Raw genomic sequence first — 54,597 nt, 5'->3', positions numbered from 1 at the left:
GCCGGATACAGCGCGGCCAGCCGCGCCGACGACGTGGCGTTGCAGTAGGCGACGAGGGCGGCGACGGCGAGCCCGAGGAGCAGCCCGGACCCTGCCGCACGCGCGGCGGGGCCCAGGGCGGCGAAGATCCCGGCCCCGACCATCGAGCCGAGCCCGATGACCACGGCGTCTCCCACACCGAGGGTGCGCCGCAGCTCAGCACCGGAACTGGAACGAGTCATGCGCCGCACCCTACTGACCGCTGCAACCGCCGGGTGCAGTGGTGACGTCCTCGTCATCAACAGGGAGCGAACAAGAGCACGAACACGAGCACGAGCACAGGTACGACGAAGCGCGAGACGAGCGCACGGCGCACGGCCGCAGGCACGGCCCGGCGGGACCAAGATCACAGTGCCGGGACAGTGCGGGCACAGCGTGGAAGGGCAGGTTCACGGCATGAGCATCATCAGTTGGATCATCCTCGGACTGTTGGCCGGCGCCATCGCCAAGATTTTGCTGCCGGGCCGTGACCCGGGCGGCTTCATCGGCACGACCGTCATCGGCGTGACGGGCGCGTTCATCGGCGGATGGATCTCGGCCCGCTGGCTGGATCACCCCATCAGCAAGGACTTCTACGACGGCGCCACCTGGACCGCCGCGATCGGCGGCTCCCTCGTCCTCCTGATCGCGTACCGCATCCTGTTCGGCCACTCGCGCGACTGAGCGCGACGCAGCACCCCGGACCGCGGCCAGCAGGCGAGAAGGGTGGGCACCCGGCGGTGCCCACCCTTCCTCGTGCGCGCGGCCCGTCCGGACTAGCGGTAGTTCACGAACTGGATCGCGAAGTCGAAGTCCTGGCCCTTGATGAGGGCGATCACGGCCTGCAGGTCGTCGCGGCTCTTCGAGCTGACCCGCAGCTCGTCGCCCTGCACCTGGGCCTTCACGCCCTTCGGGCCCTCGTCGCGAATGATCTTCGCCACCTTCTTTGCGTTCTCCTGGGAGATGCCCTCCTCGATCGACGCGAAGATCTTGTACTCCTTGCCCGAGAGCTGGGGCTCGCCCGCGTCCAGCGCCTTCAGCGAGATCCCGCGCTTGATCAGCTTGGACTGGAAGACGTCGAGGACAGCCTTCACCCGGTCCTCGGAGTTCGCCTCCATCAGGATCTTTTCACCGGACCACGAGATCGAGGCACCCACGCCCTTGAAGTCGTAGCGCTGCGAGATCTCCTTGGCGGCCTGGTTGAGGGCGTTGTCGACCTCCTGCCGCTCGACCTTCGAGACGATGTCGAAACTGGAGTCGGCCATGTCCTGTGGCTCCTTGTATCGGGGTGCGTGTCGGTGCGTGTCGGCGTAGTGGGGGCTGCCGCCGAACCCGGGGCAGGCCTCGGGCCGCATCCGGACAAGCCTAGCCACCCCAGGCCGCCCGGGCGGCGATCAATCGGGTGGCGAAGCACCCCTCCCCATCGGGTATTGTTTACGTCGTTGCCAGAGAGCACCGCCGAAAAGCGGTTCGAACGGCAGCAACCCCGGCGGTGTGCCCGAGCGGCCAAAGGGAGCAGACTGTAAATCTGCCGGCTCAGCCTTCCCAGGTTCGAATCCTGGCGCCGCCACGCTGAGAGAAACCCCCTCCGAACTGCGGAAACGCAGAGCGGAGGGGGTTTTCTTGTGCCAAAGAAACCGCCACGGGAGCCAACGGCCCCGTCACGGGCATCGGCATCGCTGAAGCGCACAACTCGACACGGCCCGGGGCACACTGATCCCATGTCCACTCGTCGCAGAAGCTGCCCCGAGTGCCGTCGCGAGATTGCCGTCGTCGCCGGCCGGTTCGCGCGGCATGATCCGCCCGGCGCGCGGGAGAGCGGGGAACTCGTCTCGTGCCCCGGCTCCCGGCGGCAGGTTCAGATCGGCGCCGCTCAGCCCTCGTTGGACGGGTACGCCGTCCCGGAGTTCCCCGGGCAGATGCCGCTCTTCTAGACGCCCCCAGTGGCCGGCGCCTACGTACGGGCTCTGCGCCGCCCCGCGCCCTACTGCAAGCCCGCCGACACGTCCATCCGCGCCACCAGCCCCTCCCCGTCGAACCGGTACACGTGCTCGACCGTCTCCTCCGCCCACCGGTCACCCGACGCGTCGCGCATCCCGAGCCGTACGGTCGCCACCACCGCCTCGCCGTCCCCGTCCAGCCGCAAACCCTCCAGCCGTACGAGGGGATGACCGGCCGCGAACTGCCGTGCCCAGTACGCGCGTACCGCCTCGCGGCCGTGCAGCCGGACCCCGTCCAGGACGTTCGGCCAGTCCACGTCCGGGGCCAGGCACCGCTCCAGGAAGGCATTCCTCTCGTCCGTCGAGAAGACCTCGTACATCCGCCGCAGCAGTGCTTCCCGCACGGCGGGAACCCCCGCCGCGGTCATCCTCAGTTCCCCGCCACCGACTTCACCGCGACGGACACCGGCGCCGGCCCGCTGATCAGCTCAAGGGTCAGGCCGGCCGTCGCCGGGGTGTCCACCAACTCCGCCAGTACGGCGGCCACGTCGTCGCGCGGGATCGGGCCGCGGCCGGTGTGCGCCTCAAGGCGGATCAGGCCGGTGCCGGCATCGTTCGTCAGCATGCCGGGACGCAGGATCGTCCAATCCAGGGCGTCCAGGCCGCGGACGTGGTCGTCGGCCTCGCCTTTCGCGCGCAGGTAGACGTCGAAAACCTCGCGCCCCTCGTGTTTGGAATTCGCGCCCATCGACGAAACGATCACGTACCGTCGTACGCCTGCTCGAACCGCCGCGTCCGCGAACAGGATCGCCGCGTCCCGGTCCACCGTGTCCTTGCGGGTCGCGCCGCTGCCCGGGCCCGCGCCCGCCGCGAAGACCGCCGCGTCCGCGCCCTGCAAATGTGCCGCGACCTCCTCGACCGAGGCCGACTCCAGGTCCAGCAGGACCGGTTCGGCACCGGCCTCCCGCAGATCGTTGCCCTGTTCGGACTTGCGGATGATCCCCGCGACCTCGTCCCCGCGCGCGGCGAGCAGCCGCTCCAGCCGCAGCGCGATCTGACCATGACCACCAGCGATGACAATGCGCATGTCTTCGACCGTACGCCCGGACGGCCGCATCCGCCGCACGACTTCAGCCACGCCCCAGGGGCGCACGCGCCCGAGACGCGCACCCGGCGGACGGCTCATCGCACACGCCCGGCGCGTTCGCCTTGCAAGGGCGCATACCCGCCTGCGCCGCAGTGGTGAGGCGCGCGCGGGAGCTTTCGTGCAGCGCCCGGAGATGGCGCTTGCGTTGTTGCGAGGTAAGGCGTGCGCGCCGGCACGTGCTGCGAGCTGCACGCCGTGGTGAGGGCGTTCAGGCGGGGCGTGCGCTACACCCCGCGCACCCCTCACGACAACTCCCCCCGCCCCTGCCGCGGCAGCCCCAACTCCGCTGCCACGGCCGAGTTGCAGTACTCCCGCACCGCGCTCGTCCGCGCCACCACGCGCCCCCGGTGCACCACGATCCGGCTGTACGCCAGCGACAGCGCCCCCGCCAGCCGATCCCCGCGCACCGCCAGCAACTCGGCCGGGAAACCCGCCTCCACGCGTACCTCGGGCAGCCCCAGCGCCGCCCGCGCCGACGCGCTCACGGCGTCGTAGGCGTCCTCGGGCCGCAAGCCGTAGCGCGAGGCCAGCAGATAGGCGGCCTCCAGCGGGTCTCCGCGCCCCACGGGGTTCGACACGTCCCGCAGGGTGCCGCTGCCCGCGGCGATCCGCACCCCGGCCGTGCGCAGCAGTCGTACGGGCGCTGTGCCCCGTTGTTCCACGCCCCCGCAACCGCCCTGCGGCAGGCACACCACCGTCACCCCGGCAGCGGCGAGCTGGTCCGCGGTCCGCGAGGCCACTACGGAGGGGAGGCGCCCCAGGCCGCCGCACGGGCCGAGCGTCACGCCGGGGCGCAGGCCGCCGGCCATAGCCGCGAGGCGGGACAGACGCGCCGGGTCGGTGGCGTCGGTGTGCAGGTCGACAGGGCAGCCGTGCTCGGAGGCGACCCCCAGGACCGCCTCCACGTAGCCCGTCGGATCGGGGTCCAGGTCCGGGCAGCCGCCCACGACGGAGGCGCCCATCTTCAGCGCGTCCCGCAGCATCGCAAGCCCGTCCGCCCCGGCCACTCCGGTCAGCAGCCGTGGCATCGCCACCGTCGTCAACTCCGTGAGCCCGCGCAGCGACCGTCGGGCCCGGAGTAGGGCGGCCAGGGCGCCCAGCCCCTGAACGTCGCCCACGCGCACATGTGCCCGCAACGCGGTCGCTCCGTGGCCGAGTTGCAGCAGGGCCGCTTCCGTGGCCCGGCGCTGGACGACGTGGGGGTCGTACGAGACCGGCCCGCCGGCGTCGGCCGACAGTGCCGTGTCACCGTGGGCGTGCGGCTCGGCCGGGGCCGGCAGGAGCAGATAGCCGCTGAGGTCGACGTGCGCACCGCCCGCGCGCGTGCCGCCCGCCGCCAGGCTCCCGGCCGTGCCGACCGCCTCGATGCGCCCGCTGCCCAGCCGTACGTCCACGGTCCGGCCGTCGGTGAGCCGCGCCCCGCACAGCAGGAGGGCGGTCGGATCGCTCGGTCCGGACGAGCCCGACGAGGACGACGAGTGGGGCGGCTGGGGCTGGCTGTCGGGCATCGCGCTCCAGGGGCTCGGGGCTGCGCAGGGGGGCTGAGGTGGGGAACTGCGCCGGAGACGCAAGATCACGCAGAGTGAGTCGAGCCTAGGCTGGCGACCCCGTGACGGCGGGGAGGAGCGCAATAGTCGTACCGGTGTGGTCCGCCGAACGAGCGCCCGAGGAAGAGCAGGCGAGAGCGGTGCGGGAGTGGCCTGAGAGGTGTCTGAGGGGGCCTCGGATCGGCTGTCGGCGGGGGCCGCGAAACGGATTTGGGCGAACGGCAGCCGAGCGTGTAATGTCTTCATCGCTCGCCCCAATAGCTCAGTCGGCAGAGCGTCTCCATGGTAAGGAGAAGGTCTACGGTTCGATTCCGTATTGGGGCTCTGGTGTGAGAGGTTCCCGCCGCAAGGCGGGGCCCGATCGCATCTCAGCGGTGTAGCTCAGTCGGTAGAGCAAGCGGCTCATAATCGCTGTGTCACCGGTTCAAGTCCGGTCACCGCTACTGACAGTAGCCGATTGCGGGGTCGGTCCTTCGATCGGCTACTCTTGCTTGCGTTAATCAGTCTATCCGTTCGTCAAGGAGCACTCACGTGGCTGCCACCGACGTCCGCCCGAAGATCACGCTGGCCTGCGTGGAGTGCAAGGAGCGGAACTACATCACCAAGAAGAACCGGCGTAACAACCCGGACCGAATGGAGATGAAGAAGCACTGCCCGCGTTGCAATGCGCACACCGCGCACCGCGAAACGCGATAAATCAGGCTCGTACGTGAGGCCGTCCCCAGATTCTGGGGACGGCCTCACGTCGTTTCGGCCCCGGTTACCGGCCGGTTCCGGTCGACTGCAGGTCAACCACAGAGACATCAGGAGGTGCCGAGTCATGGCGCTCGACCAGTCCTTCGTGGGGCGGAGCTACCCGCCCACCGACCCCTACGAGGTGGGCCGGGAGAAGATCCGTGAGTTCGCGGAGGCGGTGGGAGACACCAACCCGGCGTACACGGACCCGGAGGCCGCCAAGGCGCTCGGCCACTCCGATGTGATCGCCCCGCCGACCTTCGTGTTCTCGATCACCTTCAAGGCCGCGGGACAGGTCGTCCAGGACCCCCAGCTCGGCCTGGACTACAGCCGGGTGGTGCACGGCGACCAGAAGTTCGCCTACACCCGCCCGGTGCGCGCCGGCGACCGCCTGACCGTCACCTCCACCATCGAGGCGATCAAGTCCATGGCGGGCAACGACATCCTGGACATCCGCGGCGAGGTCCACGACGAGGCGGGGGAGCACGTCGTGACCGCCTGGACGAAGCTCGTCGCCCGCGCGGCCGAGGAGGGCTGACATGACGGCGAAGATCTCCTACGACGATGTCGAGGTCGGCACCGAACTGCCCGCCCAGACCTTCTCCGTGACCCGCGCCACGCTCGTGCAGTACGCGGGTGCCTCCGGGGACTTCAATCCGATCCACTGGAACGAGAAGTTCGCCAAGGAGGTCGGACTGCCGGACGTCATCGCGCACGGCATGTTCACCATGGCCGAGGCGATCCGCGTGGTCACCGACTGGACCGGCGACCCGGGCGCGGTCGTCGACTACGGCGTCCGATTCACCAAGCCCGTCGTCGTCCCGAACGACGACCAGGGCGCCAGTATCGAGGTCAGCGGCAAGGTCGCGGCCAAGCTGGACGACAACACGGTCCGCGTGGACCTCGTGGCGACCAGCGCCGGGCAGAAGGTGCTGGGGATGTCGCGGGCGGTCGTGCGGCTCGCCTGAGCACGGCGAGGTACAGCACGGGGGTAAGGGGCGCTCTCCATGGTGGGGCGCTCCTTTACTTTTGCTTCAGGCGAACCCTCGACTTAGTTAGTGATTGAGTACTAACTTACTCCCATGGTCAGGATGAGCGCAGAGGAGAGGCGCGAGAGCGTCATCCGTGCGGCGACGGCCGAGTTCGGTCGCGGTGGGTACCACGGCACGTCGACCGAGGCGATCGCCAAGCGGGTCGGGGTGTCGCAGCCGTATCTCTTCCGGCTCTTCCCGGGCAAGAAGGCGATCTTCCTGGCCGCGGCCGAGCGCTGCGTGGAGGACACCATCCGGACCTTCGCGGAGGCCTCCGCAGGGCTCGAGGGCGAGGAAGCCCTGCATGCCATGGCGGACGCGTACACCGAGGTCATCACCGAGCGGCCCGAGCAGCTGATGATGCAGATGCAGATGTACGTCGCGGTGGCGGCCGCCGAGCAGGAGGGCGACCACGAGTTCGGCGAGGCGGTGCGGGCCGGCTGGATGCGGCTGTGGGACACCGTCCATCTGCCGCTCGGCGCTGACGTCAACGAGACGACGACCTTCCTGGCGTACGGGATGCTCGTCAACTGCCTGGCGGGCATGGGGTTCCCGCCCGAGCACCGGGTGTGGGAAGGGCTCTATCCGTCAGCTCGGCTCAAGGGGCGGCTCGAACGGTAGGGGCAGGAGAGGCGTTTTCGGCGCCTTCTCATGAGCACGAAAGTTAGTCAGCAATAACTAATCTTCGGTAAGTGATCACCTTCTGGGGGAGAGATGTCACAACAGACCGCACAACCCACCCGTGCAGGGGCTGTCTGGGCCCTCGTCATCACCAGCGTCGCCGGATTCATGGCCGCCCTGGACAACCTCGTCGTCACCACCGCACTGCCCTCCATCCGCGGGGACCTGGGCGGGGCCCTGCACGACCTGGAGTGGACGGTGAGTGCGTACACACTCACCTTCGCCGTCCTGCTGATGTTCGGCGCGGCACTCGGTGACCGCTTCGGGCGTCGGCGGCTCCTCCTCGTCGGGCTGGTCATCTTCACCGGCGCGTCCGCCGGCGCGGCCCTGGCGCCCGGCATCGACTCCCTGATCGCCGCCCGCGCCGTCCAGGGCGTCGGCGCGGCGATCATGATGCCGCTGACGCTCACCCTGCTGACGGCGGCCGTGCCCGCGGCCAAACGCGGGATGGCGTACGGCATCTGGGGTGCCGTCAACGGGCTCGCCGTGGCCTCCGGGCCGCTCATCGGCGGCAGCCTCACCGAGCACATCTCCTGGCAGTGGATCTTCTGGCTGAACGTTCCGCTGGGCCTGGCCCTGCTGCCGCTCGCCCGGCTGCGCCTCGCCGAGTCGTACGGCACCGGCGCCCCGCTCGACATCACCGGCACCCTGCTGGCCAGCGGCGGCCTCTTCGGGATCGTCTACGGCCTGGTCCGCGGGCCCGCCGACGGCTGGACCGCCCCGCTCGTGCTGACCGGGCTGTTCGCCGGATCCGCGCTGCTCGTCGGCTTCGTCCAGCACGGCATCGGCAGCAAGACCCCCATGCTGCCGATGCGGCTGTTCCGCTCCCGTGCCTTCTCCGGTATCAACGCCGCCAGCATGCTGATGTTCCTCGGGATGTTCGGGTCGATCTTCCTGCTCAGCCAGTACATGCAGGGTGTGCTCGGCTACTCGCCCACCGAGGCGGGGCTGCGCATGCTGCCGTGGACCGGCATGCCCATGCTCGCCGCGCCGATCGCCGGCATCCTCTCCGACCGCATCGGCGGCCGCCCGGTCGTCGCCACCGGCCTGTTCCTCCAGGCCGTCGGCCTCGGCTACATGGCCTCCGTGATCACCGCTGACGCGTCCTACGGCGTCCAGCTGCCCGGCCTGATTATCAGCGGCATCGGCATGGGCCTCTTCTTCGCCCCCGCCTCCAACCTGGTGATGTCCAGCGTCCGCGCCTTGGAACAGGGCATCGCCTCCGGCGCCAACAACGCGCTGCGCGAGGTGGGCGGCGCGCTCGGCATCGCGATCATGGGGTCGATCTTCTCCGCCCGGGGCGGCTACGAGACCGGCCAGAGCTTCGTCGACGGCCTGCGGCCCGCGCTGGTGACGGGCTCGGCGGTGGTCGCGCTCGCCGGGATCGCGGCCCTGCTGATCCCGACGCGCCGCCGCGCCGCCCAGATCGTCAGCGCGGCCGGGCAGACGCCCGCGCCGGTCGCCGAGCCCGTCTCCCACTGACCCGCAGGACCCGGCCGAAAGGAGCCCGCCATGCCCACCCTTCCCTGGACCACGCCGAACACCCCGCCGCAGACCCACCGAGGTCCACGTCTTCGCCTCCCGCTTCGAGACCCGCACCCTGTGGGGCGCCCTGCGCTTCCTCGTCGGTACGCCGAGTGTGTGGCGGCAGGTGAGCCGGGCGCCCGACGCCTACGGGGCCACGCTGAAGGCCGAGCCCCTGAAACGGACCTTCTGGACGCTGTCCGCCTGGGAGTCGCCCCAGGCCCTCAAGGACTTCGCCCGCTCCGGCGCCCACGCGCCGACGTCCCGGGGCCTGGCCCACAGATGCGGGACGCGAAGTTCGCCACCTGGACGACGACGAGCGACGCCCTCCCCGTGAACTGGGCGGAGGCGAGGCGGCGTCTGGCATGAGCCCGCCCCCAGCGCCGCCCACGCACGCGTGGCGGCGCTGAACGGCCCGGCCGACCGCCGTGCCGCTCGCCTGGGACACGGGGCTGCCGTCTCGTAGTCTTGGGCCCGTGCAGGAACTCCACGACGCCCCCCTCGCCCCGCTGACCACCTTCCGGCTGGGCGGTCCCGCCACCCGGCTGGTCACCGCCACCACCGACGCCGAGGTGGTCGCCGCCGTCCGCGAAGCCGACGCCGACGGCACCCCGCTGCTGGTCATCGGCGGCGGTTCGAACCTGGTCATCGGCGACAAGGGCTTCGCGGGCACCGCCCTCGTCATCGCCACGAAGGGCTTCTCGCTCGGCGGCACAAGCCTGGAGCTGGCCGCCGGCGAGGTCTGGACCGACGCCGTCGCCCGCACCGTGGAGGCCGGTCTCGCCGGCGTGGAGTGCCTCGCCGGCATCCCCGGCTCGGCGGGTGCGACACCGATCCAGAACGTGGGGGCGTACGGCCAGGAGGTCTCCTCCACGATCACCGAGGTGGTCGCCTACGACCGCCGCACACGCGAGACGGTCACGCTGGCCAACGAGGAGTGCGCCTTCTCCTACCGTCACAGCCGCTTCAAGGCCGACCCCGAGCGGTACGTCGTTCTGCGCGTCCGCTTCGCACTGGAGGACGCGGCCGGGCTGTCCGGGCCCATCAAGTACGCCGAGACCGCCCGCGCCCTGGGCGTCGAACCCGGCGACCGCGTCCCGCTGGCCACCGTCCGCGAGACCGTCCTGAAGCTGCGCTCCGGCAAGGGCATGGTCCTGGACCCCGAGGATCACGACACCTGGTCGGCCGGATCCTTCTTCACCAACCCGATCCTGACCGCCGACCAGTTCGCCGCGTTCCACGCGCGTGTGCGGGAGCGCATCGGCGACGGCGTGGAACCGCCCGCGTACCCGGCGGGGGAGGGGCACACCAAGACCTCCGCGGCCTGGCTGATCGACAAGGCGGGCTTCACCAAGGGCTACGGCACCGGCCCCGCCCGCATCTCCACCAAGCACACCCTCGCACTCACCAACCGGGGCGCGGCGACCACCGAGGACCTGCTCGCACTGGCCCGCGAGGTCGTCGCCGGAGTCCACGAGACCTTCGGGATCACGCTGGTCAACGAGCCGGTGACGGTCGGTGTCAGCCTCTAGGGCACTCGAACGGGGTCGGGCTCAGTAGGCCACCCCGCCCCCCTGCTTCACCGTCCCCGGATCGCCGGTCATCGCCAGCATCGCGTGGGCGACATCGGCGCGAGTCGCCGACCTGCGCTCTACGCCAGCCAGTCGTCCACCCCCGCCAGCAGCTTCGCCTTCGTGTCCTCCGGTGCCGCCGAACCCCGTACCGACTGCCGTGCCAGTTCCGCCAGGTCCTCGTCCGTGAAGGCGTGGTGGTGGCGGGCGATCTCGTACTGGGCCGCCAGACGGGAGCCGAAGAGCAGGGGGTCGTCGGCGCCCAGGGCCATCGGGACGCCCGCCTCGAACAGGGTGCGCAGGGGGACGTCCTCGGGCTTCTCGTAGACGCCGAGGGCCACGTTCGACGCCGGGCACACCTCGCAGGTCACGCCCCGCTCCGCCAGCCGCTTCAGCAGGCGCGGGTCCTCCGCCGAGCGGACGCCGTGCCCGAGCCGGTTCGCGTGCAGGTCGTCCAGGCAGTCACGTACCGACGACGGGCCCGTCAGCTCGCCGCCGTGCGGGGCTGAGAGCAGGCCGCCGTCCCGCGCGATCGCGAACGCCCGGTCGAAGTCCCTCGCCATGCCCCGGCGTTCGTCGTTGGAGAGGCCGAAGCCCACCACGCCGCGGTCCGCGTACCGCACCGCCAGGCGGGCCAGCGTACGGGCGTCCAGCGGGTGCTTCATACGGTTCGCCGCCACCAGGACCCGCATGCCCAGGCCGGTGTCCCGGGAGGTCGTCTCCACCGCGTCCAGGATGATCTCCAGGGCCGGGATCAGACCGCCCAGGCGGGGCGCGTACGACGTCGGGTCCACCTGGATCTCCAGCCAGCCCGAGCCGTCCCTCAGATCCTCCTCCGCGGCCTCTCTGACCAGTCGCTGGATGTCCTCCGGCCGCTGCAGGCAGGACCGGGCGGCGTCGTACAGGCGCTGGAAGCGGAACCAGCCGCGCTCGTCCGTCGCCCGCAGCTTCGGCGGCTCCCCGCTGGTCAGTGCTTCCGTCAGCGCCTCGGGCAGGCGCACGCCGTACTTGTCGGCCAGTTCCAGCACGGTGGTGGGCCGCATCGACCCGGTGAAGTGCAGGTGCAGATGGGCCTTGGGCAGCACCTGGACGTTTCGAACCGTCTCCATCAACTCTCCGTATGCGCTAGGCTCCGCTCCGTGCCGAAAGGTGCCGGACAGGGCTTGTCCGCCGCTGGGCGTCAGCCGAGCGGGAAGCCCCGTGGGGGCGGAGTCACTCGAGGATCCTGCCGTAGGAATCCTGAACCAGGCAGCGAGTTCACCGAACGAGCGTGTGTCTGAACGCACAAGCGGGCCCCCGGCTCGACCGGAGGCCCGCTTGTGCGCCGTACACCTCAGTCCCGCGCCTCCGCCAGGAGCTTCTGGATGCGGCTCACGCCCTCGACGAGGTCCTCGTCACCCAGGGCGTACGACAGCCGCAGATACCCCGGCGTACCGAAGGCCTCGCCCGGGACCACCGCGACCTCGGCCTCCTCCAGGATCAGCGCGGCCAGCTCGACCGAGTTCTGCGGGCGCTTGCCGCGGATCTCCTTGCCCAGCAGGGCCTTCACCGACGGGTACGCGTAGAAGGCGCCCTCGGGCTCCGGGCAGACCACGCCGTCGATCTCGTTCAGCATCCGCACGATCGTCTTGCGGCGCCGGTCGAAGGCCTCGCGCATCGTCGCGACCGCGTCCAGATCACCGGAGACGGCGGCGAGGGCGGCCACCTGGGCGACGTTCGAGACGTTCGACGTGGCGTGCGACTGGAGGTTCGTCGCGGCCTTCACCACGTCCTTCGGGCCGATGATCCAGCCGACCCGCCAGCCCGTCATGGCGTACGTCTTGGCGACACCGTTGACCACGATGCACTTGTCGCGCAGCTCGGGCAGCAGCGCCGGCAGCGACACGGAGGCCGCGGCGCCGTAGACCAGGTGCTCGTAGATCTCGTCGGTCATCACCCACAGGCCGTGCTCGACGGCCCAGCGGCCGATCTCCTCGGTCTGGGCCTCGGTGTAGACGGCGCCGGTCGGGTTCGACGGCGACACGAACAGGACGACCTTCGTCTTCTCCGTGCGGGCGGCCTCGAGCTGCTCGACCGAGACGCGGTAACCGGTCGTCTCGTCCGCGACGACCTCGACCGGGACACCGCCGGCCAGCCGGATCGACTCCGGGTACGTCGTCCAGTACGGCGCCGGGACGATGACCTCGTCGCCCGGGTCGAGGATCGCGGCGAACGCCTCGTAGATCGCCTGCTTGCCGCCGTTGGTGACCAGGATCTGCGAGACGTCGGGCTCGTAGCCGGAATCGCGCAGCGTCTTGGCGGCGATCGCGGCCTTCAGCTCGGGCAGACCGCCGGCCGGCGTGTAGCGGTGGTACTTCGGGTTCTTGCAGGCCTCAATGGCGGCCTCGACGATGTAGTCCGGGGTCGGGAAGTCGGGCTCGCCGGCGCCGAAGCCGATCACCGGACGCCCGGCGGCCTTGAGGGCCTTGGCCTTGGCGTCCACGGCGAGGGTGGCGGACTCGGAGATCGCGCCGACTCGGGCGGAGACCCGGCGCTCGGTGGGAGGGGTTGCAGCGCTCATGAGCCCATCGTTTCAGACCGGAAACCTGCCCGGCACGCGGGTTTCACGGACTGAACAACGACTGAACAACCGTCCGGATCCGGCCGCCACGCTGGGCGATCTTCCGCATTCAAAGCCCCTACGGGCACTTTCTGTTCGACGAGGCGCCCCAGAACACGTACACTCTCACCTCGTTGGCCTTCAGCAGCCCGCACTCGCACGGTGCACACCGAGCACCCGTCCGGATGCGGTACGTTGGGGAACACACAAAGGGTCGTAGCTCAATTGGTAGAGCACTGGTCTCCAAAACCAGCGGTTGGGGGTTCAAGTCCCTCCGGCCCTGCTACACACTCCTTACGCCAGGATGTGTGCGCATGTACGTACAGAAATGCACCGCCGTGCGGCTCAGACCGGGCGCGGCACGGCCATGACCCGGAATCAGGTGAGGACGAGTGACGGACGCCGTGGGCTCCATCGACATGCCTGATGCCCAGGACGAGGCGCCGGAGTCCAACAAGAAGACCCGCAAGGGCGGCAAGCGTGCCAAGAAGGGCCCGTTGAAGCGGCTTGCGCTCTTCTACCGCCAGATCGTCGCGGAACTCCGCAAAGTCGTCTGGCCCACACGCAACCAGCTGACGACGTACACGACCGTGGTGATCATCTTCGTCGTCATCATGATCGGCCTGGTGACCGTGATTGACTATGGGCTCGACCACGCCGCGAAGTACGTCTTCGGCTGAGCAAAGAGCGAAGGGCGCCGTGGTTACCGGCGCCCCTTTCGCATGTTCCACCCCCATGTATCCAGGAAGAAGCAGCCACCGTGTCTGACCAGAACCTGAACGACGCCGTCGAGCCACACGGGCAGGACGTCGAGTCCGTGGAAGACGAGCTCGACATCGTCGAGGGCGCGGACGAGGACCTGGACGAGGTCGAGGCTGCCGACGCCGAAGCGGGCGAGCCCGCCGAGGAAGCCGCCGTGCACGTCGAGGACGAGGACGTCGAGACCGACGCCGAGGTCGAAGAAGAGGCCGAGGAAGAGCCCGCCGAGCCGGTCGACCCTGTCGCCGCCCTGCGCGAGGAACTGCGGACCCTGCCCGGCGAGTGGTACGTCATCCACACCTACGCCGGTTACGAGAACCGCGTGAAGACCAACCTCGAGCAGCGCGCCGTCTCGCTGAACGTCGAGGACTACATCTTCCAGGCCGAGGTGCCGCAGGAAGAGGTCGTCCAGATCAAGAACGGCGACCGCAAGACCATCCGTCAGAACAAGCTCCCCGGCTATGTCCTCGTGCGCATGGACCTGACGAACGAGTCCTGGGGTGTCGTCCGCAACACCCCCGGCGTCACCGGCTTCGTGGGCAACGCCTACGACCCCTACCCGCTGACTCTGGACGAGATCGTCAAGATGCTCGCCCCGGAGGCCGAGGAGAAGGCCGCCCGCGAGGCCGCCGAAGCCGAGGGCAAGCCCGCTCCGCAGCGCAAGGTCGAGGTCCAGGTACTGGACTTCGAGGTCGGCGACTCGGTCACCGTCACCGACGGCCCGTTCGCCACGCTGCAGGCGACCATCAACGAGATCAACGCCGACTCGAAGAAGGTCAAGGGCCTCGTCGAGATCTTCGGCCGCGAGACCCCGGTCGAGCTGAGCTTCGACCAGATCCAGAAGAACTAGTTCCTTCTGGACGTACCGCTTCCGCGCAGGTCAGGCGGGCTCTCGTAGCCGGTCTGACCTGCGCGGTTTTTGGCCGCACAGTCATACCCGTTATCGTTGTGCGGTATGCCTGCGTCCGGGTGGCTTCCCGAGCGCGGGCAGGACCCGAATCGAAAGGACCCGGAGAGCAATGCCTCCCAAGAAGAAGAAGGTCACGGGGCTCATCAAGCTCCAGATCCAGGCCGGTGCCGCCAACCCGGCTCCGCCGGTCGGCCCCGCGCTGGGTCAGCACGGCGTCAACATCATGGAGTTCTGCAAGGCCTACAACGCCGCGACCGAGTCGCAGCGTGGCTGGGTCATCCCGGTGGAGATCACGGTCTACGAGGACCGCTCCTTCACCTTCGTCACCAAGACGCCGCCGGCCGCGAAGATGATCCTCAAGGCCGCGGGCATCGAGAAGGGCTCCGGCGAGCCGCACAAGACCAAGGTCGCCAAGATCACCGAGGCGCAGGTCCGCGAGATCGCCACCACGAAGATGCCCGACCTCAACGCCAACGACCTGGACGCCGCCGCGAAGATCATCGCGGGTACCGCCCGGTCCATGGGCGTCACGGTCGAGGGCTGACCTCCACCTCGTAGAACCACCGTGGAAGGGCCTGCTCGGCCCGCACCACGACTCCTTCAGAACACACAGGAGCAGTAGTGAGCAAGCGCAGCAAGACTCTCCGCGCTGCGGACGCCAAGATCGACCGGGACAAGCTCTACGCCCCGCTCGAGGCCGTCCGTCTCGCCAAGGAGACCTCCGTGACCAAGTTCGACGGCACCGTCGAGGTCGCCTTCCGTCTGGGTGTCGACCCGCGTAAGGCCGACCAGATGGTCCGTGGCACCGTGAACCTCCCGCACGGCACCGGTAAGACCGCCCGGGTCCTGGTCTTCGCGACCGGTGACCGTGCCGAGGCCGCGCTCGCCGCGGGCGCCGACATCGTCGGCTCCGACGAGCTCATCGACGAGGTGTCGAAGGGCCGTCTGGACTTCGACGCCGTCGTCGCCACCCCGGACCTCATGGGCAAGGTCGGCCGCCTCGGCCGTGTCCTCGGCCCCCGTGGTCTGATGCCGAACCCGAAGACCGGCACCGTGACCCCGGACGTGGTCAAGGCCGTGACCGAGATCAAGGGCGGCAAGATCGAGTTCCGCGTCGACAAGCACTCGAACCTGCACTTCATCATCGGCAAGGCGTCCTTCGACGACACCAAGCTGGTGGAGAACTACGGCGCCGCGCTGGAGGAGATCCTCCGTCTGAAGCCGTCCGCCGCCAAGGGCCGCTACATCAAGAAGGCCGCCATCACCACCACGATGGGCCCCGGCATCCCGCTCGACCCGAACCGCACCCGCAACCTCCTCGTCGAGGAGGACCCGGCCGCGGTCTGAGCCTGAGGCTCACCCAACCGGTCACGGGCCCCGCACCTTCCGAGGTGCGGGGCCCGTTCCCTTGCTAGCGTGCAGACACGGGGATGCATCGGGGGGCAACACGTGGGACGACTGAAGAGCGCGAGCGTGCGCAGTACGGCCCTGGCGACCGCGCTGGCGACCGTCCTGACCGGAGCAGCAGCCTGTACCTCGTCCGGCTCCCCGGAGAGCCCCGGCAGGAGCGCCACGCATCTGCGGGCCCTGGCGGCCCTGCGCACGGCCGAGCGGTCCACGGACCGGGCCGACTCCGCCCGCGTCGAGTCCACCACCGCCATGGGTTCGCTGATGTCCATGACCGCCGACGGCACCCTCTCCTGGGCGGACGGCATCGCCGGCACTCTCACCATCACCTACACCGGCGGCACCATGGCCGACACCATGCGTCGGCTCGGCACCACATCGATGGAGGCCCGCTATCTGCCCGACGCGTACTACGCCAGGATGGGCGACGCCTTCGCCGAGAAGACGGACGGCAAGCACTGGATCCGGTACGCGTACGACGACCTCGAGGACCTCGGCGGCGGCTCCGGCGCCTACCTCAAGGACCAGATGCGCAACACCACCCCGAACCAGTCGGTGAACCTCCTGCTCGCCTCCGGGGACGTACGGAGGATCGGCGAGGAGCGGGTGCGCGGCGAGCGCACCACGCACTACTCCGGCACCGTGGACGTGGCCGATCTCACCGCCGAGAACTCCGACCTCGACCAGAACCGCCTCGCCGACCTGCGGGAACAGCTCACCCAGGCCGGCGTCACCACCCAGACGGTCGACATCTGGGTCAACGACCGGGACCTGCTGGTCAAGAAGGTCGAGAAGGGCGAGATGGCGACGGGCGAGCTCACCCAGACCGCGTACTACAGCGACTACGGCGTGCGGGCCTCCGCCCGGAAACCCCCGGCCGGCGACACCGAGGACTTCAGGAACCTGCTGAAGCGGGACGGCGGCCTTGGCGGCACCTCCTGAGCCACCGGAAGCCGATTTGCCTGTCGGCGATCCGGTCCCGTAGTCTCCTACAGAAGCCAAAGACCGCTGGTCGTTGCCGTGCGCTCGCAAGAGGGTTCGGTGGCCGAAGGATCCGCTGAATGGCGGACGACCCGCGCAGGTGACTGTGGATGTGCTCCCGGAGTTCACTGCTCTAGCTGTGAAAGCCCGGTCGAGCTACGCCCCGTGCGCCTGCGCCGGGGCGTTTCGTTTTCCCCAGCCCCTTCCGAGCGGTCCTCATCACCCGGAAGGAGGCCGACGCTCTATGGCAAGGCCCGACAAGGCTGCCGCGGTGGCCGAGCTCGCGGAGCAGTTCCGCAGCTCGAACGCCGCCGTGCTGACCGAGTACCGGGGTCTCACCGTGGCGCAGCTCAAGACGCTGCGTCGTTCGCTCGGTGAGAACGCCCAGTACGCCGTGGTGAAGAACACGCTGACCAAGATTGCGGCCAACGAGGCCGGGATCTCTACGCTCGACGACCTGTTCAACGGTCCGACGGCAGTTGCCTTCGTCACCGGTGACCCGGTGGAGTCGGCGAAGGGTCTTCGTGACTTCGCCAAGGACAACCCGAACCTCGTCATCAAGGGCGGTGTCCTTGACGGCAAGGCGCTGTCCGCCGACGACATCAAGAAGCTTGCGGACCTCGAGTCCCGCGAGGTTCTGCTCTCCAAGCTGGCCGGTGCCATGAAGGGCAAGCAGTCCCAGGCTGCCTCTGTCTTCCAGGCGCTGCCGTCGAAGCTCGTCCGCACCGTGGACGCTCTTCGCGCCAAGCAGGACGAGCAGGGCGGTGCCGAGTAATTCGGCTCGCGAAATGACCGCCGCCGCCTGAGGCGGAGGTCGTAGCGGGCCAACGTACGCCCGCCAGACATGTACATCCCGGCACCTGCCGAATAAGTGGAAGGATCGCCCATCATGGCGAAGCTCAGCCAGGAAGACCTGCTCGCGCAGTTCGAGGAGATGACCCTCATCGAGCTCTCCGAGTTCGTGAAGGCGTTCGAGGAGAAGTTCGACGTCACCGCCGCCGCTGCCGCGCCGGTCGTCGTCGCCGGTGGTGCCGCTGGTGGCGCCGCCGAGGCCGAGGAGGAGAAGGACGAGTTCGACGTCATCCTCACCGGTGCGGGCGACAAGAAGATCCAGGTCATCAAGGTCGTGCGTGAGCTGACCTCCCTGGGTCTGAAGGAGGCCAAGGACCTCGTGGACGGCGCCCCGAAGCCCGTCCTCGAGAAGGTCGCCAAGGACGCCGCCGAGAAGGCCGCCGAGTCCCTCAAGGGCGCCGGCGCCTCCGTCGAGGTCAAGTAACACCTCGCGGGTCCGCACGGACTCGCATGTGGCGCAGCCCTTGTAGAGGGGCTGTAACGCGAACGCACCGAAGAGCGATCATCCATCCGGGTGGTCGCTCTTCGGCGTTCCGGGGCGCCCGGCGGCGGCTGCCTTGCACCGAGGGACGCGCGGAGTATGGTGATCTTCGTCGTGTCTCCGAGGCGCCCCTGGCATACGCCGAAAGTGACGATGGCGGCAGCCGGTTTGGGTATGGGGGGCCTTGACGAACTGCACGCAGCGCGCAATTCTCAGGACGCGTCGCCACAAGGATCCGAATCCGAGGCATGGATCGGCGACGAAGAGGGCAGTATCAACGTGCATTGAGGGCGTGGGCTTGCGCAGGTGTCGAGAACAACGAGGGTCTCAAAGAACCCGCACTGGACATCAGTGTGCCGAGTGGCTACACTGACCCTTTGCGCTGCCTGTTAGCTGTCCCCTGCCCGTCACCAGGGGCATGCCCTCGCTTGAGCACCGATGACTGGACCGTCCCTGACCTGGCCATTCTCTGGCTGGAGAAGGAACCCCCTGTCTCGGTGTCCCGGTGAGGGGCCGGTACGCGCGTAGTGAGTCCGAGCCCTCGGAAGGACCCCCTCTTGGCCGCCTCGCGCACTGCCTCGACCGCGAATACGAACAACGGCGCCAGCACCGCCCCGCTGCGCATCTCCTTTGCAAAGATCAAGGAGCCCCTCGAGGTTCCCAACCTGCTCGCGCTGCAGACCGAGAGCTTTGACTGGCTGCTCGGCAACACCGCCTGGCAGAGTCGGGTCGAGGCGGCTCTGGAGTCCGGTCAGGACGTCCCCACCAAGTCCGGTCTGGAGGAGATCTTCGAGGAGATCTCTCCGATCGAGGACTTCTCCGGGTCGATGTCGCTGACGTTCCGCGACCACCGTTTCGAGCCCCCGAAGAACAGCATCGACGAGTGCAAGGAGCGCGACTTCACGTACGCGGCTCCGCTCTTCGTGACGGCCGAGTTCACGAACAACGAGACCGGCGAGATCAAGTCCCAGACGGTCTTCATGGGTGACTTCCCGCTCATGACCAACAAGGGCACCTTCGTCATCAACGGCACCGAGCGTGTCGTGGTGTCGCAGCTGGTCCGTTCGCCGGGTGTCTACTTCGACTCCTCCATCGACAAGACGTCTGACAAGGACATCTTCTCCGCCAAGATCATCCCGTCCCGGGGTGCCTGGCTGGAGATGGAGATCGACAAGCGCGACATGGTCGGTGTGCGCATCGACCGCAAGCGCAAGCAGTCCGTCACCGTCCTGCTCAAGGCTCTCGGCTGGACCACCGAGCAGATCCTCGAGGAGTTCGGCGAGTACGAGTCCATGCGCGCCACCCTGGAGAAGGACCACACCCAGGGCCAGGACGACGCGCTGCTCGACATCTACCGCAAGCTGCGTCCGGGCGAGCCGCCGACGCGCGAGGCGGCGCAGACGCTGCTCGAGAACCTCTACTTCAACCCGAAGCGCTACGACCTCGCGAAGGTCGGCCGCTACAAGGTGAACAAGAAGCTCGGCGCGGACGAGCCGCTGGACGCCGGTGTGCTCACCACCGACGACATCATCGCCACCATCAAGTACCTGGTGAAGCTGCACGCCGGTGAGGCCGAGACGGTCGGTGAGTCCGGTCGCTCGATCATGGTCGAGACCGACGACATCGACCACTTCGGCAACCGTCGTATCCGCAGCGTCGGCGAGCTGATCCAGAACCAGGTCCGTACGGGTCTCGCCCGTATGGAGCGCGTCGTGCGTGAGCGCATGACCACCCAGGACGTCGAGGCGATCACGCCGCAGACCCTGATCAACATCCGGCCGGTCGTCGCCTCCATCAAGGAGTTCTTCGGCACCAGCCAGCTGTCCCAGTTCATGGACCAGAACAACCCGCTGTCGGGTCTGACGCACAAGCGTCGTCTCAACGCGCTCGGCCCGGGTGGTCTGTCCCGTGAGCGGGCCGGCTTCGAGGTCCGTGACGTGCACCCCTCGCACTACGGCCGGATGTGCCCGATCGAGACGCCGGAAGGCCCGAACATCGGTCTGATCGGCTCGCTGGCCTCCTACGGCCGGGTCAACGCGTTCGGCTTCATCGAGACGCCGTACCGCAAGGTCGTCGACGGTGTCGTCACCGACGACGTCGACTACCTGACCGCCGACGAGGAGGACCGCTTCGTCATCGCGCAGGCCAACGCGCCGCTGACGGACGAGTTCCAGTTCGCCGAGTCCCGCGTGCTGGTCCGCCGCCGTGGCGGCGAGGTCGACTACGTGCCCGGCACGGACGTCGACTACATGGACGTCTCGCCGCGCCAGATGGTGTCGGTCGCGACCGCCATGATCCCGTTCCTTGAGCACGACGACGCCAACCGTGCCCTCATGGGCGCGAACATGATGCGTCAGGCCGTGCCGCTGATCAAGTCCGAGGCCCCGCTCGTCGGCACCGGCATGGAGTACCGCTCCGCCGCCGACGCCGGTGACGTGGTCAAGGCCGAGAAGGCGGGTGTGGTCCAGGAGGTCTCCGCGGACTACATCACCACCGCCAACGACGACGGCACGTACATCACGTACCGCCTGGCCAAGTTCGCCCGCTCCAACCAGGGCACCTCGGTCAACCAGAAGGTCATCGTCAACGAGGGCGACCGGATCATCGAGGGCCAGGTCCTCGCCGACGGTCCGGCCACCGAGAACGGCGAGATGGCGCTGGGCAAGAACCTGCTCGTGGCGTTCATGCCGTGGGAGGGTCACAACTACGAGGACGCGATCATCCTGTCGCAGCGCCTCGTGCAGGACGACGTCCTCTCCTCGATCCACATCGAGGAGCACGAGGTCGACGCCCGTGACACCAAGCTCGGCCCCGAGGAGATCACCCGGGACATCCCGAACGTCTCCGAGGAGGTCCTCGCCGACCTCGACGAGCGCGGCATCATCCGCATCGGTGCCGAGGTCATCGCCGGCGACATCCTGGTCGGCAAGGTCACGCCGAAGGGTGAGACCGAGCTGACGCCCGAGGAGCGCCTGCTGCGCGCGATCTTCGGTGAGAAGGCCCGTGAGGTCCGTGACACCTCGCTGAAGGTGCCGCACGGCGAGACCGGCAAGGTCATCGGCGTCCGCGTCTTCGACCGCGAGGAGGGCGACGAGCTCCCCCCCGGTGTGAACCAGCTGGTGCGCGTGTACGTGGCGCAGAAGCGCAAGATCACCGACGGTGACAAGCTCGCCGGTCGGCACGGCAACAAGGGCGTCATCTCGAAGATCCTGCCCATCGAGGACATGCCGTTCCTCGAGGACGGAACTCCGGTCGACATCATCCTGAACCCGCTGGGTGTGCCGTCCCGAATGAACCCGGGACAGGTTCTGGAGATCCACCTCGGCTGGCTCGCCAGCCGCGGCTGGGACGTCTCCGGCCTCGCGGACGACTGGGCGCAGCGCCTGCAGGCCATCGACGCCGACCGGGTCGACGCGGGCACCAACGTCGCGACCCCCGTCTTCGACGGTGCGCGCGAGGACGAGCTCGCGGGTCTGCTGCAGCACACCATCCCGAACCGCGACGGCGAGCGCATGGTGCTCCCCACCGGTAAGGCGCCTCTGTTCGACGGCCGCTCCGGCGAGCCGTTCCCGGAGCCGATCTCGGTCGGCTACATGTACATCCTGAAGCTGCACCACCTGGTCGACGACAAGCTGCACGCCCGCTCGACCGGCCCGTACTCGATGATCACCCAGCAGCCGCTGGGTGGTAAGGCCCAGTTCGGTGGCCAGCGCTTCGGTGAGATGGAGGTGTGGGCGCTGGAGGCATACGGCGCCGCGTACGCCCTCCAGGAGCTGCTGACCATCAAGTCCGACGACGTCACCGGCCGCGTGAAGGTCTACGAGGCCATCGTCAAGGGCGAGAACATCCCCGAGCCCGGCATCCCCGAGTCCTTCAAGGTGCTCATCAAGGAGATGCAGTCTCTCTGCCTGAACGTGGAGGTGCTGTCCAGCGACGGTATGTCCATCGAGATGCGTGACACCGACGAGGATGTCTTCCGCGCTGCGGAGGAGCTTGGCATCGACCTGTCCCGGCGCGAGCCGAGCAGCGTCGAAGAGGTCTGACGGGAGTTCGGAGGCCTTCGTCATGAAGGCCTCCGGCCCCAGGACCCCCGTATCAGACCCCATGACTTACAACCCTGAGAGGGATTGACGCATAGTGCTCGACGTCAACTTCTTCGACGAGCTCCGGATCGGTCTGGCTACCGCTGACGACATCCGTCAGTGGAGCCACGGCGAGGTCAAGAAGCCCGAGACGATCAACTACCGCACGCTCAAGCCCGAGAAGGACGGACTCTTCTGCGAGAAGATCTTCGGTCCGACCCGGGACTGGGAGTGCTACTGCGGCAAGTACAAGCGCGTCCGCTTCAAGGGCATCATCTGTGAGCGCTGTGGCGTCGAGGTCACGCGTGCCAAGGTGCGCCGTGAGCGGATGGGCCACATCGAGCTCGCCGCGCCCGTCACGCACATCTGGTACTTCAAGGGCGTTCCGTCGCGGCTGGGTTACCTGCTCGACCTCGCCCCGAAGGACCTGGAGAAGGTCATCTACTTCGCGGCGTACATGATCACGTACGTCGACGAGGAGCGCCGCACCCGCGACCTGCCCTCCCTGGAGGCGCACGTCTCCGTCGAGCGGCAGCAGATCGAGAACCGCCGGGACGCCGACCTGGAGGCCCGCGCCAAGAAGCTCGAGACCGACCTGGCCGAGCTCGAGGCCGAGGGCGCCAAGGCCGACGTACGCCGGAAGGTCCGTGAGGGCGCCGAGCGTGAGATGAAGCAGCTGCGTGACCGTGCGCAGCGCGAGATCGACCGTCTCGACGAGGTGTGGACCCGGTTCAAGAACCTCAAGGTCCAGGACCTCGAGGGCGACGAGCTGCTCTACCGCGAGCTGCGTGACCGCTTCGGCACGTACTTCGACGGTTCGATGGGTGCCGCGGCGCTGCAGAAGCGCCTGGAGTCCTTCGACCTCGACGAGGAGGCCGAGCGCCTCCGCGAGATCATCCGTACCGGCAAGGGCCAGAAGAAGACCCGCGCGCTGAAGCGGCTGAAGGTCGTGTCTGCCTTCCTGCAGACCTCCAACAGCCCCAAGGGCATGGTCCTCGACTGCGTCCCGGTCATCCCGCCGGACCTTCGCCCGATGGTGCAGCTGGACGGTGGCCGCTTCGCGACCTCCGACCTGAACGACCTGTACCGCCGTGTGATCAACCGGAACAACCGACTGAAGCGGCTTCTCGACCTCGGCGCGCCCGAGATCATCGTGAACAACGAGAAGCGCATGCTCCAGGAGGCCGTCGACGCGCTGTTCGACAACGGCCGTCGTGGCCGTCCGGTCACCGGTCCCGGTAACCGCCCGCTGAAGTCCCTCAGCGACATGCTGAAGGGTAAGCAGGGCCGCTTCCGCCAGAACCTGCTCGGTAAGCGTGTGGACTACTCCGCGCGTTCCGTGATCGTCGTCGGTCCGCAGCTGAAGCTGCACCAGTGCGGTCTGCCGAAGGCGATGGCGCTGGAACTCTTCAAGCCGTTCGTGATGAAGCGGCTCGTGGACCTCAACCACGCGCAGAACATCAAGAGCGCCAAGCGCATGGTGGAGCGCGGCCGCACCGTCGTGTACGACGTCCTCGAAGAGGTCATCGCCGAGCACCCGGTGCTGCTGAACCGTGCGCCCACCCTGCACCGCCTCGGCATCCAGGCCTTCGAGCCGCAGCTGGTCGAGGGCAAGGCCATCCAGATCCACCCGCTCGTCTGCACCGCGTTCAACGCGGACTTCGACGGTGACCAGATGGCCGTGCACCTGCCGCTGTCCGCGGAGGCGCAGGCCGAGGCCCGCATCCTGATGCTGTCCTCGAACAACATCCTCAAGCCCGCCGACGGCCGTCCGGTGACGATGCCGACCCAGGACATGGTCCTCGGTCTGTTCTTCCTCACCACCGACGGCGAGATGCGGAACGTCAAGGGCGAGGAGCGCTCCTTCTCCTCCGTCGCCGAGGCGATCATGGCGTTCGACGCCGGTGAGCTCTCGCTGCAGTCGAGCGTGGACATCCGCTTCCCGGTGGGCACCATCCCGCCGCGCGGCTGGACTCCGCCGGCGCAGGAGGAGGGCGAGCCGGAGTGGCAGAACGGTGACTCGTTCCGTCTGCGGACGACCCTGGGCCGCGCGCTCTTCAACGAGCTGCTGCCCGAGGACTACCCGTTCGTCGACTACGAGGTCGGCAAGAAGCAGCTCTCCGAGATCGTCAACGACCTCGCCGAGCGGTACCCGAAGGTCATCGTGGCGGCGACGCTCGACAACCTGAAGGCGTCCGGCTTCTACTGGGCCACCCGTTCCGGCGTCACCGTCGCCATCTCCGACGTCGTCGTTCCCGAGGCGAAGAAGGAGATCGTCCGCGGCTACGAGGCGCAGGACGAGAAGGTCCAGAAGCAGTACGAGCGCGGTCTGATCACCAAGGACGAGCGCACGCAGGAACTCATCGCGATCTGGACCAAGGCGACCAACGAGGTCGCCGAGGCCATGAACGAGAACTTCCCGAAGACCAACCCGATCTTCATGATGGTGAACTCGGGTGCACGAGGCAACATGATGCAGATGCGTCAGATCGCCGGTATGCGTGGTCTGGTGTCGAACGCGAAGAACGAGACGATCCCGCGTCCGATCAAGGCGTCGTTCCGTGAGGGCCTGTCCGTGCTGGAGTACTTCATCTCCACGCACGGTGCCCGTAAGGGTCTGGCGGACACCGCCCTGCGTACCGCCGACTCGGGTTACCTGACCCGTCGTCTGGTGGACGTCTCGCAGGACGTCATCATCCGCGAGGAGGACTGCGGCACCGAGCGCGGTCTGAAGCTGCGGATCGCCTCGCGCGGCGCCGACGGTGTCCTGCGCAAGGCGGAGGACGTCGAGACCAGCGTCTACGCCCGCATGCTCGCCGAGGACGTCGTCATCGACGGCAAGGTGATCGCGCCGGCCAACGTGGACCTGGGCGACGTGCTCATCGACCAGCTCGTGCACCACGGGGTCGAGGAGGTCAAGACGCGTTCGATCCTGACCTGCGAGTCCCACGTCGGCACCTGCGCGATGTGCTACGGCCGTTCGCTGGCCACCGGCAAGCTGGTCGACATCGGTGAGGCGGTCGGCATCATCGCCGCCCAGTCCATCGGTGAGCCCGGTACCCAGCTGACGATGCGTACCTTCCACACCGGTGGTGTGGCCGGTGACGACATCACCCAGGGTCTGCCCCGTGTCGTCGAGCTCTTCGAGGCTCGTACGCCGAAGGGTGTCGCCCCGATCTCCGAGGCCCAGGGCCGCGTCCGGATCGAGGAGACCGAGAAGACCAAGAAGATCGTCGTCACCCCGGACGACGGCAGCGACGAGACGGCGTTCCCGATCTCGAAGCGTGCCCGGCTCCTGGTCAGCGAGGGCGATCACGTCGAGGTGGGCCAGAAGCTCACCGTGGGTGCCACCAACCCGCACGACGTGCTGCGCATCCTGGGTCAGCGTGCCGTCCAGGTCCACCTGGTCGGCGAGGTCCAGAAGGTCTACAACTCGCAGGGTGTGTCGATCCACGACAAGCACATCGAGATCATCATCCGGCAGATGCTGCGCCGCGTGACGATCATCGAGTCCGGCGACGCCGAGTTGCTGCCCGGTGAGCTGGTCGAGCGCTCGAAGTTCGAGCAGGAGAACCGTCGTGTGGTCCAGGAGGGCGGTCACCCGGCCTCCGGTCGTCCGCAGCTCATGGGTATCACCAAGGCCTCGCTGGCCACGGAGTCCTGGCTGTCGGCGGCGTCCTTCCAGGAGACGACCAGGGTTCTGACGGACGCGGCGATCAACGCCAAGTCCGACTCCCTGATCGGCCTCAAGGAGAACGTCATCATCGGTAAGCTCATCCCGGCCGGTACGGGTCTGTCCCGCTACCGCAACATCCGGGTCGAGCCGACCGAGGAGGCCAAGGCCGCGATGTACTCGGCCGTCGGCTACGACGACATCGACTACTCGCCGTTCGGCACGGGCTCCGGCCAGGCCGTTCCGCTGGAGGACTACGACTACGGTCCGTACAACCAGTAAGGCGTGCGTCTGTAGCACGAAGCACTGAAGGGCGGTCACCCCGTGGGGTGGCCGCCCTTCGGCGTACCCGAAGACTTCAGCAGACCTCAGTGGGACTTCAGTGACGCTGCGACTGGAGGTACGGCTGGAGGTGGTGCAGCCGGGTGTAGTAGTCCGGGTGCGAGGACAGCAGCTTGCTGAGCGGGCTCTCCTCGACCGGGACGCCGCCGTTGAGGGCGGCGAGCGCCGCCTTGCCCTGTTGTTCCTGCTGATGCAGCTTGCCCAGGACGGCGGCGAGCATCGGCGCGAAGCCCAGCGCGGCCGCGTGCTGGTCGGCGCGCAGCTCGGCGCGGCGGCCGACGGCGGCGAGCGCGTACGGCATGCCCAGGACCAGCAGTGGCAGGCCGTACAGCGAGCTGACCGTCGCCAGGGCGATGCCGCCGACGAACAGGGCGAAGAACACCACGCCGAAGCAGGAGAAGGCGCGCGAGACCTTGTACATCACGCCGGTCACGCCGCGTAGCACCCGCCAGGCGAGCCGGCCGGGCTGGGCGTACCAGTGGCCGAGCAGCGAGGACCAGGCGTGACCGCCGACGTGGTGGCCCAGCTCGTGCGCCATGACGGCGGCCAGTTCGCCGTTGGGCAGCTCGTTCATGGCGAAACGGGTGACGCCGACGATGTGGCCGGCCGCGGCGACCGCGTTCAGGCCGTCGCTGTCCTCCACCCACAGCTCGTAATTGCGGCCCTCGACGCCGGCCCGGGCCGTGACCTCACGCCAGACCGGTTCAAGTTTGGCTCGTTCTGGCGGCGTGGGGTAGCGCAAACGGAGCAGATGGCGCGCGAGGGCGCTTTCGGCGGGGCGGTGGAACACGAATGCGCCGCTGGCGAGCCAGGCCAGGATCACCAGGAAGGCGAAGTCGCCGAAGAAGAGGGAGACCAGGCCGACGACGAACAGGCTGCACAGGAAGTTCGGCAGGTAGAGCAGGAGATTGCCGACGGCGGTGGCGTCGGTGTGGCGCTGCTGGCTGGAGATGTGTACGCGGCCGCGGTCGGTGTTGATGTGGTGCGGGTGGTTTGGGTCGGTGGAGTCGTTCGTCGGGGCGGGTGGTGTCTGTGGTGTCTGTGGTTGCGGGGGTGACTGGGGGTACTGCGGCGGGATGGTGGGCGGTGTGGCGGCGGTCTGGGCGTACGGGTAGGTCGGGGGTGCGGTCGGGGGAATGGCTGTGGGGTACTCCGGGGGCTGTGCGGTGGTGGGGTACTGCGGGGGCTGGGGATATGCGGGGGCTGGGTGTACGTCGGCTGTGGCGGGGTCTGCTGGGGGTACTGCGGGGGGACCGAGGGCTGCGGCTGTGCAGGGGGCTCGGGCTCGGGGTGCTCCTGTGGGGCGGGTGGTGGCTGGGTCACGGTGGTTCCTTCGGTTGGCGGGGACGGCGGTCAGCCGGTCAGCAGGGAAGCGGGCAGGAGGAGCGTGCCGGTGCAGAAGGCGATCAGACCGGTACGGATCCACTGGTGTTTGCGCGCGGCTATCCGGCTGGTCTCGGTGAGCGCCGTGGTCAGACCGGCCGTGGGGTCGCGCTCGGTGTCGGCGAGTGCGGTGTCCAGCCGACCCATGCGGACGGCCTTCTGGATGTCGCCGAAGTAGGACAGGGGCTGCCCCGGCGCCCACCTCCCGGAGCGGTAGCGGGGCAGGACGGCCAGGAGCAGCGCGAACAGGGACAGGGCGAGGGAGGAGATCCCGGCCCACCACAGGGCGGTGCCCGGCGCGGAGAGTTCGGCCGGGGTCCAGTTCCGCCCGGCGAGCAGCCCGCTGAACACGCCGGCGGTCATTCCGAGCGCGGCGACGAGTACGGCCGCCTTGCTGTCGGCACGGGCGATCTCGCTCCGCAGGTCGGTGAGGAGGCGCTCGCACAGCTTTGCGCGGGCTGTGCCGACGGTGCCTGGGCCGGTGCCTGGCGTGCGGGCGCTTCCGGGCGTCGGGGTGGGCGTCGGGTCGAGCGTCGTCATCGGCCGTCGGCCTCCGGGGGTTTGGGGGTGCCGGACGTGGCGGGTGCGTCGGCGGAGGCGGTCGGGCCGGTTGGGGTGTCGCGCGAGGTGTGCGGTGCGGCTGGGGTGTCGCGCGAGGCGGTCGGGCCGACTGGAGCGTCGTCCGAGGTGTGCGGTGCGGCTGGGGTGTCGTTCGGGGCGGGGTACTCCGCGGTCTGCTGGCCCGGGATGGCCGGGGCCGGCGTTTCGGCGGCGTGCTGTGTCGGCGGCGCGGTCGGGGTGCTGCCGTAACCGGGCGGGGGCTGCCAGGCCTGGGACGTGCTGGGCGGCATTGATGGTGAGGGCGGGGGAGTGAGGGCGCCGGGGTGGGGCGAGTAGGGAGCGCCCGCCGCGGTTGCTGTGCCGGGAGCAGCGCCGGTCGGGGGCGGCGGGGTGAAAGTGCCGGGGTAGGGCGAGTAAGGGGCGCCCGGTGCGGATGCTGTGCCGGGATTGCCGGGCGCAGAGGGCGGAGCGTACGGAGTCGGTGATGGCGTGTACGGCGGTGTGCCCGCGCCGGGAGGGGCGGGGTGCGGCGTACCTGTGGGGCCTGCGTACGGCACGGTCGGCGTGGGTGTCACGGGGGGATACGGGGTGCCCGGGGCGGAAGGATACGGCCCGCCGGGGTAGGGGCCGCCGATGAACGTGCCCGGCGGGGGCTGGGGCGCGGGGTACGAGCCGTTGCCGTCCGGTGCGAGGCCGGTTGCCGTTGCGTTCGGCCCGGTGGTCGGAGAGGTGGGGCCCGCGGATGGCCCGGGGGCGCCAGGAGAACCGTTGGTGGCGCTTTGTTGGTGTGGGGCGTACGAGCCGTTGCCGTCCGGTGCGAGGCCGGTTGCCGTTGCGTTCGGCCCCGTCGTCGGAGGTGCGCGGTGCGCGGATGGCCCAGGGGCGCCGGGAACACCGTCGGTGGGTGTTTGCTGGTCCGGTGGGAAGGAGTCGTGGACGCCCGGGCTCTGCCCGACCGCCGTCGTCGTGCCGTCCGGGGCCTGGCCAGGGGCGACGGGCATGGCAGCCCCAGCGGTCTGGTGCTCGCCCGCCCCCGGATGCCCGTACCCCGGCTCGCTGCCGGTCGCCTGTGGGAGCAGAGGCGGGTTGTGCTGTACCCCCGGCAGGCGTTGGTTGAGGACGTCGCTGACCGTGCGTAGGGCCAGCTGCTTGGGACCCTCCAGTTCGAACTTCTCGGCGTTCTCGCCGTTCAGCAGCTCCTTCACCAGGTCCATCTGGGCCTGCACCATGCGGAGTTGGTCCTCGCGCATGGTGTGCATGACGAGACCGGTGTCCTCGGGGTGCTGGGCCAGGTGCAGGGCCCAGGCCTGGACGCCGCCCTGCTGGAGATGCCACTGGTAGTAGGCGATCTTCTGGGCCTCCAGCTGCTGCATCTCCAGCAGTTGCTGCCCCCGCTGGATGGCGAGCTGGTGCTCCCATGCCTGCTGCTGGAGGGCGAGTTCCTGGTGCTGTCTGCCGTAGGCCATGGCGCGGTCGAGCTGGAGCTGGTCCTGGTGCCGGTAGCGGCGGTCGGCCTCGGTGTCGACCTCGGTGCCACGCTGGGCCACGCGGATCTGCTCGGTGGCCGAGTGGTCGATCGACTGGAGCCGCTGCTGGTGCTCGATGTTGGCCTGGTCGCGCTTGACCCGCAGGGTCCAGGTGACTTGGAGTCCCGCGGTCGCGCCGAGCGGGTCCAGCGGGAGCAGGGTCCGCAGCAGTTCCTCCTCGGCCGCCGCGCTGTCGGCGATCGCGAAGCGGCGGGTGACCGGGCGGGCCACCTGCTGGAGCGTGCCGAGCAGCAGCTTGGGTACGTCCCGGTGGCCGCTCGCCACGAATCTCGCCGGGTCGAGCACCTGCCAGGAGAGGTCCACGTCGGCCGTGAACTCGAACGCGTCGTTGTCGCTGGGGAAGGTGAGCGTGCCGGTGAAGGGGTGAACGCCCATGTCCACCTCGTACACGGCCGTGTACCGATGGGACGCGATCTCGCCGCGCGTCGGGCGCCGGGGCGGCAGATAGGCCTCGTAGCCGCCCTTGGGGGTGGCGAAGACCAGGGCGTGGTCGATGCGGACGACGTGCTTGAGCGAGAGCTCGAAGCGCGACAGCTGCCGCACGGTGAGCACCGGGTCGACCAGCTGGGTGTGCCGGTCGGCCGGCTGCTGCCACTCGGGCTGGCGGTTGAAGGTGGGCATGGGGTCTGACTCCTCTGGGACGTACCGTCAGCGGGGTGGGAGCGTGGTCAGCAGGCGGTCGGCCACGCGCGGCCGGGGCGCGCCGTCCGCACCGGGCATGGTCCGCAGCAGATGGCTCAGCCGCTGGTACTCGGTCGGCGTGGTGACGAGCTGCGGCAGCAGCGCGGCCAGTGCCCACTCGGTGGCCTCGGACCGGTCGGCGATCAGCACCCAGTCGGCCAGTACATCGAGCGCGGACCCGGTGGTGTCGCGGTCGCCGAGCACCGCACGCCACAGGAAGGGGATGCCGTGCGCCGCCTCCTGGCCCCCGGTGGCCGCGTCGGCGTACCAGGTGAGGACCAGGGGCCGGCTGGCGCGGTCGTTCTCCTCCTCCTGGCGGCGGCAGGCGCTGATGAAGCCGCCCAGCGTCAGGGAGTGCACCGCGAGGTCGTCGTCGAGGTGCCGGCGCAGCTCGGCGAGGACCTGGTCGTGCGCGGGGGAGAGCAGCAGCAGCGCCACGGCGGCGGAGAGCTCCCGCACCATCTCCAGGTCGAAGTCGTCCGGGTCGTCGAGATCGTCGTAGAGGCGGCGGGCGGCGTCGCGCAGTGCGGCGAGCGCCTGCTCGGGCAGCTCCGGGCCGATCAGCGCGTACGCCCGGGCCGCCACCCAGCGCAGCCGCCGGTCCTCGCTCTGCGACCAGCCGTCGAGGATGCGCGGGACGTTGGGGGTGCCGATGACGTGGGCGAGCGTGAGGGAGTTGACCGCGACGAGCCGGTGCCGGAAGAGGTTGGACGTCGCCCACGGCTCGATGACCAGGGCCATCGCGGAGGGCAGGTCGGTGCGGGCGAGGACGGCGACGGTGGACGCGGCGCGGGTACGGACCAGGGGGCGCCCGTCGTCGGCGAGCCGGCGCAGCCACTCGACGAGCGCGGGCCGGGCGGACGGATGGCCGGTCCACACCTCGCGCAGCAGGACCAGGGGGGCCCGCTCGTCGACGAACCTCGCCTTCTGCTGGGTGACCGGGCCCCACTCGGTGTGCTCCTCGTCCTCGTACTTCTCGGCGCGGGCCAGTTGCAGCCGCTTGCCGATGTGCGTGCCGAAGACGGGGACCTCGGGGACCCGGGCGGAGTTCTCGGTCTTGAGCAGGAAGCGGAACAGCAGGTCGCTGAGCTCGGCGGTGAGGGCGTACGGGCCGCCGTCGAAGGCGGCCAGCGCGACGAGGAACGCCTTGTCGCGCAGGTGGATGGAGGCTTCGTCCTCCTCGAACCACTCCTGGACCTGGTTCTCCAGCGACTCCCGCGAGAAGCCGGTGACGTCGTCCTCGGTCGCCTCCCCGGCGGCGTACTTGCCGAGCCGGTCGGCGAAGGAGGCGATCTCGCGCAGCTGGTGGCTGCGACCGAGGAACTCGGCGACCGCCGGGAGTTCCAGCAGCTCGGCCGCGGTCTCCTCGCCGGTGTGGGTGCGCAGATGCGCGGCGAGCACCTCGGCGGCGGCCGGCGGCTGCCACACCACGCACGGCACGTCCTCCAGTACGGCGGTGAGGCCGACCGTGACCACCAGGTACGCGTCCTGCTCGGCGAGCCGGCTCCGGGCGGCGAGCAGGTGCGGTTCGCGCAGCGGGCTGCCGCGCCGGGTGGCCAGGTCGCACAGGACGTAGCCGCGGACCTGCGACTCGCTGTTCTGTGAGTCGGCCGGTGCGGTGATGCCGTCGGCGAGGGCGCTCGGTGTCGCGCTGTCGCGGTCCAGGATGTGTACGGGTGTGGCGCCGAGCCGGCGCAGCAGCATCAGGGCCGCCGTGTGCCGGCCGGTGAAACGGGCGCCGGACAGGACGAGGACGCGGTCGCGGCGCAGCCGGACCAGCAGGTTCTCGACGGTCTCCTCGTCGGCGACGAAGGAGTCCGCCAGCCGGTCCAGGTGGCGCTGCGGGACCTCGCCGGAGGTGGCGGCGGACAGGGAGTGGCCCGCGAGGGACCACTGGTGGATCTCCGTCTTGCCGCCCATGAACACGTCGCCGGTGACGTTGTGCTGGTCGCCGCCGATGTTCTGGTCGCCACCGAAGTAGCTGCCGCCGAACCGGGCCCGGGACCCGATCCGCATGGTTCTGGGGCTGTGGTCGATCAGGTCGCGCTGCGCCGCCCAGGCGTTCTGGGGCTGGTCGCGTTCCTCCGACTCCTCGCCCGCCGCCCCCGCCGCGGTCCGGTCGGCGGCCGCCGCCTCGCCGGACTGCTGGTCGCCGCCGCCCCCGGACGCGGGGCCGGAGTGTTCCGCTTCCTGTGTCATCCGCGGTCACCGCGCTTCGGACGCGGGCCGCCGGTGTAGTTGTGCTGGTCGCCACTGATGTTCTGGTCGCCGCCGAAGTAGCCGCCGCCGAACGAGACGGTCCCGTTGAAGACGGGGCCCGGCGCCGGTGCTCCCCCTGATCCGGCCGGCGCCGGGCGGTCCTGCGCGGGGGCCGCCTGCGGAGGAACCCGCGGCGCCGGGCGGTCCCCCGATCCGCCCGGCGCCTCCCCCGCCCCCGTGTCACCGTGGTCTTCGCCGGCCGCCCCGGAGGGCACCGGTCCGTACAGCCAGGCCCGCAGCGGGCCGTTCTTGCTCGACACCTCCACCGGGTGGAAGCCGTCGGCCGGGATGCCCGGGTGGTCGTGCCGTACGACTCCCGTGTACAGCGCGTCCGAGACGCACAGCGCGAAGTCGTCCGACCGCTCGCGCAGGGCGTCCCGCAGTACGTCGGCGTCCAGCAGCCGGCAGGCGTGGTTCAGGTCGGAGCCGACCCAGCCGTCGTGCTGGTCGACGGCGACGTAGCCGGTGGCGACGACCCCGCGCAGCCGGATCTGCGCCGACCGGGACGCCATGCGGTTGACCGCCCGCAGCTGCGCCGGGACCTCCGTGAGCAGCGCCCGCAGCAGTGCCGTGACCGGGGCGTTGGCGTCGATGAGCTCCATCACGGAGTCCCCGCGGTCGGCACGCATCCGCCGCGTCTCGTCGATGCCCGCGGTCTGCAGCGCGCGGTCGGTGATGTCGTAGAGCATGCGCCGCAGATAGGCCTGCTCCACGTCGTCCCGGTGGCTGAACCTCTCGATGTCCAGCAGCAGGATCGTGCGGCTCACGGGGTCGGTCATGGTCGCCTCTCGAAGGGGGGTGGCGTGCAGACCAGAAGCGTGGTGCGGGACGGCCTGCGGTGGTGAGGGCGGATGACCCATTCGGAGTGTGACCGTGTGCACAGAACGGCGGTTGAGACCGCTGTGTCAGTCCTCGCGCGGTGCGGGCGGCGAGGGGATCCCCGGCGCGGGGGCCGTCGCCGCGATACGGCGCAGGATGTCGGGCCGCCGGATCAGCATCGTGCGGCGTCCGGTGACGACGGCCTCCTTGTCCCGGAGCTCCCTGAGCAGGCGCTGGACCATCTCGCGGGAGGCGCCCACCGAGCCCGCGAGCTCCTGTTTGCTGAGCGGTACGGCCAGCTCCACGCCCTCGGGGGTGCGGCGGCCGTGGGTGCGGGCGAGGTCCAGGAGCAGGACGGCGAACCGTTCCCGCACGCTCATCGACGCGAACTCCAGCCGGCGCCGGTCGGCCGCCCGGGTGCGGTCGGCGGTGAGCCCGAGGAGGGCGAAGGAGACGGCGGGGGAGCGGTTCAGGAAGTCCTTGAAGCGCTCGTGCTCGACCACCACCGCCTGGACCGGTTCCAGCGCGGTCACCGTCGCCGACCGCGGCCGTCCGGTCAGCACCGCCGACTCGCCGACGATGTCGCCGGGGCCGCGCAGGGCCAGCAGCGCCTCGTAGCCGTTGGCCGCGGACGCGGTGACCTTGGTCCAGCCGCCCACCAGGAACAGCACGTGCGAGGAGGGCTCGTGCTGGTGCAGCAGCACCATGCGGGGCGTGAAGTCCAGGGTGCGGCCGAGCGCCAGCATCGCCGAGCGGTCCTCGCTCTCCAGCCGGGCCAGGAACGGCACCCGGTCGTCCAGGCCACCGTCGTCCGGCGAGTACGCCGGCGTCCACGTCGTCATGCACTTCCCCCGAACCTTGGCACCGGACGGATCAACGTACTGAACGCGCGCGAGTGCGCGTCCCGAAAGAGCGCGATCCGGCCAATGCGGGCGCCGGTCTTTGCGCCAGGCCACACCAAATGCGGGCGTAGGCGCATCATGGAGACATCTCGCCGTCCGGGAGGTGCTCCCCGTGTCGTATCCGTCGTGGCAGCCGTGGCAGGGCGGAGGCGTCCCGCAGCCCTGGCAGGGCCACAGCGTCCCGTCCCTGCTCGCCTCGCACGCCGACCGGGAGCGGGCCGTGGACGTGCTCAGAGCCGGGTTCGGGGAGGGGCGGCTGGAGAAGGGCGAGTTCGACCGGCGGGTGGAGCGGGCCTACGCGGCCCGTACGGTGGGGGAGCTGGCGCTGCTCGTCGCCGATCTGCCCGCGGGGCCGGTGGCGCAGCCGGCGGTCGTGCCGCGGACGTTTCTGCCCGCCCCACGGCCGCGGACCAACGGCAAGGCGGTCGGGGCGGCCGTCTGCGGGCTGTTCTGTCTGGCCACGTTCGGGCTCACCGGGATCCCGGCCGTGGTCCTGGGGCATGCCGCGCGTTCCGAGATCCGGCGGACCGGGGAGGGCGGTGACGGCCTCGCGCTGACGGGGCTCATCCTCGGCTGGCTGGCGACCGGCGGATGGGCGCTCGTGCTGACGCTGATGGTCATGGCGGGGCTCGCGGCGGGATGACCGTCGTACCGTGCCGGTGACGTGATCGGATCGCGGATTCGAAGATCACGGACGGTGGATGGCCTTGACATGTTCCGCGTGGTGATGCGGGCGAGGTCCATTTGTTTTGACCGCAGCGAATGCGGTAGGTACGCTCAGACCTTGTGCCTGGGGTGTGCCCTGGCTCTCGTGCGTGCCATCACACCGCATTGGGGGCCGAGAACGGCCACCGTAATCTGCGCCTCTTTCTGCCTCGCGGCGGAAGTCCGCGGGATTCGACACACCCGACCGCGTGGGTCGGCGATGTTCCAGGTTAGCTTCACCATTCGGCACACAGAAACCGGAGAAGTAGTGCCTACGATCCAGCAGCTGGTCCGCAAGGGCCGGCAGGACAAGGTCGAGAAGAACAAGACGCCCGCACTCGAGGGTTCTCCTCAGCGTCGTGGCGTCTGCACGCGTGTGTTCACGACCACCCCGAAGAAGCCGAACTCGGCCCTGCGTAAGGTCGCGCGTGTGCGTCTGACCAGCGGGATCGAGGTCACCGCTTACATTCCGGGTGAGGGACACAACCTGCAGGAGCACTCCATCGTGCTCGTGCGCGGCGGCCGTGTGAAGGACCTGCCGGGTGTTCGCTACAAGATCATCCGTGGTTCGCTCGACACCCAGGGTGTCAAGAACCGCAAGCAGGCCCGCAGCCGCTACGGCGCCAAGAAGGAGAAGTAAGAATGCCTCGTAAGGGCCCCGCCCCGAAGCGCCCGGTCATCATCGACCCGGTCTACGGTTCTCCTCTTGTCACGTCGCTCATCAACAAGGTGCTGCTGAACGGCAAGCGCTCCACCGCCGAGCGCATCGTCTACGGCGCCATGGAGGGTCTGCGTGAGAAGACGGGCAACGACCCGATCATCACGCTGAAGCGCGCGCTGGAGAACATCAAGCCGACCCTCGAGGTCAAGTCCCGCCGTGTCGGTGGTGCGACGTACCAGGTCCCGATCGAGGTCAAGCCCGGTCGCGCCAACACGCTCGCGCTGCGCTGGCTGGTCGGTTACTCCCGCGCCCGTCGCGAGAAGACCATGACCGAGCGTCTCCTCAACGAGCTTCTCGACGCCTCGAACGGCCTCGGTGCGGCCGTGAAGAAGCGCGAGGACACGCACAAGATGGCCGAGTCCAACAAGGCCTTCGCGCACTACCGCTGGTAGTCGCTACCCACATCGAGACCGAGAGAAGACTGAAGCCTTATGGCTACCACTTCACTTGACCTGGCCAAGGTCCGCAACATCGGGATCATGGCCCACATCGACGCGGGCAAGACGACCACCACCGAGCGGATCCTGTTCTACACCGGTGTGTCCTACAAGATCGGTGAGGTCCACGACGGCGCTGCCACCATGGACTGGATGGAGCAGGAGCAGGAGCGTGGCATCACGATCACCTCTGCTGCCACCACCTGTCACTGGCCGCTGGCCGACGTCGACCACACCATCAACATCATCGACACCCCGGGTCACGTGGACTTCACCGTCGAGGTGGAGCGCTCCCTGCGTGTGCTCGACGGCGCCGTGACGGTGTTCGACGGCGTCGCCGGCGTCGAGCCCCAGTCCGAGACGGTGTGGCGTCAGGCGGACCGCTACGGCGTGCCGCGTATCTGCTTCGTCAACAAGCTCGACCGGACCGGTGCCGAGTTCCACCGCTGCGTCGACATGATCTCTGACCGCCTCGGCGCTCAGCCGATCGTCATGCAGCTCCCGATCGGTGCCGAGGCCGACTTCAAGGGCGTCGTCGACCTGGTCACGATGAAGGCGTTCGTGTGGTCCGCCGAGGCCACCAAGGGCGAGATGTACGACGTCGTCGACATCCCGGCCACGCACGCCGAGGCTGCCGAGGAGTACCGCGGCAAGCTGATCGAGGCCGTCGCCGAGAACGACGAAGAGATCATGGAGCTGTACCTGGAGGGCGAGGAGCCCTCCGAGGAGCAGCTGTACGCCGCGATCCGTCGCATCACCATCGCGTCCGGCAAGTCCAAGGACACCACCGTCACCCCGGTGTTCTGCGGTACGGCCTTCAAGAACAAGGGCGTCCAGCCCCTGCTCGACGCGGTCGTGCGCTACCTCCCCTCCCCCCTGGATGTCGAGGCCATCGAGGGCCACGACGTGAAGGACCCGGAGGTCGTGGTCAAGCGCAAGCCGTCCGAGGACGAGCCGCTGTCCGCCCTCGCGTTCAAGATCATGAGCGACCCGCACCTCGGCAAGCTCACCTTCGTCCGGGTCTACTCGGGCCGCCTGGAGTCCGGCACCGCCGTGCTGAACTCCGTCAAGGGCAAGAAGGAGCGCATCGGCAAGATCTACCGCATGCACGCGAACAAGCGTGAGGAGATCGACGCGGTGGGCGCCGGCGACATCATCGCCGTCATGGGTCTGAAGCAGACCACGACCGGTGAGACGCTGTGCGACGACAAGCAGCCGGTGATCCTGGAGTCCATGGACTTCCCGGCGCCGGTCATCCAGGTCGCCATCGAGCCCAAGTCGAAGGGCGACCAGGAGAAGCTGGGCGTCGCGATCCAGCGCCTGGCCGAGGAGGACCCGTCCTTCCAGGTCCACTCGGACGAGGAGACCGGCCAGACCATCATCGGTGGCATGGGCGAGCTGCACCTCGAGGTGCTGGTCGACCGTATGCGCCGCGAGTTCAAGGTCGAGGCCAACGTCGGCAAGCCGCAGGTCGCGTACCGTGAGACGATCCGCAAGGCCGTCGAGCGCGTGGACTACACCCACAAGAAGCAGACCGGTGGTACCGGTCAGTTCGCCAAGGTGCAGATCGCGATCGAGCCCATCGAGGGCGGCGACGCCTCGTACGAGTTCGTGAACAAGGTGACCGGTGGTCGTATCCCGAAGGAGTACATCCCTTCGGTCGACGCCGGTGCGCAGGAGGCCATGCAGTTCGGCATCCTGGCCGGCTACGAGATGACGGGCGTCCGCGTCACGCTCATCGACGGTGGCTACCACGAGGTCGACTCCTCCGAGCTCGCCTTCAAGATCGCCGGTTCGCAGGCGTTCAAGGAGGCCGCGCGCAAGGCCAGCCCCGTGCTCCTCGAGCCGATGATGGCCGTCGAGGTCACCACGCCCGAGGACTACATGGGCGAGGTCATCGGCGACATCAACTCCCGCCGTGGCCAGATCCAGGCCATGGAGGAGCGGGCCGGTGCCCGCGTCGTGAAGGGCCTCGTGCCCCTCTCGGAGATGTTCGGCTACGTCGGAGACCTCCGCAGCAAGACGTCGGGTCGCGCAAGCTACTCGATGCAGTTCGACTCCTACGCCGAGGTTCCGCGGAACGTCGCCGAGGAGATCATCGCGAAGGCCAAGGGCGAGTAACGCACTCCGCTTGCACGCTTTAGGCTTGACTCCGGAGCCTCAGGGGGCATTCCACCGCAATAGCGGCCGGAATGCCCCGGGACCCGGACTTTCCAGCAAAGATCACCTGGCGCCGATGAAGCAAGGCGTTCAGAACCACTCCACAGGAGGACCCCAGTGGCGAAGGCGAAGTTCGAGCGGACTAAGCCGCACGTCAACATCGGCACCATCGGTCACATCGACCACGGTAAGACGACCCTCACGGCCGCCATTACCAAGGTGCTGCACGACGCGTTCCCGGACCTGAACGAGGCCTCGGCGTTCGACCAGATCGACAAGGCTCCTGAGGAGCGCCAGCGCGGTATCACCATCTCCATCGCGCACGTCGAGTACCAGACGGAGACCCGTCACTACGCCCACGTCGACTGCCCCGGTCACGCGGACTACATCAAGAACATGATCACGGGTGCGGCGCAGATGGACGGCGCCATCCTCGTTGTCGCCGCCACCGACGGCCCGATGCCGCAGACCAAGGAGCACGTGCTCCTGGCCCGCCAGGTCGGCGTTCCGTACATCGTCGTCGCTCTGAACAAGGCCGACATGGTGGACGACGAGGAGATCCTGGAGCTCGTCGAGCTCGAGGTCCGTGAGCTCCTCTCCGAGTACGAGTTCCCGGGCGACGACCTGCCGGTCGTCAAGGTCTCGGCGCTCAAGGCGCTCGAGGGCGACAAGGAGTGGGGCCAGTCGGTCCTGGACCTGATGAAGGCCGTCGACGAGTCGATCCCGGAGCCGGAGCGCGACGTCGACAAGCCGTTCCTCATGCCGATCGAGGACGTCTTCACGATCACCGGTCGCGGTACGGTCGTCACCGGCCGCATCGAGCGTGGTGTCCTGAAGGTCAACGAGACCGTCGACATCATCGGCATCAAGACCGAGAAGACCACCACCACGGTCACCGGCATCGAGATGTTCCGCAAGCTGCTCGACGAGGGCCAGGCCGGTGAGAACGTCGGTCTGCTGCTCCGTGGCATCAAGCGCGAGGACGTCGAGCGCGGCCAGGTCATCATCAAGCCGGGCTCGGTCACCCCGCACACCGAGTTCGAGGCGCAGGCCTACATCCTGTCCAAGGACGAGGGTGGCCGCCACACGCCGTTCTTCAACAACTACCGTCCGCAGTTCTACTTCCGTACGACTGACGTGACCGGTGTTGTGACCCTCCCCGAGGGCACCGAGATGGTCATGCCCGGCGACAACACTGAGATGAAGGTCGAGCTCATCCAGCCCATCGCCATGGAAGAGGGCCTGAAGTTCGCCATCCGCGAGGGTGGCCGGACCGTGGGCGCCGGCCAGGTCACCAAGATCAACAAGTAAGTCTGTTGATTGACCTGGTAGCTCCAGCTTGAGCTGAGCTCCTGAAGGGGCCCGTACGACTTCGGTCGTGCGGGCCCCTTCGCTGTTGCCCGGGGAGGGGCAGAAGACGGGGAGGGCTCGGCGTGCGCTGTACGGGCGGCTTCCTCCCGTGCCGAAGGCGTATTCCCACGCCGGACGGCGGTGGGGCGATGTCGCGCTTCAGTCAGGCGGCGACGCCGGGGCGAGGTGGACGGTGTCGCAGGCCGAGAGCAGGAGGCGAGGGGCTTGCGCGGGGCTCGTTTCTTCGGGGCCGTACGGGACCGTCGTCGTGGCCGGGGTGGTTGCAGGAGATCGCGCGGGTGACGATGTGGCCGCCGGGGATCTGGTTCGCGTACGCGGCGGAGGTAGGCGACTTCGGCCCCACACGGTCTCGCGTGGCCGAGGAGCGTCAGAGCCCGGGTCGTCGTTCGTTCCAGCCGCGGGCTACGGCGCGCAGTGCCAAGTCTGGAGGCAGGCAGGTTTGACCTACGTCACTCCCCGGGTATTGTCTCCGGCCCGATTGGCCAGGGCCCTGCCCCATATGGCAGACTGTCCGAGTTGCTCGGTCGAGTGTTGATGCTGCGCGCCTCCCGCCGGGAGGACCGGAAGCGAGTCCCACAGTACTCGTCAACCCCGTGTGGGTTGGACGTACGGGAATCTTCCGGGAAGTGTCAGTGCGGCACCGGCCAGGCGCCCGGTGGACCTCTCGTCCTCGGCTTGCGGTTCCGGAAGGGCCGTGTTCATTCCCTGCAGGGATGTTCGAACAAGGGGCATCTGTGTCAGCGAGAGTGCGACACGCCCGACCGCGTGGGTCGGAGGAAGAGGGCTTGGGACACCGGGTTCCAGAGCGTTAGAGAGACAGGACTACTGAGTAGCCATGGCGGGACAGAAGATCCGCATCCGGCTCAAGGCCTACGACCACGAGGTCATCGACAGCTCGGCGAAGAAGATCGTCGAGACGGTGACGCGTACTGGTGCGTCGGTCGCGGGCCCGGTGCCGCTGCCCACTGAGAAGAACGTGTACTGCGTCATCAAGTCGCCGCACAAGTACAAGGACTCGCGCGAGCACTTCGAGATGCGCACGCACAAGCGCCTGATCGACATTCTCGACCCGACGCCCAAGACCGTTGACTCTCTGATGCGACTCGACCTCCCGGCCGGTGTCGACATCGAGATCAAGCTCTGAGGGTCGGTGATCTGAGAATGGCTAAGCAGATCAAGGGCATCCTGGGCGAGAAGCTCGGCATGACGCAGGTGTGGGACGCGAACAACCGTGTTGTTCCGGTCACCGTCGTCAAGGCCGGCCCCAACGTCGTCACCCAGGTCCGTACGAACGACACCGACGGCTACGAGTCGGTCCAGATCGCCTTCGGCGAGATCGACCCGCGCAAGGTGAACAAGCCTCTCAAGGGCCACTTCTCCAAGGCCGATGTCACTCCCCGCCGCCACCTCGTCGAGATCCGTACCGCTGACGCCAGCGAGTACACCCTCGGCCAGGAGATCACCGCTGAGGTGTTCGAGGCCGGCATCAAGGTCGACGTGACCGGCAAGAGCAAGGGCAAGGGCTTCGCCGGTGTCATGAAGCGTCACAACTTCAAGGGCCTCGGCGCCGGACACGGCACCCAGCGCAAGCACCGCTCTCCCGGTTCCATCGGTGGCTGCGCCACCCCGGGCCGTGTGTTCAAGGGCCTCCGCATGGCGGGTCGTATGGGCAACGAGCGGGTCACCACCCAGAACCTGACCGTCCACGCCGTTGACGCGGAGAAGGGTCTGCTGCTCATCAAGGGCGCGGTTCCCGGTCCGAACGGCGGCCTCGTCCTGGTCCGCACCGCGGCCAAGGGGGCCTGAGGTAACCGATGAGCACTGTTGACATCCTTTCGCCGGCGGGCGACAAGGCCGGTACCGTCGAGCTCCCCGCGGAGATCTTCGACGTAGAGAAGATCAGCGTCCCGCTGCTTCACCAGGTCGTCGTCGCACAGCTGGCCGCTGCCCGCCAGGGCACGCACAAGACCAAGACCCGCGGCGAGGTTCGTGGTGGCGGTAAGAAGCCTTACCGTCAGAAGGGCACCGGCCGTGCGCGCCAGGGCTCTACCCGCGCGCCGCAGTTCGCCGGTGGTGGCGTCGTGCACGGTCCCGTGCCGCGTGACTACTCGCAGCGGACCCCGAAGAAGATGAAGGCCGCGGCCCTGCGCCACGCCCTCACCGACCGGGCCCGCAACAACCGCATCCACGTCGTCTCCGGCGTCATCGAGGGTGAGACCCCCTCGACGAAGGCCGCCAAGTCGCTGTTCGGCAAGATCTCGGAGCGCAAGAACCTGCTCCTGGTCGTCGACCGTGCCGACGAGGCCGCGTGGCTGTCCGCCCGCAACCTGCCCCAGGTCCACATCCTGGAGCCTGGCCAGCTGAACACGTACGACGTTCTCGTCTCGGACGACGTGGTCTTCACCCAGGCCGCGCTCGAGTCCTTCGTGTCTGGCGCGCCCCAGTCGCCGGCTGCTGACACCGAAGGGAGCGAGGCCTGATGGCTACGCGTCACCCGAGCATTGCCCCCAAGGCGGCCAAGGCCGCCAAGGCCGCGCGCGTCGCCAAGGCGCGCCGCCACGCCGCCGAGGGCAAGAACACCGTCGAGACCCCGCTGAGCAAGTCCTTCACGGACCCCCGTGACGTGCTGATCAAGCCGGTCGTCTCCGAGAAGAGCTACGCGCTTCTCGACGAGAACAAGTACACGTTCATCGTCGACCCCAGCGCCAACAAGACCCAGATCAAGCAGGCCGTCCAGGCGGTCTTCTCGGTCAAGGTCACCGGGGTCAACACGATCAACCGCCAGGGCAAGCGCAAGCGGACGAAGACGGGCTTCGGCAAGCGTGCCGACAGCAAGCGCGCGATCGTGACCCTTGCCGAGGGCGACCGTATCGACATCTTCGGCGGTCCGACCGCGTAAGCGGGTCGGAGCGTCCAGATAATCGGGAAACTTCCGAGGACTGAGAGACAATGGGAATCCGCAAGTACAAGCCGACTACGCCGGGCCGCCGTGGCTCCAGCGTCGCCGACTTCGTCGAGGTCACGCGGTCCACGCCGGAGAAGTCGCTGGTCCGCCCGCTGCACAGCAAGGGCGGCCGTAACAACGCCGGTCGTGTGACCGTTCGCCACCAGGGTGGCGGACACAAGCGCGCCTACCGAGTGATCGACTTCCGTCGTCACGACAAGGACGGCGTGCCGGCGAAGGTCGCGCACATCGAGTACGACCCCAACCGCACCGCGCGCATCGCGCTGCTGCACTACGCCGACGGCGAGAAGCGCTACATCCTCGCCCCGCGCAACCTGCAGCAGGGTGACCGCGTCGAGAACGGTCCCGGGGCCGACATCAAGCCGGGCAACAACCTGGCCCTCCGCAACATCCCGGTCGGTACCACGATCCACGCGATCGAGCTCCGTCCCGGTGGCGGTGCCAAGTTCGCCCGCTCCGCCGGTGCCTCGGTGCAGCTGCTCGCGAAGGAGGGCACGATGGCCCACCTTCGTATGCCCTCCGGTGAGATCCGCCTGGTCGACCAGCGCTGCCGCGCCACGGTCGGCGAGGTCGGCAACGCCGAGCAGAGCAACATCAACTGGGGCAAGGCCGGCCGCAAGCGCTGGCTGGGCGTTCGCCCGACCGTGCGCGGTGTGGCGATGAACCCGGTTGACCACCCGCACGGTGGTGGTGAGGGCAAGACCTCCGGTGGTCGCCACCCGGTCTCCCCGTGGGGTCAGAAGGAGGGTCGTACTCGTTCGCCGAAGAAGGCTTCGAACAAGTACATCGTCCGCCGCCGCAAGACGAACAAGAAGCGCTAGGAGCGGGTTTAGATGCCGCGCAGTCTCAAGAAGGGGCCCTTCGTCGACGACCACCTGATCAAGAAGGTGGACGCCCAGAACGAAGCGGGTTCCAAGAACGTCATCAAGACCTGGTCCCGTCGCTCGATGATCGTCCCGGCCATGCTCGGCCACACGATCGCGGTGCACAACGGCAAGACCCACATTCCGGTGTTTGTCACCGAGTCGATGGTCGGCCACAAGCTCGGCGAGTTCTCGCCGACGCGCACCTTCCGGGGTCACGTCAAGGACGACCGGAAGTCGAAGCGCCGCTAACGCGGGGTGGAATGACCATGACAGACACTGGAAGGACAACCATGGAAGCCAGGGCCCAGGCGCGGTACATCCGCGTTACGCCCATGAAGGCCCGCCGCGTGGTGGACCTTATCCGTGGCATGGACGCCACGGAGGCTCAGGCGGTCCTGCGTTTCGCCCCGCAGGCCGCGAGCGTGCCGGTCGGCAAGGTGCTGGACAGCGCCATCGCCAACGCCGCGCACAACTACGACCACACCGACGCCGACAGCCTCTTCATCTCCGAGGCGTACGTCGACGAGGGCCCGACCCTGAAGCGGTTCCGTCCGCGCGCCCAGGGCCGTGCCTACCGGATCCGCAAGCGGACCAGCCACATCACCGTGGTCGTCAGCAGCAAGGAAGGAACCCGGTAATGGGCCAGAAGGTAAACCCGCACGGGTTCCGGCTCGGCATCACCACCGACTTCAAGTCGCGTTGGTACGCCGACAAGCTGTACAAGGACTACGTCAAGGAAGACGTCGCCATCCGTCGGATGATGACGTCCGGCATGGAGCGCGCCGGCATCTCGAAGGTGGAGATCGAGCGCACCCGTGACCGCGTCCGTGTGGACATCCACACGGCCCGTCCGGGCATCGTCATCGGCCGCCGTGGCGCCGAGGCCGACCGCATCCGCGGTGACCTCGAGAAGCTCACGGGCAAGCAGGTCCAGCTGAACATCCTCGAGGTCAAGAGCCCCGAGACCGACGCTCAGCTGGTTGCCCAGGCCGTCGCCGAGCAGCTCTCCTCCCGCGTCTCCTTCCGTCGCGCCATGCGTAAGAGCATGCAGGGCACGATGAAGGCCGGCGCCAAGGGCATCAAGATCCAGTGCGGTGGCCGCCTCGGTGGCGCCGAGATGTCCCGCTCGGAGTTCTACCGCGAGGGCCGTGTGCCCCTGCACACGCTCCGCGCGAACGTGGACTACGGCTTCTTCGAGGCCAAGACGACCTTCGGCCGTATCGGTGTGAAGGTCTGGATCTACAAGGGCGACGTCAAGAACATCGCCGAGGTCCGCGCCGAGAACGCCGCTGCCCGTGCGGGTAACCGCCCGGCCCGCGGTGGTGCCGACCGCCCGGCCCGTGGTGGCCGCGGTGGCGAGCGGCGCGGTCGCAAGCCGCAGCAGGCTGCCGGCGCCGAGGCCCCCAAGGCCGAGGCCCCCGCTGCCGCCGCTCCGGCTGAGAGCACCGGAACGGAGGCCTGACCGACATGCTGATCCCCCGTAGGGTCAAGCACCGCAAGCAGCACCACCCGAAGCGCCGTGGTCAGGCCAAGGGCGGTACGACGGTCGCGTTCGGCGAGTACGGCATCCAGGCCCTCACGCCGGCGTACGTGACCAACCGCCAGATCGAGGCGGCCCGTATCGCGATGACCCGCCACATCAAGCGTGGTGGCAAGGTCTGGATCAACATCTACCCGGACCGCCCGCTCACGAAGAAGCCTGCCGAGACCCGCATGGGTTCCGGTAAGGGTTCGCCGGAGTGGTGGATCGCGAACGTGCACCCGGGCCGGGTCATGTTCGAGCTGTCCTACCCCAACGAGAAGATCGCCCGTGAGGCCCTGACTCGCGCAGCCCACAAGCTGCCGATGAAGTGCCGGATCGTCAAGCGCGAGGCAGGTGAAGCGTGATGTCGGCCGGTACCAAGGCGTCCGAGCTGCGCGAGCTGGGTGACGAGGAGCTTCTGGCGAAGCTTCGCGAAGCCAAGGAAGAGCTGTTCAACCTCCGCTTCCAGGCGGCGACGGGTCAGCTCGAGAACCACGGTCGGCTGAAGGCCGTCCGTAAGGACATCGCGCGGATCTACACCCTGATGCGTGAGCGCGAGCTGGGCATCGAGACGGTGGAGAGCGCCTGATGAGTGAGAACAACGTGACTGAGCAGACTGCAGAGGCCCGCGGCTTCCGCAAGACCCGTGAGGGTCTCGTCGTCAGCGACAAGATGGACAAGACCGTCGTCGTCGCCGTCGAGGACCGCGTCAAGCACGCGCTGTACGGCAAGGTCATCCGCCGTACGAACAAGCTCAAGGCGCACGACGAGCAGAACGCTGCGGGCGTCGGCGACCGCGTCCTCCTCATGGAGACGCGTCCGCTGTCCGCGACGAAGCGCTGGCGCATCGTCGAGATCCTCGAGAAGGCCAAGTAATTCCTGCGGGGCAAACCCGGCAGGTCAGTTCCGCCAGGCTCGGCGAGCTCCGTAAGTCACTTACGGAGCTCGCCGGGAACCGGCAGACACACAGGAGATAGACGTGATCCAGCAGGAGTCGCGACTGCGCGTCGCCGACAACACTGGTGCGAAGGAAATCCTTTGCATCCGTGTGCTCGGTGGCTCCGGTCGCCGCTACGCGGGCATCGGTGACGTCATCGTCGCCACCGTCAAGGACGCGATCCCCGGCGGCAACGTGAAGAAGGGTGACGTCATCAAGGCGGTCATCGTTCGCACCGTCAAGGAGCGCCGCCGTCCGGACGGCTCGTACATCCGCTTCGACGAGAACGCCGCTGTCATTCTGAAGAACGACGGCGACCCTCGCGGCACCCGTATCTTCGGCCCCGTCGGCCGTGAGCTGCGCGAGAAGAAGTTCATGAAGATCATCTCGCTCGCGCCGGAGGTGCTGTAAGCATGAAGATCAAGAAGGGCGACCTGGTCCAGGTCATCACCGGTAAGGACAAGGGCAAGCAGGGCAAGGTCATCGCGGCCTTCCCCCGCGAGGACCGCGTCCTGGTCGAGGGTGTCAACCGGGTCAAGAAGCACACCAAGGCCGGCCCGACCGCTCGCGGTTCGCAGGCCGGTGGCATCGTCACGACCGAGGCGCCGATCCACGTCTCCAACGTCCAGCTGGTCGTTGAGAAGGACGGCAACAAGGTTGTCACGCGTGTCGGTTACCGCTTCGACGACGAAGGCAACAAGATCCGCGTTGCCAAGCGGACGGGTGAGGACATCTGATGGCTACCACCACCACTCCGCGTCTGAAGACGAAGTACCGCGAGGAGATCGCGGGCAAGCTGCGTGACGAGTTCAAGTACGAGAACGTCATGCAGATCCCCGGCCTCGTCAAGATCGTGGTCAACATGGGTGTGGGCGACGCCGCCCGCGACTCCAAGCTGATCGAGGGCGCCATCCGCGACCTCACCACGATCACCGGTCAGAAGCCGGCCGTCACCAAGGCCCGTAAGTCCATCGCGCAGTTCAAGCTGCGTGAGGGCCAGCCGATCGGTGCCCACGTCACGCTTCGTGGCGACCGCATGTGGGAGTTCCTGGACCGCACCCTGTCGCTCGCGCTTCCGCGCATCCGCGACTTCCGTGGTCTGTCCCCCAAGCAGTTCGACGGCCGTGGCAACTACACCTTCGGTCTCACCGAGCAGGTCATGTTCCACGAGATCGACCAGGACAAGATCGACCGCACCCGGGGTATGGACATCACCGTGGTGACCACGGCGACCAACGACGCTGAGGGCCGCGCGCTCCTTCGTCACCTCGGCTTCCCCTTCAAGGAGGCGTGAGCGAGATGGCGAAGAAGGCTCTGATCGCGAAGGCTGCTCGCAAGCCCAAGTTCGGTGTGCGTGGTTACACGCGCTGCCAGCGCTGCGGCCGTCCCCACTCCGTGTACCGCAAGTTCGGCCTGTGCCGCGTGTGCCTTCGTGAGATGGCTCACCGTGGCGAGCTGCCGGGCGTGACCAAGAGCTCCTGGTAATCCCCCTTTTAGGGATTCCAGAGGCTCTCGGTAAGCAATGGGCGTGTCAGGCGCCCTCCCTTCCATGGCTTAGGCTTGGAGGGTTGGGCGCCTGACGGTCGCCCTTACGCCCGCGGGCAGCGCCCGCAAATGACTGCTTACTACGCCGTAGGTCCACCGCGCCGCACCCGTCCCGTCTCGGATCGGGGAGAGGGATGGCGCACCAGGAAACCCCGGCGAGAGAGGCCGAAGGCCAATTCATGACCATGACTGATCCGATCGCAGACATGCTTACGCGTCTGCGGAACGCGAACTCGGCATACCACGACTCTGTGACGATGCCGGCATCGAAGATCAAGTCGCACATCGCGGAGATCCTCCAGCAGGAGGGCTTCATCACGGGCTGGAAGGTCGAGGACGCCGAGGTCGGCAAGAACCTCGTCCTGGAGCTGAAGTTCGGCCCCAACCGTGAGCGCTCCATCGCGGGCATCAAGCGGATCTCCAAGCCCGGTCTCCGGGTGTACGCGAAGTCCACCAACCTGCCGAAGGTGCTCGGCGGCCTCGGCGTGGCGATCATCTCCACGTCCCACGGGCTCCTCACCGACAAGCAGGCCGGCAAGAAGGGCGTAGGCGGAGAAGTTCTCGCCTACGTCTGGTAGCGGAAGGGAACGGAGGAAACAGCTATGTCGCGCATTGGCAAGCTCCCCATCACGGTTCCCGCCGGCGTGGACGTCACCATCGACGGCCGTACGGTCTCGGTCAAGGGCCCCAAGGGTTCCCTGAGCCACACCGTTGCCGCGCCGATCGACATCGCCAAGGGTGAGGACGGCGTGCTCAGCGTCACCCGCCCCAACGACGAGCGTCAGAACAAGGCCCTGCACGGCCTGTCCCGCACGCTGGTGGCGAACATGATCACCGGCGTGACCCAGGGTTACGTGAAGAAGCTCGAGATCAGCGGTGTCGGTTACCGCGTGCAGGCCAAGGGTTCGAACCTCGAGTTCGCGCTCGGCTACAGCCACCCGATCACCGTCGAGGCACCCGAGGGCATCACCTTCAAGGTGGAGTCCCCGACCCGCTTCCAGGTCGAGGGCATCGACAAGCAGAAGGTCGGCGAGGTTGCGGCCAACATCCGCAAGCTGCGCAAGCCCGACCCGTACAAGGCCAAGGGCGTCAAGTACGAGGGCGAAGTCATCCGCCGCAAGGTCGGAAAGGCGGGTAAGTAAGCCATGGCATACGGACAGAAGATCCTGAAGGGCGACGCCTACAAGCGCGCCGCGATCAAGCGCCGTCACATCCGGATCCGCAAGCGGATCGCCGGTACGGCGGAGCGTCCCCGTCTGGTCGTTACCCGCTCGAACCGCCACATCGTGGCCCAGGTGATCGACGACATCAAGGGTCACACCCTGGCGTCGGCGTCCACCCTGGACACTTCGGTCCGCGGTGGCGAGGGCGACAAGTCCGCGCAGGCCAAGCAGGTCGGCGCCCTGGTCGCCGAGCGCGCCAAGGCCGCGGGCGTCGAGGCTGTCGTATTCGACCGTGGTGGCAACCAGTACGCCGGGCGCATCGCCGCTCTGGCGGACGCCGCCCGCGAAGCCGGTCTGAAGTTCTAGAGCCGCCCGTCGCGGCAGCGACTGATTGGTTGCCGCGTAGCTAGCGGAAACAGAGAGAGGTAATTCCAATGGCTGGACCCCAGCGCCGCGGTGGCGGTGCCGGTGGCGGCGAGCGGCGGGACCGGAAGGGCCGTGACGGCGGCGCAGCTGCTGCCGAGAAGACCGCGTACGTTGAGCGCGTTGTCGCGATCAACCGCGTCGCCAAGGTTGTGAAGGGTGGTCGTCGCTTCAGCTTCACCGCGCTGGTCGTGGTGGGCGACGGTGACGGCACCGTGGGTGTCGGTTACGGCAAGGCCAAGGAGGTGCCGGCCGCCATCGCCAAGGGTGTAGAGGAGGCCAAGAAGCACTTCTTCAAGGTCCCCCGTATCCAGGGCACCATCCCGCACCCCATCCAGGGTGAGAAGGCTGCCGGCGTCGTGCTGCTCAAGCCCGCGTCCCCGGGTACCGGCGTTATCGCCGGTGGTCCGGTGCGTGCCGTGCTCGAGTGCGCCGGTATCCACGACATCCTGTCGAAGTCGCTCGGCTCCGACAACGCGATCAACATCGTGCACGCGACCGTGGCGGCCCTCAAGGGCCTGCAGCGTCCCGAGGAGGTCGCGGCCCGCCGCGGTCTGCCGCTCGAGGACGTCGCCCCCGCGGCTCTTCTCCGTGCACGTGCCGGGGCGGGTGCGTAATGGCTCGCCTCAAGGTCACGCAGACGAAGTCGTACATCGGCAGCAAGCAGAACCACCGTGACACCCTGCGGTCGCTTGGTCTCAAGGGGATCAACACCGTGGTCGTCAAGGAGGACCGCCCCGAGTTCCGCGGCATGGTGCACACCGTCCGTCACCTCGTGACGGTCGAGGAGGTCGACTGATCATGGCGGAGAACAACCCGCTCAAGATCCACAACCTCCGTCCCGCCCCGGGCGCCAAGACCGCTAAGACCCGTGTCGGTCGTGGTGAGGCGTCGAAGGGTAAGACGGCCGGTCGTGGTACCAAGGGCACCAAGGCCCGCTACCAGGTTCCGGAGCGCTTCGAGGGCGGGCAGATGCCCCTCCACATGCGTCTCCCGAAGCTCAAGGGCTTCAAGAACCCGTTCAAGACCGAGTACCAGGTCGTGAACCTCGACAAGCTGGCCGCGCTGTACCCGGAGGGTGGCGAGGTCACCGTCGAGGGTCTCGTCGCCAAGGGTGCCGTTCGCAAGAACAGCCTCGTCAAGGTCCTCGGCCAGGGCGAGATCTCCGTGGCGCTGCAGGTGACGGTCGACGCCGTCTCCGGCTCCGCCAAGGAGAAGATCACCGCCGCCGGCGGTACCGTCACCGAGCTCGTCTGAACACCTCAGGCGTCTTGATGACTTGAGCGATCCCGACCGGGGATACCCCACAAATGGGGTATCCCCGGTCGGTCGTTCCAAGGGGGCAGTCTCGCGGGTAAGGTGGCCTGCACTGCCCACTTTTACTGAGTGCTTCTTGTGAGGCACTCTGAGCGGCAGTTGACCGTTAGCTAAGTCGTCCCCATTAGTCGAACCTCAAGACCGTCACCCTTGACGCAGTAGCGCGGGGGTCGCAGGAGGCACCGTGCTCACCGCGTTCGCCCGGGCGTTCAAGACGCCCGACCTGCGCAAGAAGCTGCTCTTCACGCTCGGCATCATCGTGGTGTACCGGATCGGTACCCACATCCCGATCCCAGGCGTCGACTACACGGCCGTCCAGGCTTGCATCGACCAGGCGAACGCCACCACGGGCCTCTTCGGTCTGGTCAACATGTTCAGTGGTGGCGCACTGCTGCAGATCACGATCTTCGCACTGGGGATCATGCCGTACATCACGGCGAGCATCATCCTGCAGCTGCTGACCGTCGTCATCCCGCGCCTGGAAGCCCTCAAGAAGGAGGGCCAGGCCGGTACGGCGAAGATCACGCAGTACACCCGTTACCTGACGGTGGCGCTCGCCATCCTGCAGGGCACCGGCCTCGTCGCCACCGCCCGCAGCGGCGCGCTGTTCAGCCAGTGCTCGGTCGGCAGCCAGATCGTGCCGGACCGCTCGATCTTCACCACCGTCGTCATGGTCATCACCATGACCGCCGGTACGGCCGTCGTCATGTGGCTCGGTGAGCTCATCACCGACCGCGGCATCGGTAACGGCATGTCGATCCTGATGTTCATCTCGATCGCCGCGACCTTCCCGGCCGCGCTGTGGGCCATCAAGGAGCAGGGCTCCCTGGCCGGCGGCTGGATCGAGTTCGGCATCGTCGTCGCCGTCGGCCTGGTCGTGGTCGGCCTGGTGGTCTTCGTCGAGCAGGCTCAGCGCCGTATTCCGGTCCAGTACGCGAAGCGCATGATCGGCCGCCGGTCCTACGGCGGCACGTCGACGTACATTCCGCTGAAGGTCAACCAGGCGGGCATCATCCCTGTGATCTTTGCCTCGTCACTGCTGTACATCCCGGCACTGATCGCGCAGTTCGCCGCTGGAACTTCCGGCTGGAAGACGTGGATCGAAAAGAACCTCGCGCAGACGGACGCTCCGGCGCACATCATCCTCTACTTCTTCCTGATCATCTTCTTCGCGTTCTTCTACGTGGCCATCTCGTTCAACCCCGAGGAAGTCGCAGACAACATGAAGAAGTATGGTGGCTTCATCCCGGGCATCCGGGCTGGCCGACCGACCGCCGAGTACCTCTCCTACGTGCTCAACCGGATCACCTGGCCGGGCTCGCTGTACTTGGGTCTGATCGCTCTCGTACCGACGATGGCGTTGGCACCTCTCGGTGCAAACCAGAACTTCCCGTTCGGCGGGACAAGCATCCTGATCATCGTGGGTGTCGGTCTCGAGACGGTGAAGCAGATCGAGAGCCAGCTCCAGCAGCGCAATTACGAAGGGTTCCTCCGCTGATGCGAATCGTCCTCGTCGGGCCGCCGGGTGCCGGGAAGGGAACGCAGGCCGCGTTCCTGGCCAAGAACCTGTCGATCCCGCACATCTCCACGGGCGACCTGTTCCGCGCCAACATCAGCCGGCAGACGGAGCTGGGGAAGCTTGCGAAGTCCTACATGGACGCGGGCAACCTGGTGCCGGACGAGGTCACCATCGGGATGGCCAAGGACCGCATGGAACAGCCGGACGCCGAGGGCGGCTTCCTGCTGGACGGCTTTCCGCGCAACGTGTCCCAGGCCGAGGCGCTCGACGAGACGCTCCAGTCCGAGAGCATGAAGCTGGACGCCGTGCTGGACCTCGAGGTCCCCGAGGAAGAGGTCGTCAAGCGGATCGCCGGGCGGCGGATCTGCCGCAAGGACTCCAGCCACGTCTTCCATGTCACGTACAGCGCGCCGAAGAAGGAGGGCGTCTGTGACGTCTGCGGTGGCGAGCTGTACCAGCGGGACGACGACTCCGAGGAGACGGTCCGCAAGCGGCTGGAGGTCTACCACACGCAGACCGAGCCGATCATCGACTACTACAAGGCGCAGGGGCTGGTCGTGACCATCTCCGCGCTCGGCAAGGTCGAGGAGGTCACGGCTCGCGCCATGGAGGCGCTTCAGCGTGACGAGGACGGTCAGTAGCGGCGTTCGATATTTCGTAAGGAAGCCCCCGTCGTCCACCAGGGACGACGGGGGCTTCTTCACATCTCCTTTGCTCGAAGTTCGAATATGCGTGGACACTCGAAATCTTGATCGATAGGGTCGAGTCGACCAGTGCGGAGCGCGGCCTCAACTGCCGTGTCGCACAAGCGAGTTGGGTCGTTCGCGACCCGAAAAACAGGGGGTTTTCAATGGTGGGCACCATGCTCAAGCGTGGCTCCATCGTCGCCGCGGCCGCTGCCATGGCGATCGGTTTCGCGGCGGGCCCGGCTGCGGCTGGCAACGTTGGCATTCAGTTGCCGAGCGGCCGTGGCACCATGACGTTCATCGACGATGGGGACGACTTCAAAGTCTGTGACACCAAGGCTGACGGCCATGGCGTCACCGGCAAGGTGCGGCAGCTCACGCCCCAGGGGCGAATCGTCGTCATCGCCACCATCGACGATGGTGGCGACGCGGGTTGCGACTGGGCAACGGACCTGGACCTCATTGGTACGTGGCCGCACGATATGCTGCTGTGTTGGCACGGTGGTGGCTGCGTGGTCTCCCCGGTGATCAGGGAGAGCGACTGAGCCCCACGGAGCAGTGAAGCCCCGGTTGATGCAGGCGACTCAATGTGCCCGCCTCAACCGGGGCTTTGCCGTCCCCGACGGATGCTCGGTCGCTTCGGCGTACGTCTGTACGTACGCGTATCCTGGGGTGTCGCGATGTCAGTGGCCAGGAGGCGCAACCCAGCATGGTGCAGATCAAGACCCCCGAGCAGATCGCCAAGATGCGTGTGGCGGGGCTGGTCGTCGCCGCCATTCACGCGGCCACGCGTGAGGCCGCGGTGCCAGGGGCCAGCACCAGGGACCTGGACGAGGTCGCCCGCAAGGTCATCGCGGAGCACGGGGCGAAGTCGAACTTCCTCGGCTACGGCGGCTTCCCCGCGACGATCTGCACGTCCGTGAACGACGTCGTCGTGCACGGCATCCCCTCCGAGGACGTCGTTCTCAAGGACGGGGACATCATCTCCATCGACGCCGGCGCGATCATCGAGGGCTGGCACGGCGACGCCGCGTACACCGCCTTCGTGGGGTCCGGTCACGCTCCGGAGCTGGTCGAGCTCTCGCGGGTGACCGAGGAGTCGATGTGGGCCGGGATCGCGGCGATGAAGCAGGGCGGCCGGCTGGTCGACATCTCCCGGGCCATCGAGACGTACATCCGCCGCCAGCCGAAGCCCGGCGGCGGCCGGTACGGGATCATCGAGGACTACGGCGGCCACGGCATCGGCACCGAGATGCACATGGACCCGCACCTGCTGAACTACGTCGAGCGCAAGCGGGGCAAGGGCCCGAAGCTGGTCCCCGGCTTCTGCCTCGCGATCGAGCCGATGGTCTCGCTGGGGACGCCCAAGACCGAGGTGCTCGAGGACGACTGGACGGTCATCACGACCGACGGCACGTGGTCCTCGCACTGGGAGCACTCGGTGGCGCTGACCGAGGCTGGGCCGTTGGTGCTGACGGCGCCTGACGGTGGTAAGGCGAAGCTTGCCGAGTACGGGATCACTGCGGCTCCGGATCCGCTGGCTTAATGATCTCCCGTGTGGGGCATCCTTCCTCGATTCGTCTTTCCGAGTGCGCTGACGTAGACTGACTCGTCGGCTCTCGTGTACCCGCATGTCTTCGTACGTCCGTACGGAGTGTGTAAGTGCAGCGGGAGTTGATCAAGGTAGTCGATTCGAAGGGCGAAGCGTGGCCAAGAAGCAAGGTGCCATCGAGATCGAGGGCACTGTCGTCGAGTCTCTTCCGAACGCCATGTTCAAGGTCGAGCTCCAGAACGGCCACCAGGTCCTGGCACACATCAGCGGCAAGAT

62 protein-coding genes, 4 tRNA genes and 1 pseudogene (2 of these 67 running past the window's edge) are annotated in these 54,597 nt (G+C 68.1%); 54 read left to right on the top strand and 13 right to left on the bottom strand.

The genetic code is table 11. The features are described from left to right. A protein-coding gene (locus AQJ91_RS11190; protein WP_067019068.1) for an APC family permease crosses the window boundary here: on the bottom strand, positions 1-221 show its start. It extends 1,030 nt beyond the left edge of the window; only the first 221 of its 1,251 coding nucleotides appear in the window; the start codon lies at positions 219-221; its stop codon lies beyond the left edge, outside the window. 214 nt (positions 222-435) lie between these two features. Between AQJ91_RS11190 and AQJ91_RS11185 the strand changes: the two genes are divergently transcribed. Next, a complete protein-coding gene (locus AQJ91_RS11185) occupies positions 436-702 on the top strand; it encodes a GlsB/YeaQ/YmgE family stress response membrane protein (RefSeq protein WP_067019065.1) in 267 nt (88 codons plus the stop codon). A gap of 92 nt (positions 703-794) precedes the next feature. Here AQJ91_RS11185 and AQJ91_RS11180 read toward each other — a convergent pair whose 3' ends face one another. After that, positions 795-1,283, bottom strand: a complete 489-nt coding sequence (locus AQJ91_RS11180) for a YajQ family cyclic di-GMP-binding protein (RefSeq protein WP_067019063.1) — start codon at positions 1,281-1,283, stop codon at positions 795-797. 223 nt (positions 1,284-1,506) lie between these two features. Here AQJ91_RS11180 and AQJ91_RS11175 point away from each other — a divergent pair. Together AQJ91_RS11175 and AQJ91_RS11170 are read left to right on the top strand one after the other, a co-directional pair. Further along, positions 1,507-1,588 (top strand) — tRNA-Tyr (locus tag AQJ91_RS11175). A 151-nt stretch (positions 1,589-1,739) separates the two neighbouring features. Continuing rightward, positions 1,740-1,952, top strand: a complete 213-nt coding sequence (locus tag AQJ91_RS11170; RefSeq protein WP_067019061.1) for a hypothetical protein — start codon at positions 1,740-1,742, stop codon at positions 1,950-1,952. 50 nt (positions 1,953-2,002) lie between these two features. Here AQJ91_RS11170 and AQJ91_RS11165 read toward each other — a convergent pair whose 3' ends face one another. The 3 genes from AQJ91_RS11165 to AQJ91_RS11155 form a co-directional block, all read right to left on the bottom strand. Then, a complete protein-coding gene (locus AQJ91_RS11165; protein ID WP_067019058.1) occupies positions 2,003-2,386 on the bottom strand; it encodes a nuclear transport factor 2 family protein in 384 nt (127 codons plus the stop codon). Between the two features lie 2 nt (positions 2,387-2,388). After that, positions 2,389-3,045: an SDR family oxidoreductase gene (locus tag AQJ91_RS11160; RefSeq protein ID WP_067019464.1), complete on the bottom strand. Its 657-nt coding sequence runs from the start codon at positions 3,043-3,045 to the stop codon at positions 2,389-2,391. A 302-nt stretch (positions 3,046-3,347) separates the two neighbouring features. Next, complete coding sequence (locus AQJ91_RS11155; RefSeq protein WP_067019055.1) at positions 3,348-4,613, bottom strand: amidohydrolase family protein; 1,266 nt, start codon at positions 4,611-4,613, stop codon at positions 3,348-3,350. A 290-nt stretch (positions 4,614-4,903) separates the two neighbouring features. On the opposite strand from AQJ91_RS11155, the gene AQJ91_RS11150 reads away from it, so the two are divergent. The 9 genes and pseudogenes from AQJ91_RS11150 to AQJ91_RS11115 all read left to right on the top strand — a co-directional run bounded on the left by AQJ91_RS11150 (position 4,904) and on the right by AQJ91_RS11115 (position 10,155). Then, positions 4,904-4,976: transfer RNA gene (locus AQJ91_RS11150), tRNA-Thr, on the top strand. Between the two features lie 46 nt (positions 4,977-5,022). Next, positions 5,023-5,095, top strand: a tRNA-Met gene (locus AQJ91_RS11145). Between the two features lie 88 nt (positions 5,096-5,183). Further along, positions 5,184-5,348, top strand: a complete 165-nt coding sequence (rpmG, locus tag AQJ91_RS11140; protein WP_018834916.1) for a 50S ribosomal protein L33 — start codon at positions 5,184-5,186, stop codon at positions 5,346-5,348. Between the two features lie 124 nt (positions 5,349-5,472). Beyond that, positions 5,473-5,925, top strand: coding sequence for a MaoC family dehydratase N-terminal domain-containing protein (locus AQJ91_RS11135; protein ID WP_067019054.1), 453 nt, complete (start codon positions 5,473-5,475; stop codon positions 5,923-5,925). Between the two features lies 1 nt (position 5,926). Then, on the top strand, positions 5,927-6,355 hold the full coding sequence (locus AQJ91_RS11130) for a MaoC family dehydratase (protein ID WP_067019050.1): 429 nt from the start codon (positions 5,927-5,929) through the stop codon (positions 6,353-6,355). Between the two features lie 114 nt (positions 6,356-6,469). Next, a complete protein-coding gene (locus tag AQJ91_RS11125; protein ID WP_199847901.1) occupies positions 6,470-7,039 on the top strand; it encodes a TetR/AcrR family transcriptional regulator in 570 nt (189 codons plus the stop codon). 93 nt (positions 7,040-7,132) lie between these two features. Further along, the gene (locus AQJ91_RS11120; RefSeq protein ID WP_067019044.1) at positions 7,133-8,581 is read left to right on the top strand and encodes an MFS transporter; all 1,449 of its coding nucleotides are present in this window, start codon (positions 7,133-7,135) and stop codon (positions 8,579-8,581) included. Positions 8,582-8,611: 30 nt separating this feature from the next. Continuing rightward, positions 8,612-8,992: pseudogene (locus AQJ91_RS55390) on the top strand (DUF3291 domain-containing protein). Positions 8,993-9,099: 107 nt separating this feature from the next. Next, a complete protein-coding gene (locus tag AQJ91_RS11115) occupies positions 9,100-10,155 on the top strand; it encodes a UDP-N-acetylmuramate dehydrogenase (RefSeq protein ID WP_067019041.1) in 1,056 nt (351 codons plus the stop codon). Between the two features lie 119 nt (positions 10,156-10,274). On the opposite strand, the gene AQJ91_RS11110 is transcribed toward AQJ91_RS11115, so the two are convergent. Then, a complete protein-coding gene (locus AQJ91_RS11110) occupies positions 10,275-11,303 on the bottom strand; it encodes an adenosine deaminase (RefSeq protein WP_067019039.1) in 1,029 nt (342 codons plus the stop codon). Between the two features lie 224 nt (positions 11,304-11,527). Continuing rightward, complete coding sequence (locus AQJ91_RS11105; RefSeq protein ID WP_067019037.1) at positions 11,528-12,754, bottom strand: pyridoxal phosphate-dependent aminotransferase; 1,227 nt, start codon at positions 12,752-12,754, stop codon at positions 11,528-11,530. Positions 12,755-13,003: 249 nt separating this feature from the next. Here AQJ91_RS11105 and AQJ91_RS11100 point away from each other — a divergent pair. The 11 genes from AQJ91_RS11100 (at position 13,004) to AQJ91_RS11055 (ending at position 26,220) form a co-directional block, all read left to right on the top strand. Beyond that, positions 13,004-13,076 (top strand) — tRNA-Trp (locus AQJ91_RS11100). A gap of 109 nt (positions 13,077-13,185) precedes the next feature. After that, on the top strand, positions 13,186-13,473 hold the full coding sequence (gene secE / locus AQJ91_RS11095; RefSeq protein WP_067019035.1) for a preprotein translocase subunit SecE: 288 nt from the start codon (positions 13,186-13,188) through the stop codon (positions 13,471-13,473). 80 nt (positions 13,474-13,553) lie between these two features. Continuing rightward, entirely contained in the window at positions 13,554-14,402 is an 849-nt protein-coding gene (gene nusG, locus AQJ91_RS11090; RefSeq protein ID WP_067019033.1) for a transcription termination/antitermination protein NusG, read from the top strand. Positions 14,403-14,571: 169 nt separating this feature from the next. Beyond that, complete coding sequence (gene rplK / locus AQJ91_RS11085; RefSeq protein WP_033528316.1) at positions 14,572-15,006, top strand: 50S ribosomal protein L11; 435 nt, start codon at positions 14,572-14,574, stop codon at positions 15,004-15,006. A 77-nt stretch (positions 15,007-15,083) separates the two neighbouring features. Further along, positions 15,084-15,809 carry a 50S ribosomal protein L1 gene (rplA, locus tag AQJ91_RS11080; RefSeq protein WP_067019030.1) on the top strand — a complete coding sequence of 242 codons (726 nt, stop codon included), beginning with the start codon at positions 15,084-15,086 and terminating at the stop codon, positions 15,807-15,809. Positions 15,810-15,920: 111 nt separating this feature from the next. Beyond that, positions 15,921-16,811 carry an SCO4651 family lipoprotein gene (locus AQJ91_RS11075; RefSeq protein WP_067019461.1) on the top strand — a complete coding sequence of 297 codons (891 nt, stop codon included), beginning with the start codon at positions 15,921-15,923 and terminating at the stop codon, positions 16,809-16,811. A 283-nt stretch (positions 16,812-17,094) separates the two neighbouring features. Next, positions 17,095-17,625, top strand: coding sequence for a 50S ribosomal protein L10 (gene rplJ / locus AQJ91_RS11070; protein WP_067019028.1), 531 nt, complete (start codon positions 17,095-17,097; stop codon positions 17,623-17,625). 114 nt (positions 17,626-17,739) lie between these two features. Then, positions 17,740-18,126 carry a 50S ribosomal protein L7/L12 gene (gene rplL / locus AQJ91_RS11065; protein WP_067019026.1) on the top strand — a complete coding sequence of 129 codons (387 nt, stop codon included), beginning with the start codon at positions 17,740-17,742 and terminating at the stop codon, positions 18,124-18,126. A gap of 156 nt (positions 18,127-18,282) precedes the next feature. Next, positions 18,283-18,471, top strand: coding sequence for a hypothetical protein (locus AQJ91_RS53470; RefSeq protein WP_159054529.1), 189 nt, complete (start codon positions 18,283-18,285; stop codon positions 18,469-18,471). 269 nt (positions 18,472-18,740) lie between these two features. After that, positions 18,741-22,226 (top strand): DNA-directed RNA polymerase subunit beta, encoded by a 3,486-nt coding sequence (gene rpoB, locus AQJ91_RS11060; protein ID WP_067019024.1) that lies wholly within the window; start codon positions 18,741-18,743, stop codon positions 22,224-22,226. Positions 22,227-22,320: 94 nt separating this feature from the next. Continuing rightward, positions 22,321-26,220 (top strand): DNA-directed RNA polymerase subunit beta', encoded by a 3,900-nt coding sequence (locus AQJ91_RS11055; protein WP_067019022.1) that lies wholly within the window; start codon positions 22,321-22,323, stop codon positions 26,218-26,220. Between the two features lie 97 nt (positions 26,221-26,317). Here the strand turns inward: AQJ91_RS11055 and AQJ91_RS11050 are convergent, their stop codons facing one another. The 6 genes from AQJ91_RS11050 to AQJ91_RS11025 all read right to left on the bottom strand — a co-directional run bounded on the left by AQJ91_RS11050 (position 26,318) and on the right by AQJ91_RS11025 (position 34,372). Further along, positions 26,318-27,706, bottom strand: coding sequence for a M48 family metalloprotease (locus tag AQJ91_RS11050; protein WP_234382032.1), 1,389 nt, complete (start codon positions 27,704-27,706; stop codon positions 26,318-26,320). Next, positions 27,634-28,203: a Pycsar system effector family protein gene (locus AQJ91_RS11045; protein ID WP_067019020.1), complete on the bottom strand. Its 570-nt coding sequence runs from the start codon at positions 28,201-28,203 to the stop codon at positions 27,634-27,636. The genes AQJ91_RS11050 and AQJ91_RS11045 overlap by 73 nt, the downstream gene beginning before the upstream one ends. Then, positions 28,200-30,392 (bottom strand): hypothetical protein, encoded by a 2,193-nt coding sequence (locus tag AQJ91_RS54385; protein WP_199847900.1) that lies wholly within the window; start codon positions 30,390-30,392, stop codon positions 28,200-28,202. The genes AQJ91_RS11045 and AQJ91_RS54385 overlap by 4 nt, the downstream gene beginning before the upstream one ends. A gap of 27 nt (positions 30,393-30,419) precedes the next feature. Then, entirely contained in the window at positions 30,420-32,651 is a 2,232-nt protein-coding gene (locus tag AQJ91_RS11035; RefSeq protein WP_067019018.1) for a hypothetical protein, read from the bottom strand. Continuing rightward, positions 32,648-33,490: a hypothetical protein gene (locus tag AQJ91_RS11030; protein ID WP_067019015.1), complete on the bottom strand. Its 843-nt coding sequence runs from the start codon at positions 33,488-33,490 to the stop codon at positions 32,648-32,650. The genes AQJ91_RS11035 and AQJ91_RS11030 overlap by 4 nt, the downstream gene beginning before the upstream one ends. Positions 33,491-33,616: 126 nt before the next feature. Then, positions 33,617-34,372 carry a Crp/Fnr family transcriptional regulator gene (locus tag AQJ91_RS11025; RefSeq protein WP_067019013.1) on the bottom strand — a complete coding sequence of 252 codons (756 nt, stop codon included), beginning with the start codon at positions 34,370-34,372 and terminating at the stop codon, positions 33,617-33,619. 172 nt (positions 34,373-34,544) lie between these two features. Between AQJ91_RS11025 and AQJ91_RS11020 the strand changes: the two genes are divergently transcribed. From AQJ91_RS11020 to infA, 31 genes are all read left to right on the top strand, one after another. Then, a complete protein-coding gene (locus AQJ91_RS11020) occupies positions 34,545-35,075 on the top strand; it encodes a DUF1707 and DUF4190 domain-containing protein (RefSeq protein WP_067019456.1) in 531 nt (176 codons plus the stop codon). A 330-nt stretch (positions 35,076-35,405) separates the two neighbouring features. Next, positions 35,406-35,777, top strand: coding sequence for a 30S ribosomal protein S12 (gene rpsL / locus AQJ91_RS11015; protein WP_003948652.1), 372 nt, complete (start codon positions 35,406-35,408; stop codon positions 35,775-35,777). A gap of 2 nt (positions 35,778-35,779) precedes the next feature. Then, positions 35,780-36,250: a 30S ribosomal protein S7 gene (gene rpsG / locus AQJ91_RS11010; RefSeq protein ID WP_003992340.1), complete on the top strand. Its 471-nt coding sequence runs from the start codon at positions 35,780-35,782 to the stop codon at positions 36,248-36,250. A gap of 39 nt (positions 36,251-36,289) precedes the next feature. Then, the gene (gene fusA / locus AQJ91_RS11005) at positions 36,290-38,416 is read left to right on the top strand and encodes an elongation factor G (protein WP_067019011.1); all 2,127 of its coding nucleotides are present in this window, start codon (positions 36,290-36,292) and stop codon (positions 38,414-38,416) included. A 156-nt stretch (positions 38,417-38,572) separates the two neighbouring features. Beyond that, on the top strand, positions 38,573-39,766 hold the full coding sequence (gene tuf, locus AQJ91_RS11000; protein WP_067019009.1) for an elongation factor Tu: 1,194 nt from the start codon (positions 38,573-38,575) through the stop codon (positions 39,764-39,766). A gap of 895 nt (positions 39,767-40,661) precedes the next feature. Beyond that, positions 40,662-40,970: a 30S ribosomal protein S10 gene (rpsJ, locus tag AQJ91_RS10995; RefSeq protein ID WP_003948644.1), complete on the top strand. Its 309-nt coding sequence runs from the start codon at positions 40,662-40,664 to the stop codon at positions 40,968-40,970. A 17-nt stretch (positions 40,971-40,987) separates the two neighbouring features. Beyond that, positions 40,988-41,632, top strand: a complete 645-nt coding sequence (gene rplC, locus AQJ91_RS10990) for a 50S ribosomal protein L3 (protein ID WP_067019007.1) — start codon at positions 40,988-40,990, stop codon at positions 41,630-41,632. An 8-nt stretch (positions 41,633-41,640) separates the two neighbouring features. Then, a complete protein-coding gene (rplD, locus tag AQJ91_RS10985) occupies positions 41,641-42,306 on the top strand; it encodes a 50S ribosomal protein L4 (RefSeq protein ID WP_067019005.1) in 666 nt (221 codons plus the stop codon). Then, complete coding sequence (gene rplW, locus AQJ91_RS10980) at positions 42,306-42,725, top strand: 50S ribosomal protein L23 (RefSeq protein ID WP_067019003.1); 420 nt, start codon at positions 42,306-42,308, stop codon at positions 42,723-42,725. Before rplD ends, rplW begins: the two co-directional genes overlap by 1 nt. A gap of 50 nt (positions 42,726-42,775) precedes the next feature. Beyond that, complete coding sequence (gene rplB, locus AQJ91_RS10975; protein ID WP_007384068.1) at positions 42,776-43,612, top strand: 50S ribosomal protein L2; 837 nt, start codon at positions 42,776-42,778, stop codon at positions 43,610-43,612. Positions 43,613-43,624: 12 nt separating this feature from the next. Continuing rightward, positions 43,625-43,906 (top strand): 30S ribosomal protein S19, encoded by a 282-nt coding sequence (gene rpsS, locus AQJ91_RS10970; RefSeq protein WP_007384069.1) that lies wholly within the window; start codon positions 43,625-43,627, stop codon positions 43,904-43,906. 41 nt (positions 43,907-43,947) lie between these two features. Beyond that, complete coding sequence (gene rplV, locus AQJ91_RS10965; RefSeq protein WP_003974262.1) at positions 43,948-44,295, top strand: 50S ribosomal protein L22; 348 nt, start codon at positions 43,948-43,950, stop codon at positions 44,293-44,295. Then, positions 44,295-45,119, top strand: coding sequence for a 30S ribosomal protein S3 (gene rpsC, locus AQJ91_RS10960; RefSeq protein WP_067019001.1), 825 nt, complete (start codon positions 44,295-44,297; stop codon positions 45,117-45,119). The genes rplV and rpsC overlap by 1 nt, the downstream gene beginning before the upstream one ends. 5 nt (positions 45,120-45,124) lie before the next feature. After that, entirely contained in the window at positions 45,125-45,544 is a 420-nt protein-coding gene (gene rplP, locus AQJ91_RS10955; RefSeq protein ID WP_004927269.1) for a 50S ribosomal protein L16, read from the top strand. Further along, positions 45,544-45,768, top strand: a complete 225-nt coding sequence (rpmC, locus tag AQJ91_RS10950) for a 50S ribosomal protein L29 (protein ID WP_003998824.1) — start codon at positions 45,544-45,546, stop codon at positions 45,766-45,768. The genes rplP and rpmC overlap by 1 nt, the downstream gene beginning before the upstream one ends. Continuing rightward, on the top strand, positions 45,768-46,055 hold the full coding sequence (rpsQ, locus tag AQJ91_RS10945) for a 30S ribosomal protein S17 (protein ID WP_010354232.1): 288 nt from the start codon (positions 45,768-45,770) through the stop codon (positions 46,053-46,055). Before rpmC ends, rpsQ begins: the two co-directional genes overlap by 1 nt. A 103-nt stretch (positions 46,056-46,158) precedes the next feature. After that, on the top strand, positions 46,159-46,527 hold the full coding sequence (rplN, locus tag AQJ91_RS10940; RefSeq protein ID WP_003992364.1) for a 50S ribosomal protein L14: 369 nt from the start codon (positions 46,159-46,161) through the stop codon (positions 46,525-46,527). 2 nt (positions 46,528-46,529) lie between these two features. Then, positions 46,530-46,853, top strand: a complete 324-nt coding sequence (gene rplX / locus AQJ91_RS10935) for a 50S ribosomal protein L24 (RefSeq protein WP_003992365.1) — start codon at positions 46,530-46,532, stop codon at positions 46,851-46,853. Continuing rightward, positions 46,853-47,410, top strand: a complete 558-nt coding sequence (gene rplE / locus AQJ91_RS10930; RefSeq protein ID WP_020135807.1) for a 50S ribosomal protein L5 — start codon at positions 46,853-46,855, stop codon at positions 47,408-47,410. The genes rplX and rplE overlap by 1 nt, the downstream gene beginning before the upstream one ends. A gap of 5 nt (positions 47,411-47,415) precedes the next feature. Next, on the top strand, positions 47,416-47,601 hold the full coding sequence (locus AQJ91_RS10925) for a type Z 30S ribosomal protein S14 (RefSeq protein ID WP_003948630.1): 186 nt from the start codon (positions 47,416-47,418) through the stop codon (positions 47,599-47,601). A gap of 239 nt (positions 47,602-47,840) precedes the next feature. After that, positions 47,841-48,239, top strand: coding sequence for a 30S ribosomal protein S8 (gene rpsH, locus AQJ91_RS10920; RefSeq protein ID WP_007384075.1), 399 nt, complete (start codon positions 47,841-47,843; stop codon positions 48,237-48,239). Between the two features lie 24 nt (positions 48,240-48,263). Beyond that, on the top strand, positions 48,264-48,803 hold the full coding sequence (gene rplF / locus AQJ91_RS10915; protein WP_067019000.1) for a 50S ribosomal protein L6: 540 nt from the start codon (positions 48,264-48,266) through the stop codon (positions 48,801-48,803). A 3-nt stretch (positions 48,804-48,806) separates the two neighbouring features. Next, positions 48,807-49,190, top strand: a complete 384-nt coding sequence (rplR, locus tag AQJ91_RS10910) for a 50S ribosomal protein L18 (RefSeq protein WP_067018998.1) — start codon at positions 48,807-48,809, stop codon at positions 49,188-49,190. A gap of 68 nt (positions 49,191-49,258) precedes the next feature. Beyond that, a complete protein-coding gene (gene rpsE / locus AQJ91_RS10905) occupies positions 49,259-49,864 on the top strand; it encodes a 30S ribosomal protein S5 (protein WP_007494753.1) in 606 nt (201 codons plus the stop codon). Further along, positions 49,864-50,046 (top strand): 50S ribosomal protein L30, encoded by a 183-nt coding sequence (gene rpmD / locus AQJ91_RS10900; RefSeq protein ID WP_006376032.1) that lies wholly within the window; start codon positions 49,864-49,866, stop codon positions 50,044-50,046. The genes rpsE and rpmD overlap by 1 nt, the downstream gene beginning before the upstream one ends. 2 nt (positions 50,047-50,048) lie before the next feature. Further along, positions 50,049-50,504 carry a 50S ribosomal protein L15 gene (gene rplO / locus AQJ91_RS10895; RefSeq protein WP_067018996.1) on the top strand — a complete coding sequence of 152 codons (456 nt, stop codon included), beginning with the start codon at positions 50,049-50,051 and terminating at the stop codon, positions 50,502-50,504. A 244-nt stretch (positions 50,505-50,748) separates the two neighbouring features. After that, positions 50,749-52,062 carry a preprotein translocase subunit SecY gene (gene secY / locus AQJ91_RS10890; protein ID WP_067018993.1) on the top strand — a complete coding sequence of 438 codons (1,314 nt, stop codon included), beginning with the start codon at positions 50,749-50,751 and terminating at the stop codon, positions 52,060-52,062. Then, on the top strand, positions 52,062-52,724 hold the full coding sequence (locus AQJ91_RS10885) for an adenylate kinase (RefSeq protein ID WP_067018990.1): 663 nt from the start codon (positions 52,062-52,064) through the stop codon (positions 52,722-52,724). The genes secY and AQJ91_RS10885 overlap by 1 nt, the downstream gene beginning before the upstream one ends. A gap of 221 nt (positions 52,725-52,945) precedes the next feature. After that, the gene (locus tag AQJ91_RS10880; RefSeq protein ID WP_159054528.1) at positions 52,946-53,314 is read left to right on the top strand and encodes a hypothetical protein; all 369 of its coding nucleotides are present in this window, start codon (positions 52,946-52,948) and stop codon (positions 53,312-53,314) included. Between the two features lie 164 nt (positions 53,315-53,478). Then, on the top strand, positions 53,479-54,315 hold the full coding sequence (gene map, locus AQJ91_RS10875) for a type I methionyl aminopeptidase (RefSeq protein ID WP_067018984.1): 837 nt from the start codon (positions 53,479-53,481) through the stop codon (positions 54,313-54,315). Between the two features lie 160 nt (positions 54,316-54,475). Further along, on the top strand, positions 54,476-54,597 hold the 5' portion of the coding sequence (gene infA, locus AQJ91_RS10870) for a translation initiation factor IF-1 (protein ID WP_003948620.1). It continues 100 nt past the right edge of the window; the window shows 122 of its 222 coding nt (coding positions 1-122); the start codon lies at positions 54,476-54,478; the stop codon falls past the right edge of the window.

It is taken from the genome of Streptomyces dysideae (assembly GCF_001514305.1).
Lineage (GTDB): Bacteria > Actinomycetota > Actinomycetes > Streptomycetales > Streptomycetaceae > Streptomyces > Streptomyces dysideae.
This window is presented reverse-complemented; position numbering and strand designations above follow the sequence as displayed.

Excerpts from the sequence above, each read along its gene's own strand:
- AQJ91_RS11130 (WP_067019050.1), top strand. The coding sequence starts at position 5,927 with ATGACGGCGAAGATCTCCTACGACGATGTCGAGGTCGGCACCGAACTG.
- AQJ91_RS11155 (WP_067019055.1), bottom strand. The coding sequence starts at position 4,613 with ATGCCCGACAGCCAGCCCCAGCCGCCCCACTCGTCGTCCTCGTCGGGC.
- rplE (WP_020135807.1), top strand. The coding sequence starts at position 46,853 with ATGGCTACCACCACCACTCCGCGTCTGAAGACGAAGTACCGCGAGGAG.
- rplB (WP_007384068.1), top strand. The coding sequence starts at position 42,776 with ATGGGAATCCGCAAGTACAAGCCGACTACGCCGGGCCGCCGTGGCTCC.
- rpsH (WP_007384075.1), top strand. The coding sequence starts at position 47,841 with ATGACCATGACTGATCCGATCGCAGACATGCTTACGCGTCTGCGGAAC.
- AQJ91_RS10885 (WP_067018990.1), top strand. The coding sequence starts at position 52,062 with ATGCGAATCGTCCTCGTCGGGCCGCCGGGTGCCGGGAAGGGAACGCAG.
- rpmD (WP_006376032.1), top strand. The coding sequence starts at position 49,864 with ATGGCTCGCCTCAAGGTCACGCAGACGAAGTCGTACATCGGCAGCAAG.
- AQJ91_RS11125 (WP_199847901.1), top strand. The coding sequence starts at position 6,470 with ATGGTCAGGATGAGCGCAGAGGAGAGGCGCGAGAGCGTCATCCGTGCG.
- rplV (WP_003974262.1), top strand. The coding sequence starts at position 43,948 with ATGGAAGCCAGGGCCCAGGCGCGGTACATCCGCGTTACGCCCATGAAG.
- rplD (WP_067019005.1), top strand. The coding sequence starts at position 41,641 with ATGAGCACTGTTGACATCCTTTCGCCGGCGGGCGACAAGGCCGGTACC.
- rpsE (WP_007494753.1), top strand. The coding sequence starts at position 49,259 with ATGGCTGGACCCCAGCGCCGCGGTGGCGGTGCCGGTGGCGGCGAGCGG.
- rpmC (WP_003998824.1), top strand. The coding sequence starts at position 45,544 with ATGTCGGCCGGTACCAAGGCGTCCGAGCTGCGCGAGCTGGGTGACGAG.
- rpsC (WP_067019001.1), top strand. The coding sequence starts at position 44,295 with ATGGGCCAGAAGGTAAACCCGCACGGGTTCCGGCTCGGCATCACCACC.
- AQJ91_RS11185 (WP_067019065.1), top strand. The coding sequence starts at position 436 with ATGAGCATCATCAGTTGGATCATCCTCGGACTGTTGGCCGGCGCCATC.
- AQJ91_RS11135 (WP_067019054.1), top strand. The coding sequence starts at position 5,473 with ATGGCGCTCGACCAGTCCTTCGTGGGGCGGAGCTACCCGCCCACCGAC.
- rpsG (WP_003992340.1), top strand. The coding sequence starts at position 35,780 with ATGCCTCGTAAGGGCCCCGCCCCGAAGCGCCCGGTCATCATCGACCCG.
- AQJ91_RS11110 (WP_067019039.1), bottom strand. The coding sequence starts at position 11,303 with ATGGAGACGGTTCGAAACGTCCAGGTGCTGCCCAAGGCCCATCTGCAC.
- AQJ91_RS11045 (WP_067019020.1), bottom strand. The coding sequence starts at position 28,203 with ATGACGACGCTCGACCCGACGCCCACCCCGACGCCCGGAAGCGCCCGC.
- rplL (WP_067019026.1), top strand. The coding sequence starts at position 17,740 with ATGGCGAAGCTCAGCCAGGAAGACCTGCTCGCGCAGTTCGAGGAGATG.
- AQJ91_RS10925 (WP_003948630.1), top strand. The coding sequence starts at position 47,416 with ATGGCGAAGAAGGCTCTGATCGCGAAGGCTGCTCGCAAGCCCAAGTTC.
- rpsS (WP_007384069.1), top strand. The coding sequence starts at position 43,625 with ATGCCGCGCAGTCTCAAGAAGGGGCCCTTCGTCGACGACCACCTGATC.
- AQJ91_RS10880 (WP_159054528.1), top strand. The coding sequence starts at position 52,946 with ATGCTCAAGCGTGGCTCCATCGTCGCCGCGGCCGCTGCCATGGCGATC.
- rplP (WP_004927269.1), top strand. The coding sequence starts at position 45,125 with ATGCTGATCCCCCGTAGGGTCAAGCACCGCAAGCAGCACCACCCGAAG.
- AQJ91_RS53470 (WP_159054529.1), top strand. The coding sequence starts at position 18,283 with ATGGTGATCTTCGTCGTGTCTCCGAGGCGCCCCTGGCATACGCCGAAA.
- AQJ91_RS11170 (WP_067019061.1), top strand. The coding sequence starts at position 1,740 with ATGTCCACTCGTCGCAGAAGCTGCCCCGAGTGCCGTCGCGAGATTGCC.
- rpsJ (WP_003948644.1), top strand. The coding sequence starts at position 40,662 with ATGGCGGGACAGAAGATCCGCATCCGGCTCAAGGCCTACGACCACGAG.
- AQJ91_RS54385 (WP_199847900.1), bottom strand. The coding sequence starts at position 30,392 with ATGCCCACCTTCAACCGCCAGCCCGAGTGGCAGCAGCCGGCCGACCGG.
- rplF (WP_067019000.1), top strand. The coding sequence starts at position 48,264 with ATGTCGCGCATTGGCAAGCTCCCCATCACGGTTCCCGCCGGCGTGGAC.
- rplJ (WP_067019028.1), top strand. The coding sequence starts at position 17,095 with ATGGCAAGGCCCGACAAGGCTGCCGCGGTGGCCGAGCTCGCGGAGCAG.
- rplX (WP_003992365.1), top strand. The coding sequence starts at position 46,530 with ATGAAGATCAAGAAGGGCGACCTGGTCCAGGTCATCACCGGTAAGGAC.
- AQJ91_RS11105 (WP_067019037.1), bottom strand. The coding sequence starts at position 12,754 with ATGAGCGCTGCAACCCCTCCCACCGAGCGCCGGGTCTCCGCCCGAGTC.
- AQJ91_RS11030 (WP_067019015.1), bottom strand. The coding sequence starts at position 33,490 with ATGACCGACCCCGTGAGCCGCACGATCCTGCTGCTGGACATCGAGAGG.
- AQJ91_RS11160 (WP_067019464.1), bottom strand. The coding sequence starts at position 3,045 with ATGCGCATTGTCATCGCTGGTGGTCATGGTCAGATCGCGCTGCGGCTG.
- AQJ91_RS11035 (WP_067019018.1), bottom strand. The coding sequence starts at position 32,651 with ATGACACAGGAAGCGGAACACTCCGGCCCCGCGTCCGGGGGCGGCGGC.
- AQJ91_RS11120 (WP_067019044.1), top strand. The coding sequence starts at position 7,133 with ATGTCACAACAGACCGCACAACCCACCCGTGCAGGGGCTGTCTGGGCC.
- fusA (WP_067019011.1), top strand. The coding sequence starts at position 36,290 with ATGGCTACCACTTCACTTGACCTGGCCAAGGTCCGCAACATCGGGATC.
- rplR (WP_067018998.1), top strand. The coding sequence starts at position 48,807 with ATGGCATACGGACAGAAGATCCTGAAGGGCGACGCCTACAAGCGCGCC.
- AQJ91_RS11165 (WP_067019058.1), bottom strand. The coding sequence starts at position 2,386 with ATGACCGCGGCGGGGGTTCCCGCCGTGCGGGAAGCACTGCTGCGGCGG.
- map (WP_067018984.1), top strand. The coding sequence starts at position 53,479 with ATGGTGCAGATCAAGACCCCCGAGCAGATCGCCAAGATGCGTGTGGCG.
- AQJ91_RS11025 (WP_067019013.1), bottom strand. The coding sequence starts at position 34,372 with ATGACGACGTGGACGCCGGCGTACTCGCCGGACGACGGTGGCCTGGAC.
- rplW (WP_067019003.1), top strand. The coding sequence starts at position 42,306 with ATGGCTACGCGTCACCCGAGCATTGCCCCCAAGGCGGCCAAGGCCGCC.
- rplC (WP_067019007.1), top strand. The coding sequence starts at position 40,988 with ATGGCTAAGCAGATCAAGGGCATCCTGGGCGAGAAGCTCGGCATGACG.
- AQJ91_RS11180 (WP_067019063.1), bottom strand. The coding sequence starts at position 1,283 with ATGGCCGACTCCAGTTTCGACATCGTCTCGAAGGTCGAGCGGCAGGAG.
- rpsQ (WP_010354232.1), top strand. The coding sequence starts at position 45,768 with ATGAGTGAGAACAACGTGACTGAGCAGACTGCAGAGGCCCGCGGCTTC.
- rplK (WP_033528316.1), top strand. The coding sequence starts at position 14,572 with ATGCCTCCCAAGAAGAAGAAGGTCACGGGGCTCATCAAGCTCCAGATC.
- rplO (WP_067018996.1), top strand. The coding sequence starts at position 50,049 with ATGGCGGAGAACAACCCGCTCAAGATCCACAACCTCCGTCCCGCCCCG.